Origin of the sequence: Nocardioides sp., from assembly GCF_024509035.1 — a bacterium.
In the GTDB taxonomy this organism is placed as follows: Bacteria; Actinomycetota; Actinomycetes; order Propionibacteriales; family Nocardioidaceae; genus Nocardioides.
On record NZ_JANINT010000095.1, the window covers coordinates 1 to 44,729 of the forward strand.

Annotated in this window: 47 protein-coding genes and 2 pseudogenes; 29 read left to right on the forward strand and 20 right to left on the reverse strand. The window is 71.0% G+C overall.

Features of this window, described 5'->3' with window-relative positions; genetic code table 11:
- The 12 genes and pseudogenes from Q0L15_RS07930 to Q0L15_RS07985 all read left to right on the forward strand — a co-directional run.
- Positions 1-267: pseudogene (locus Q0L15_RS07930) on the forward strand (4-hydroxy-2-oxovalerate aldolase); the annotation flags it as partial.
- A 439-nt stretch (positions 268-706) separates the two neighbouring features.
- Positions 707-1,480: a fumarylacetoacetate hydrolase family protein gene (locus tag Q0L15_RS07935; protein WP_296603464.1), complete on the forward strand. Its 774-nt coding sequence runs from the start codon at positions 707-709 to the stop codon at positions 1,478-1,480.
- A gap of 1 nt (position 1,481) precedes the next feature.
- Positions 1,482-2,456, forward strand: a complete 975-nt coding sequence (locus tag Q0L15_RS07940) for an ABC transporter permease (RefSeq protein ID WP_296603466.1) — start codon at positions 1,482-1,484, stop codon at positions 2,454-2,456.
- Between the two features lie 14 nt (positions 2,457-2,470).
- Positions 2,471-3,550, forward strand: coding sequence for a substrate-binding domain-containing protein (locus tag Q0L15_RS07945; protein WP_296603467.1), 1,080 nt, complete (start codon positions 2,471-2,473; stop codon positions 3,548-3,550).
- Entirely contained in the window at positions 3,547-5,091 is a 1,545-nt protein-coding gene (locus Q0L15_RS07950; protein WP_296603468.1) for a sugar ABC transporter ATP-binding protein, read from the forward strand. The genes Q0L15_RS07945 and Q0L15_RS07950 overlap by 4 nt, the downstream gene beginning before the upstream one ends.
- The gene (locus tag Q0L15_RS07955; protein WP_296603470.1) at positions 5,088-6,065 is read left to right on the forward strand and encodes an ABC transporter permease; all 978 of its coding nucleotides are present in this window, start codon (positions 5,088-5,090) and stop codon (positions 6,063-6,065) included. The genes Q0L15_RS07950 and Q0L15_RS07955 overlap by 4 nt, the downstream gene beginning before the upstream one ends.
- On the forward strand, positions 6,062-6,862 hold the full coding sequence (locus tag Q0L15_RS07960; RefSeq protein ID WP_296603472.1) for a creatininase family protein: 801 nt from the start codon (positions 6,062-6,064) through the stop codon (positions 6,860-6,862). The genes Q0L15_RS07955 and Q0L15_RS07960 overlap by 4 nt, the downstream gene beginning before the upstream one ends.
- Positions 6,863-6,897: 35 nt before the next feature.
- Positions 6,898-7,326, forward strand: a complete 429-nt coding sequence (locus tag Q0L15_RS07965; protein ID WP_296603473.1) for a RidA family protein — start codon at positions 6,898-6,900, stop codon at positions 7,324-7,326.
- Positions 7,327-7,335: 9 nt separating this feature from the next.
- A complete protein-coding gene (locus Q0L15_RS07970; RefSeq protein ID WP_296603475.1) occupies positions 7,336-8,046 on the forward strand; it encodes a FadR/GntR family transcriptional regulator in 711 nt (236 codons plus the stop codon).
- Between the two features lie 177 nt (positions 8,047-8,223).
- Positions 8,224-8,532 carry an EthD family reductase gene (locus Q0L15_RS07975; RefSeq protein WP_296603478.1) on the forward strand — a complete coding sequence of 103 codons (309 nt, stop codon included), beginning with the start codon at positions 8,224-8,226 and terminating at the stop codon, positions 8,530-8,532.
- 25 nt (positions 8,533-8,557) lie between these two features.
- Positions 8,558-9,487 carry an acetamidase/formamidase family protein gene (locus Q0L15_RS07980; protein ID WP_296603479.1) on the forward strand — a complete coding sequence of 310 codons (930 nt, stop codon included), beginning with the start codon at positions 8,558-8,560 and terminating at the stop codon, positions 9,485-9,487.
- A gap of 117 nt (positions 9,488-9,604) precedes the next feature.
- Positions 9,605-11,488 carry a propionyl-CoA synthetase gene (locus Q0L15_RS07985; protein WP_296603480.1) on the forward strand — a complete coding sequence of 628 codons (1,884 nt, stop codon included), beginning with the start codon at positions 9,605-9,607 and terminating at the stop codon, positions 11,486-11,488.
- Between the two features lie 139 nt (positions 11,489-11,627).
- On the opposite strand, the gene Q0L15_RS07990 is transcribed toward Q0L15_RS07985, so the two are convergent.
- From Q0L15_RS07990 to heR, 3 genes are all read right to left on the reverse strand, one after another.
- Complete coding sequence (locus Q0L15_RS07990) at positions 11,628-12,473, reverse strand: alpha/beta hydrolase (protein WP_296603481.1); 846 nt, start codon at positions 12,471-12,473, stop codon at positions 11,628-11,630.
- A gap of 96 nt (positions 12,474-12,569) precedes the next feature.
- Entirely contained in the window at positions 12,570-14,834 is a 2,265-nt protein-coding gene (locus Q0L15_RS07995; RefSeq protein ID WP_296603482.1) for a SpoIIE family protein phosphatase, read from the reverse strand.
- 129 nt (positions 14,835-14,963) lie between these two features.
- A complete protein-coding gene (heR, locus tag Q0L15_RS08000; protein ID WP_296603483.1) occupies positions 14,964-15,740 on the reverse strand; it encodes a heliorhodopsin HeR in 777 nt (258 codons plus the stop codon).
- A 175-nt stretch (positions 15,741-15,915) separates the two neighbouring features.
- On the opposite strand from heR, the gene Q0L15_RS08005 reads away from it, so the two are divergent.
- Positions 15,916-16,134 carry a hypothetical protein gene (locus tag Q0L15_RS08005; protein WP_296603484.1) on the forward strand — a complete coding sequence of 73 codons (219 nt, stop codon included), beginning with the start codon at positions 15,916-15,918 and terminating at the stop codon, positions 16,132-16,134.
- A gap of 23 nt (positions 16,135-16,157) precedes the next feature.
- Here Q0L15_RS08005 and Q0L15_RS08010 read toward each other — a convergent pair whose 3' ends face one another.
- Positions 16,158-16,469: a hypothetical protein gene (locus tag Q0L15_RS08010; RefSeq protein ID WP_296603485.1), complete on the reverse strand. Its 312-nt coding sequence runs from the start codon at positions 16,467-16,469 to the stop codon at positions 16,158-16,160.
- Positions 16,470-17,018: 549 nt separating this feature from the next.
- On the opposite strand from Q0L15_RS08010, the gene hsaA reads away from it, so the two are divergent.
- Genes hsaA through Q0L15_RS08030 form a run of 4 tightly spaced genes read left to right on the forward strand, consistent with a single transcriptional unit; the run spans position 17,019 to position 20,700 of the window.
- The gene (gene hsaA, locus Q0L15_RS08015; RefSeq protein WP_296603486.1) at positions 17,019-18,185 is read left to right on the forward strand and encodes a 3-hydroxy-9,10-secoandrosta-1,3,5(10)-triene-9,17-dione monooxygenase oxygenase subunit; all 1,167 of its coding nucleotides are present in this window, start codon (positions 17,019-17,021) and stop codon (positions 18,183-18,185) included.
- A gap of 3 nt (positions 18,186-18,188) precedes the next feature.
- The gene (gene hsaD, locus Q0L15_RS08020; RefSeq protein ID WP_296603488.1) at positions 18,189-19,091 is read left to right on the forward strand and encodes a 4,5:9,10-diseco-3-hydroxy-5,9,17-trioxoandrosta-1(10),2-diene-4-oate hydrolase; all 903 of its coding nucleotides are present in this window, start codon (positions 18,189-18,191) and stop codon (positions 19,089-19,091) included.
- Positions 19,088-19,990: an iron-dependent extradiol dioxygenase HsaC gene (gene hsaC / locus Q0L15_RS08025; protein WP_296603489.1), complete on the forward strand. Its 903-nt coding sequence runs from the start codon at positions 19,088-19,090 to the stop codon at positions 19,988-19,990. Before hsaD ends, hsaC begins: the two co-directional genes overlap by 4 nt.
- 41 nt (positions 19,991-20,031) lie before the next feature.
- The gene (locus Q0L15_RS08030; RefSeq protein ID WP_296603490.1) at positions 20,032-20,700 is read left to right on the forward strand and encodes a flavin reductase family protein; all 669 of its coding nucleotides are present in this window, start codon (positions 20,032-20,034) and stop codon (positions 20,698-20,700) included.
- A 20-nt stretch (positions 20,701-20,720) separates the two neighbouring features.
- Here the strand turns inward: Q0L15_RS08030 and Q0L15_RS08035 are convergent, their stop codons facing one another.
- Entirely contained in the window at positions 20,721-20,882 is a 162-nt protein-coding gene (locus Q0L15_RS08035; RefSeq protein ID WP_296603492.1) for a hypothetical protein, read from the reverse strand.
- A 208-nt stretch (positions 20,883-21,090) separates the two neighbouring features.
- Here Q0L15_RS08035 and Q0L15_RS08040 point away from each other — a divergent pair, with 208 nt between their 5' ends.
- Positions 21,091-21,483, forward strand: a complete 393-nt coding sequence (locus Q0L15_RS08040) for an STAS/SEC14 domain-containing protein (RefSeq protein WP_296603493.1) — start codon at positions 21,091-21,093, stop codon at positions 21,481-21,483.
- A complete protein-coding gene (locus Q0L15_RS08045) occupies positions 21,480-23,639 on the forward strand; it encodes a response regulator (protein WP_296603495.1) in 2,160 nt (719 codons plus the stop codon). Before Q0L15_RS08040 ends, Q0L15_RS08045 begins: the two co-directional genes overlap by 4 nt.
- A gap of 12 nt (positions 23,640-23,651) precedes the next feature.
- Here Q0L15_RS08045 and Q0L15_RS08050 read toward each other — a convergent pair whose 3' ends face one another.
- The 4 genes from Q0L15_RS08050 to Q0L15_RS08065 are packed head-to-tail and all read right to left on the reverse strand — an operon-like array spanning position 23,652 to position 28,151.
- Entirely contained in the window at positions 23,652-24,617 is a 966-nt protein-coding gene (locus tag Q0L15_RS08050; protein ID WP_296603497.1) for an acyl-CoA dehydrogenase family protein, read from the reverse strand.
- On the reverse strand, positions 24,617-25,489 hold the full coding sequence (locus tag Q0L15_RS08055) for an acyl-CoA dehydrogenase family protein (RefSeq protein WP_296603499.1): 873 nt from the start codon (positions 25,487-25,489) through the stop codon (positions 24,617-24,619). Before Q0L15_RS08055 ends, Q0L15_RS08050 begins: the two co-directional genes overlap by 1 nt.
- Positions 25,486-26,652 carry an acyl-CoA dehydrogenase family protein gene (locus tag Q0L15_RS08060; protein ID WP_296603500.1) on the reverse strand — a complete coding sequence of 389 codons (1,167 nt, stop codon included), beginning with the start codon at positions 26,650-26,652 and terminating at the stop codon, positions 25,486-25,488. The genes Q0L15_RS08055 and Q0L15_RS08060 overlap by 4 nt, the downstream gene beginning before the upstream one ends.
- The gene (locus tag Q0L15_RS08065; protein ID WP_296603501.1) at positions 26,652-28,151 is read right to left on the reverse strand and encodes a FadD3 family acyl-CoA ligase; all 1,500 of its coding nucleotides are present in this window, start codon (positions 28,149-28,151) and stop codon (positions 26,652-26,654) included. The genes Q0L15_RS08060 and Q0L15_RS08065 overlap by 1 nt, the downstream gene beginning before the upstream one ends.
- Positions 28,152-28,196: 45 nt before the next feature.
- On the opposite strand from Q0L15_RS08065, the gene Q0L15_RS08070 reads away from it, so the two are divergent.
- From Q0L15_RS08070 to Q0L15_RS08085, 4 genes are read left to right on the forward strand one after another with little or no spacing between them, the layout of a single operon-like run.
- Positions 28,197-29,372, forward strand: coding sequence for an acyl-CoA dehydrogenase family protein (locus Q0L15_RS08070; RefSeq protein WP_296603502.1), 1,176 nt, complete (start codon positions 28,197-28,199; stop codon positions 29,370-29,372).
- A complete protein-coding gene (locus tag Q0L15_RS08075) occupies positions 29,372-30,187 on the forward strand; it encodes an SDR family oxidoreductase (protein ID WP_296603503.1) in 816 nt (271 codons plus the stop codon). Before Q0L15_RS08070 ends, Q0L15_RS08075 begins: the two co-directional genes overlap by 1 nt.
- Positions 30,188-30,199: 12 nt before the next feature.
- On the forward strand, positions 30,200-30,820 hold the full coding sequence (locus Q0L15_RS08080; RefSeq protein ID WP_296603504.1) for a TetR/AcrR family transcriptional regulator: 621 nt from the start codon (positions 30,200-30,202) through the stop codon (positions 30,818-30,820).
- A complete protein-coding gene (locus Q0L15_RS08085; RefSeq protein ID WP_296603505.1) occupies positions 30,810-31,976 on the forward strand; it encodes an acetyl-CoA C-acetyltransferase in 1,167 nt (388 codons plus the stop codon). Before Q0L15_RS08080 ends, Q0L15_RS08085 begins: the two co-directional genes overlap by 11 nt.
- On the opposite strand, the gene nhaA is transcribed toward Q0L15_RS08085, so the two are convergent.
- From nhaA to Q0L15_RS08100, 3 genes are all read right to left on the reverse strand, one after another.
- Positions 31,960-33,309 (reverse strand): Na+/H+ antiporter NhaA, encoded by a 1,350-nt coding sequence (nhaA, locus tag Q0L15_RS08090; protein WP_296603507.1) that lies wholly within the window; start codon positions 33,307-33,309, stop codon positions 31,960-31,962. The two genes, Q0L15_RS08085 and nhaA, sit on opposite strands and share 17 nt — an antisense overlap.
- A gap of 143 nt (positions 33,310-33,452) precedes the next feature.
- Positions 33,453-33,866 (reverse strand): hypothetical protein, encoded by a 414-nt coding sequence (locus Q0L15_RS08095; RefSeq protein WP_296603509.1) that lies wholly within the window; start codon positions 33,864-33,866, stop codon positions 33,453-33,455.
- Entirely contained in the window at positions 33,863-33,991 is a 129-nt protein-coding gene (locus Q0L15_RS08100; RefSeq protein WP_296603510.1) for a hypothetical protein, read from the reverse strand. The genes Q0L15_RS08095 and Q0L15_RS08100 overlap by 4 nt, the downstream gene beginning before the upstream one ends.
- A gap of 275 nt (positions 33,992-34,266) precedes the next feature.
- Here Q0L15_RS08100 and Q0L15_RS08105 point away from each other — a divergent pair, with 275 nt between their 5' ends.
- Positions 34,267-34,755 (forward strand): MarR family transcriptional regulator, encoded by a 489-nt coding sequence (locus tag Q0L15_RS08105; RefSeq protein WP_296603511.1) that lies wholly within the window; start codon positions 34,267-34,269, stop codon positions 34,753-34,755.
- Positions 34,756-34,759: 4 nt separating this feature from the next.
- Here the strand turns inward: Q0L15_RS08105 and Q0L15_RS08110 are convergent, their stop codons facing one another.
- Positions 34,760-35,314, reverse strand: coding sequence for a TIGR03086 family metal-binding protein (locus tag Q0L15_RS08110; RefSeq protein WP_296603512.1), 555 nt, complete (start codon positions 35,312-35,314; stop codon positions 34,760-34,762).
- Between the two features lie 89 nt (positions 35,315-35,403).
- Between Q0L15_RS08110 and Q0L15_RS08115 the strand changes: the two genes are divergently transcribed.
- On the forward strand, positions 35,404-36,273 hold the full coding sequence (locus tag Q0L15_RS08115) for a GTP-binding protein LepA (RefSeq protein WP_296603514.1): 870 nt from the start codon (positions 35,404-35,406) through the stop codon (positions 36,271-36,273).
- Between the two features lie 37 nt (positions 36,274-36,310).
- On the opposite strand, the gene Q0L15_RS08120 is transcribed toward Q0L15_RS08115, so the two are convergent.
- Entirely contained in the window at positions 36,311-36,667 is a 357-nt protein-coding gene (locus Q0L15_RS08120) for a hypothetical protein (protein ID WP_296603515.1), read from the reverse strand.
- 33 nt (positions 36,668-36,700) lie between these two features.
- Positions 36,701-37,159: a hypothetical protein gene (locus tag Q0L15_RS08125; RefSeq protein ID WP_296603517.1), complete on the reverse strand. Its 459-nt coding sequence runs from the start codon at positions 37,157-37,159 to the stop codon at positions 36,701-36,703.
- A 106-nt stretch (positions 37,160-37,265) separates the two neighbouring features.
- Between Q0L15_RS08125 and Q0L15_RS08130 the strand changes: the two genes are divergently transcribed.
- Positions 37,266-37,922, forward strand: coding sequence for a hypothetical protein (locus Q0L15_RS08130; protein ID WP_296603518.1), 657 nt, complete (start codon positions 37,266-37,268; stop codon positions 37,920-37,922).
- Between the two features lie 14 nt (positions 37,923-37,936).
- Here Q0L15_RS08130 and Q0L15_RS08135 read toward each other — a convergent pair whose 3' ends face one another.
- The 4 genes from Q0L15_RS08135 to Q0L15_RS08150 are packed head-to-tail and all read right to left on the reverse strand — an operon-like array spanning position 37,937 to position 41,379.
- A complete protein-coding gene (locus tag Q0L15_RS08135; protein WP_296603520.1) occupies positions 37,937-39,007 on the reverse strand; it encodes a nitronate monooxygenase in 1,071 nt (356 codons plus the stop codon).
- Positions 38,997-39,749, reverse strand: coding sequence for a CoA-transferase (locus tag Q0L15_RS08140; RefSeq protein ID WP_296603521.1), 753 nt, complete (start codon positions 39,747-39,749; stop codon positions 38,997-38,999). The genes Q0L15_RS08135 and Q0L15_RS08140 overlap by 11 nt, the downstream gene beginning before the upstream one ends.
- On the reverse strand, positions 39,746-40,627 hold the full coding sequence (locus Q0L15_RS08145; protein WP_296603523.1) for a CoA transferase subunit A: 882 nt from the start codon (positions 40,625-40,627) through the stop codon (positions 39,746-39,748). The genes Q0L15_RS08140 and Q0L15_RS08145 overlap by 4 nt, the downstream gene beginning before the upstream one ends.
- Entirely contained in the window at positions 40,624-41,379 is a 756-nt protein-coding gene (locus Q0L15_RS08150) for an enoyl-CoA hydratase family protein (RefSeq protein ID WP_296603524.1), read from the reverse strand. The genes Q0L15_RS08145 and Q0L15_RS08150 overlap by 4 nt, the downstream gene beginning before the upstream one ends.
- Before the next feature lie 37 nt (positions 41,380-41,416).
- Between Q0L15_RS08150 and Q0L15_RS08155 the strand changes: the two genes are divergently transcribed.
- Positions 41,417-42,184 (forward strand): SDR family oxidoreductase, encoded by a 768-nt coding sequence (locus Q0L15_RS08155; RefSeq protein ID WP_296603526.1) that lies wholly within the window; start codon positions 41,417-41,419, stop codon positions 42,182-42,184.
- Entirely contained in the window at positions 42,181-43,071 is an 891-nt protein-coding gene (locus Q0L15_RS08160; protein ID WP_296603527.1) for an SDR family oxidoreductase, read from the forward strand. The genes Q0L15_RS08155 and Q0L15_RS08160 overlap by 4 nt, the downstream gene beginning before the upstream one ends.
- A gap of 87 nt (positions 43,072-43,158) precedes the next feature.
- On the opposite strand, the gene Q0L15_RS08165 is transcribed toward Q0L15_RS08160, so the two are convergent.
- Positions 43,159-44,322, reverse strand: a complete 1,164-nt coding sequence (locus Q0L15_RS08165) for a steroid 3-ketoacyl-CoA thiolase (RefSeq protein WP_296603529.1) — start codon at positions 44,320-44,322, stop codon at positions 43,159-43,161.
- Positions 44,323-44,433: 111 nt separating this feature from the next.
- On the opposite strand from Q0L15_RS08165, the pseudogene Q0L15_RS08170 reads away from it, so the two are divergent.
- Positions 44,434-44,729 (forward strand): annotated as a pseudogene (locus Q0L15_RS08170) (steroid C27-monooxygenase); the annotation flags it as partial.

The following is a 44,729-nucleotide window of genomic DNA, read 5'->3' on the forward strand; positions in this document are numbered from 1 at the left end:
GCGTCCGAGGACGTCATCAAGCCGGCGATGCCCGAGGAGTGCCAGCTCGACCGGATGACGCTGATGATGGGCTATGCCGGGGTCTACTCCAGCTTCTTGAAGCACGCCGGCAACGCCGCCGAGCGCTACGGCGTCTCCGGCGCGAAGATCCTGCTCGAGGCCGGGCGCCGCAAGCTGATCGGCGGCCAGGAGGACCAGCTCATCGACATCGCGCTGATGCTGAAGGCCGAGCAGGACAAGGTCCGAGCCGAGGCCGGCACGGCGTAAGGCGGCATCGCCCGCCGGCAGCTGAGCGTTCGCTCCACGTTCCGCACGGACCCGTGACCGTCGAGGTCACGGGTCCGTTTGTCGTCATGCCGCAGGAGCCGGTGATGCCACCCCTGCGTGCCCGCACTTCCGGACGATGAAGGTCGAGTTTTACCGCGACGTAACGCCTTCGTGACTTCAAGACATCTGGTCAGACCAAAAATTTTACCTGCGCTGGTCACCGGCTGCAGGGCCGCCAAACGCGTCAAACCCCTTATTTTCAGGGTTTTTGGGATCGTCTAGAGCATCGCTCGTGCCGGTTCAGAATTTCGGACGAAAGCGTTGACAGGCGAACTGATGGCCTGCTGGTATGACCACGACGACGAAAGGTGTGAACGTGAGAATTGTTCGAACCCAGGTGGCCGGCGGGGCACGGTACGGGCTGGTCGAGGGGACGTCGGTGACGCTGTTGCCGTCCTCGCTGTCCGAGCGGGAGCTGGTCGGCCTGAAGCCGAAGGAGATCCTCGATCTCGACCACGGGCCCGAGGACGTCGTGGCCCTCGAGACGGTCGCGGTGCTGGCCCCCCTGGCGAAGCCCTCGAAGATCATCTGCGTCGGCCTCAACTACCGCGACCACGCGACTGAGACCGGCCAGGACTTCCCCCCGACGCCTCTCATCTTCGCGAAGTTCCCGTCCTCGATCATCGGGCCGGACGAGGAGATCTCGTGGCCGTCGGAGATCACCTCCTCGGTCGACTGGGAGGGCGAGCTCGCCGTGGTGATCGGACGCGCGGCGCGCGACATCACCCCGGCCGAGGCCCCCGACCACGTCTTCGGCTACACGGTGGCCAACGACGTCAGCGCCCGCGATGTGCAGTTCAGCGACGGGCAGTGGGTCCGGGGCAAGAGCCTCGACTCGTTCTGCCCCCTGGGCCCCTGGATCGTGACCGCCGACGAGTTCGACCCGGAGGCGGGGGCGGCCATCCGAACCCGCGTCAACGGCGAGGTCATGCAGGAGAGCCGGACCGATCAGCTGATCTTCCCGGTGTCAGAGATCGTCAGCTGGTTCTCGACGCAGTTCACCCTCAACCCCGGTGACGTGATCCTCACCGGTACTCCCGGTGGCGTCGGCGCCTTCCGGGAGCCTCCGATCCGGCTCGGCGCCGGCGACGTCGTCGAGGTCACGATCGAGGGGATCGGGACCCTGGTGAACCCGGTCGTGGGCGGTCAGTGACATGACCACGACAGCGGGTCTGGCTCACGCGGACACCGGCGCCGCCCGTGCGGTCGCCCTGCGCGTCCTGGGAGTGCTCGGCGTCGCGGCAGTCGCTGCGGTCGCGACGGCGCTCTGGCTCCCGCAGTTCTACACGGCAACGAACCTCAACTCGCTGCTCCTGCAGGCCTCGATCCTCGGCATCGTGACGCTCGGCCAGGCCCTGGTGCTGCTGGTCGCGGGTCTCGACCTGTCGGTGGCCGCCGTGATGAGCGCGTCGCTGGTCGTGGTCGCGTCGCTGAGCGGCGAAGGGCTGGGCGGGATCGCGGTCGCGGTCCTCGCCGCGGTCCTGCTCGGACTGGGCGTCGGAACGCTCAACGGCGTGCTCGTCGCCTATCGCGGCGTGGCGCCGTTCATCGTCACTCTCGGCACCGCCGCCCTGGTCTCGGGCCTGCAGCTGGTCTACACCCGGGGCGCCCCTCCTGGCGCGATCCCCGAGCGGATGCGAGGCCTGACGCAGGACGGGATCGGCGTCGTGCCCTGGTCAGCCGTGCTCTGTGTCGCGCTCGCGGTGGCCCTGCACGTGGGGCTGCGCCGCGGGACCTACGGCCGCCGCGTCTACGCCACCGGCACCTCGCTCGGGGTGGCCCGCCGCGCGGGGGTGCGCACCGATCTCTTGCTGGTGGGCATCTACGCCCTGTGTGGCGGGCTCGCGGCCCTCGCTGGCGTGGTGCTGAGCTCGTACGTCGGCTACGTCGACGGCGCGGCCGGCAAGGGCTATGACCTCGACAGCGTGGCCGCGGCCGTCATCGGCGGCGTCGCGTTCACCGGAGGTAAGGGCGGCGTTCTCGGTGCGGCGCTCGGAGCACTGGCCCTCACGGTCGTGCTCAACGTTCTCGTGCTGAGCGGCATCGGTTCGCATGTCCAGCTCATCGCGCGCGGGGCGATCATCGTGGTCGCCCTCGCCTTCATCGCTCACCGAGCAATCAAGAAGTAGAGAGGGAACGAAGCATGCCTGGAATCACGAGTTTCAAGCTCAACAGCCGGCTCGTCCTGGCCGTCACGCTGGCCGGAGCCCTGGCGACCACCACGGCCTGCTCGGGGGACGACGGAGGAGACGGGGGCGACAAGGCGTCCGGCGAGAAGAAGTACAAGATCGCCTACCTTGCCCAGGGCACGACGAACAGCTGGGCCGCCCAGATGGACGCGATCATGGACACGGTCGCGAAGGAGTCCGGCAAGGTCGACGACCTGCTGTACTTCGACGCCGCCGGCAACGCCGAGACGCAGCTGGGCCAGCTGGAGTCCGCGCTCAACCAGCGTCCCGACGCGATCATCCTGACGCCGCTCGGCAAGTCCGCCGCGGTCGGCCCGGTCGAGCGGGCGATGGCGCAGGACATCCCCGTGATCCTGTGCGCCAGTGGCGTCGACTCCGAGGACTACACCACTCAGGTCGCGATGAACACCTACGAGGCCTCGCTCGCCCAGGCCAAGTGGCTGGTGAACGACGCGCTCGGTGGCAAGGGCACGATCGCGGTGGTGGACGGCATCGCCGGGGTCGACACCTCCGAGATCATGGGCAAGGCCCTTCGGGAGGCGGTCGCGGAGGCCCCCGGGGTCGAGATCGTCCAGGAGGGCTACGGCCAGTTCTCCGTCAGCGACTCCAAGAAGCTCTCCCAGACCTTCCTCGCCTCGGGCAAGCAGATCGACGCCTGGTGGGGAAGTGGCGGCGAGTCCGTCACCGGCATCATGAGCGCGCTCGTCGACGCCAAGCCTGCACAGATGCCTCCCGTCGCCGGCGCGACGCTCAGCAACGGCGTGCTCCGGATGTCGCTCGAGAACGACATCCCGCTCGGCGCCATGCAGTTCCCCGCGACGCTCGCGGCAGACTGCTTCGAGGCCGCCATGGACGCCCTGGCCGGCGAGGAACTGCCGAAGTTCATCGACGTGACGGCCAAGGACGGCAACGAGAACATCTACACCGAGGACGTCGCGAAGCTCTACAACGAGGAGTACACCGACGACTACATCATCGGCTCCGACTCGATTCTCTCGGCCGACCAGCTCGCGAAGCTCAACCTGGTGCGATGACCGAGCCCGTCGAGACCCTCATTCCCCCGCCCGCGTCGATGCAGCGCGAGAACACCACGCTGCTTCGGATGCGGGGGATCAGCAAGCGGTACGGCGGCGTCCAGGCGCTGTCCGCCGTCGACCTGGACCTCCGGGCCGGGGAGGTGCACGCCCTGCTCGGCGAGAACGGCGCCGGCAAGAGCACCCTCATCAAGGTGCTGGCGGGTGCCACCCAGCCCGACGAGGGAACCGTGGAGATCGACGGACAGGTATCCGCCATGGCCACCCCGGCCGCGGCCCGGGCGGCCGGGGTGTCGGTCGTGCACCAGGAGTTCAGCCTGGTGCCGACCCTCACCGTGCTCGAGAACCTCTTCCTGGGGACCGAGATCCGGGCGCGGTTTGGACGAGTGGACTGGCGCGCCCAGCGCCGGGCGGCGACCGAGGCTGCCGCGCGGATGGGCGTTCCTCTGGCGCTCGATCGCCGGGTCGAGACCTTGTCGATCGCCGAGCAGCAGCGCGTCGAGATCGCGCGATCGCTCCTCTTCGACGCCAAGATCATCGTCCTGGACGAGCCGTCGGCGGTGCTGGCGGGCCGCGAGCTGGAGCAGCTCTTCGAGATCGTGCGCGGCCTGCGTGACTCGGGCACCGGAGTGGTCTACATCAGCCATCGGCTCTCCGAGCTGACCAGCCTGGCCGATCGCGTGACGGTGCTGCGAGACGGCAAGCGGGTCGAGACCCGGCCGATGGAGGGCACCACCGAAGCAGACCTCATCCGCCTGATGGTGGGGCGCGACATCGACGCCGCACGGCACGACCGGCAGCACCACGGCGACGTCGTCCTCGAGGTCTCGGGGGTCCGCCTGTTCAAGGGCGGTCCCGAGATCGACCTCACCGTGGCCGCCGGTGAGGTGGTCGGGATCGCCGGCTTGGTCGGGTCGGGCCGCACCCGGCTCGCCAACTCGCTGGCCGGCATCCACCGGCCGCATGCGGGCGAGGTGCGGCTGTGCGGTCGCGCCGTACGCCTCGGCTCCCCGCGCGCGTCGGTGGCCGCCGGAATGGCCGTGATCCCGGAGAACCGGCGGGACGAAGGTGCCCTGCTGCCCCACACCATCAGCGAGAACGTCGCGCTGCCCAACCTCAGGGAGGTCTCCCGGGGCGGCCTCGTGCGCCGGGAGTCCGAGCGAAAACTGGCCGAGCAGGTCATCGCCCGCCTCGACGTGCGTCCCAAGGACACCGAGGCGCGGGTGGGCGGCCTCAGCGGCGGCAACCAGCAGAAGGTCGTGATCGGGAAGTCGCTGGTCCGCAGCCCGGTCCCGCAGCTCTTCGTCTTCGACGAGCCGACCCGCGGGATCGACGTGCCGGCCAAGCACGAGGTCCACCGTGCCATCGCTGACCTGGCGGCCGCCGGGTCCGCGGTCATCCTCATCTCGTCCGAGCTCCCGGAGGTGCTCCAGTGCTCACATCGGATCCTCGTCATGCGTGAGGGCGCCATCGCGGGCGAGCTGCCCATGGGTGCCTCCGAGGAGGACGTCATGTCCCTAGCCGTCGGGACGCCCGCATGAGCGCCCCGGTCGTGGCGGCGCCGCGCCGCTGGATGGTTCGTCTGCCGACCCACCTCGACGCCCAGGTCATCGGGGTGTACGTCCTCCTGCTGGCTCTCACTGTGATCGTCGCCTACGAGTCGCCGATGTTCCGGACCAGCGACGGGCTGCTGGGTGTCTACAAGCAGTCCGCCTTCTTCGCCATCCTGGCCGTCGGCCAGCTCGTGGTGATGCTGGGCGGCGGCATCGACCTCTCGATCGGGGCGACGGCCAAGCTCAGCGCGATGGCGACCGCCATGGTGATGTCGGGTCAGGACAGCAGGCTGCCCGCGGCGATCGGCGTCGCGGTGCTGGTCGGCATCGTCGTCGGCCTCACCAACGCCTTCATCGTGCTGGCGCTGAAGGTCCCGCCGTTCATCGCGACGTTCGGCGTCTACTACATCCTCCAGGGCGTCGTGTTCTCGATCAGCACCGAGCCCGTCGGGCGGGTCGCGCCTGCGATGTACGACTTCTACACCGCACAGATCCTCGGGATCGACGCCGTCAACCTCGCCATCGTGGTCTTCTGGATCGGCGTCGGACTGTGCTTCTCGCACATGGTCGCGATCCGCCGGCTCTACGCGGTCGGCGGCAACGAGGAGGCCGCCCGGCTCGCCGGGATCAACGTCAACCGGGTCCGGCTCGGCTCGTACGTCGCCTGCAGCGTCCTGGCGTCGCTGGCCGGCATGTACCTGCTGATGCGCTCCGGCGTGGCGGGACCGACGACCGGCGACGGAGCCGAGCTGGCCGTCATCGCGGCCGTCGTCATCGGCGGGGTCTCCCTGATGGGTGGCCGCGGCACCGTCATCGGCGTCTTCGGCGGCGTCCTGCTGATGCAGGTCATCGTCGCGGCCTTCGACTACCTGCAGATCAACACGTTCTACCAAGAGGTCATCCGCGGGTTGCTGATCCTGGCGACCGTGGCCGTTTTCGTCGACAGAAGGAGCAAGGCATGAAGAAGCTGGAACGCATGCGGATGCCGGAGGTGACGGCCAGCGTCCGTGAGGGTGACCGGGTGTTCGTCCCGCTGGGGGCGACCGAGCAGCACGGCCCGCACGGTCCGTACTGCACCGACACTCTGCTCGCCACCGCGGCGTGCGAACGCATCGCTGCGCGCATCGGCGGCGTCGTCGCCCCGGCGGTCCCGTACGGCCTCAGTGGGGACCACCACGGCTTCCCGGGCATCCCCTACGTCAGCATCGCGACCTTCACCGGCATCATCCAGGACCTGGCGAAGTCGCTGGTCGCGGGCGGCTTCTCGTCGGTGGTCTTCGTCAACGGCCACTACTCCAACGTGATGGCGATCAGTGCCGCGATCTCCGAGGTCGGCGACCAGATCCCTGGCGACGCCCTGGTCTTCGGGTTCAACTACTGGGACACCCTGGAGCCGGAGCAGCTCGCTGAGTACATCAGCCCCGCGACCGGCCTGCACGCCAACGTGGGGGAGACGTCAGCGACCCTGGCAGTCGACCCCGACCTGGTCGACATGGACAGCGCCGTGCGCGAGTTTCCGGAGTTCCCCATCCCGCCGACGCCTTCGATGGTGTCGTCCTTCTTCTTCACCCGCAGCGGCATGACCCGCAGCGTCCTCGACTCCGGGGTGTGGGGCGATCCGACGGTCGCGACAGCCGAGAAGGGCGTGGTGTTCCTCGACCAGATCGCGGCGGCCGGTTCGCACTTCGTGGAGACGATCGAGCAGCTCCACAAGGCCTACCCGCGGCGCAGCTTGCAGGAGTTCCTGAAGAGCCACTGACACCACCGACGGACCCCGAGAGGAAGCAGAGCACCATGGTTCTCACCTACGTCAACCCCGCGAGCGTCGCGCCGCCGCCGCCGCCGCACACGTACCCGCACGGCATCCGGTACGGCGACCTGCTGTTCATCTCCGGACAGGTCGCCTTCGACGCAGCCGGAGACACGGTCGGCATCGGCGATGCGCGGGCGCAGGCAGAGCAGGTCTATGACAACATCAAGGCAGTCTGTGAGGAGGCTGGCGGCTCGATCCAGGATGTCGTCAAGATCACCGTCCTCCTGACCGACATCCGGCATGCTGACGACGAGCTCTCCGTGAGGCTAGGTCACTTCCCGGAGGGTCGATTCCCGACCTGCACGATGGTGCAGGTCGCCAACCTAGGACTGCCGGAGCTGCTGATGGAGATCGAGGCCGTCGCGGTCATTGGGTCTGCCGCCGCAGTATCCACGGAGTCTCGGAGCTGAGGAGAAACCGTGGGCACGGCCGACATCGGAACCTTCGAGGCGCTCTCGCACAGGACGCTGGTCAGCGAGACGGCGAACTTCATCAAGTCGCTCATCCTCGAGGGCAAGCTCAAGCCGGGCGACCGGCTGCCGAGCGAGCGCGAGCTGAGCGAGGCGCTCCAGGTCAGTCGAGCCACGCTGCGTGAGGCGATCCGATCGCTGATGGCGACCAACATCTTGACGTCGAGCCGAGCCGCCGGCACCCGGGTCGGCAGCCTCGAGACCGAGGAACTGCTCGAGCCGGTCCGGTTCTCGATGGCGCTGGCCGGCGGCAGCATCGACGAGCTCTTCGAGCTGCGCTCGATCCTCGAGCCCGAGGTCGCGGCCCTCGCGGCCAGCAACGGTACTGACGAGCAGCACGCCGCCGTGCTCGATCTCGCTGAACGCACCGCTGGGGTGGTGGCTGATCCGGCGGCGCTGGTAGCGGTCGACGAGCAGCTCCACCACATGGTGGCCACCTGCTCCGGGAACGGCATCATCGTCAACGTCCTCAAGACCATCGAGCTCCTGGGCCACGCGAGCCGGTCGGTGACCGTCCACGCTCCCCGGGTCGCGGAGGTCACCATCGAGCACCACCTCGACATCGCTCGGGCGATCGCGGACCGGGACGGCGATCGTGCTCGGTCGGCCATGAAGCACCACCTCGAGACGATCCGCGAGCTGACGCGCGACCAGCGCTGAGGCACGCAGCCCGCTCGAACCTCTCCCTGACCGGTGCATCTCGCCGGTTGTCCTTCACATCCGAGGGTCCGGCTCCCGGCCATGCCCTCGTTCAGCGACCCCACCGGCCGGACGTCGTCCAGCCACCACCCGTCCCGTCCGGAACGGGTGCGACCCATCCCTGATCGGAGCCCTTCGTTGATCACTCTCGTCGCCGTCCACACCAACCCCGCCGACCCGGCGGAGTTCGACCGCTACTACGCCGAGGTCCACATCCCGCTGGTCCGCAAGCTGCCCGGCGTGACGGGCATCCGGTACGGCAAGGTCTTCTCCTCCTCGCTCGAGGAGAACGCGCCGTACCTGATCTGCAACGTCGACTTCCCGGACCGCGAGACCTTCGATGCGGCCCTGGTCTCGCCGGAGATGCAGGCCTGTGTCGACGACCTGCCGTTCTTCGTCACGGGGCAGCTGGACCTGCACCACGCCCTCGCCGACGACCACCTCTGAAGCCCGACTGACCGAGGAGAGCACGATGGAGAGACTGGAAGCGACCCAGGAGAACCTGACGGTCGGATACTTCGAGCGCGGCATGAAGCCGGCGATGGAGATCGAGTCCGGCGACGTCGTCGACATCGAGACCGCCACCCACTGGGGCGGTCGGGTGACGCCCGAGACGACCCTCGAGGACGTCATGCGCCTGCGGACGGTGGAGTTCCCGGGCGTCGGGCCGCACACGCTGACCGGACCCATCCGGGTGCGTGGTGCGAAGGTCGGGTCGGTACTCAAGGTCGACATCCTGGAGCTGGACGTCATCGACTTCGGCTTCAACCTGAACTTCCCGGGCGAGATGGGCACCGGGCTGCTGCCCGACTTCGTCCAGGAGGGCGCTCTGCGGATGTTCGCCCACGACCTGGAGCGGATGGAGACCACGCTGGGCGACCGCGTGAGGATGCCGCTGCAACCCTTCCTGGGGATCATGGGCGTGGCGCCGGAGTCGACCGAGCGCATCACGACCGTGCCTCCGGGATCGCACGGCGGGAACATCGATCTGCGTGAGCTGGTCGCGGGGACCACCCTGTACCTGCCGGTGTGGGAGGAGGGCGCCCAGTTCTTCATCGGTGACGCCCACTCGCGTCAGGGCAACGGCGAGGTCTGCCTGACGGCGATCGAGACGGCGATGAAGAGCGCCAAGCTGCGGCTCACCGTCCTCGATGACCTTCGTCTCGACGGCCCGATGGCGGAGACGCCGGACGCGTGGATCAGCATGGGCCTCCACGCCGACCTCCTCGAGGCCTCGCGGCAGGCAGTGCGCAACATGATCGAGCTGCTCGGGCGCGAGTACGGCCTGGGCACCACGGACGCGTACGGCCTGTGCTCGATGATGGGCGACCTCGCGGTGACGCAGGTCGTGAACGTCACTCGTGGGGCACACATGAGCATGCCGAAGTCCGTCTTCGGCTGACCGCGGCGAGGGCGACCCCCCGCCGACCCCGCGGCGGGCCGCGGCGCGCCGATCCGGACGCCGCGGCCCGTCGCCTGCTCGTCTCACCGACACTCCCGCTCAGGATCGAGGTCTCGCATGTCCGTCTACCAGGACACCCACCGGCGCAGCATCGAGGACCCCGAGGGGTTCTGGCGTGAACAGGCCTGGCTCGTCGACTGGATCAGGCCGCCGCGCACGGTGCTCGACCGCGCGGGTGCGCCCATCTACCGCTGGTTCCCCGACGGCACCCTGAACACCTGCCACAACGCGGTCGACCGCCATGTCTGGGCCGGTCGGGGCAACCAGGTCGCGGTGATCCACGACAGCCCGGTCACCGGCAGCAAGCGGACCCTGACGTACGCCGAGCTGCTCGCCGAGGTTTCCGCGTTCGCCGGCGGGTTGCGCGACCTGGGTGTCACCCGGGGCGACCGCGTCGTCATCTACATGGCCATGGTCCCTGAGGCCGTGATCGCCATGCTGGCCTGCGCGCGGATCGGAGCGGTGCACTCGGTGGTGTTCGGCGGTTTCGCGGCTCCGGAGCTCGCTGCGCGCATCGACGACGCTCGTCCGACGGCCGTGGTGGCCTCCTCGTGCGGGATCGAGCCGGCGCGGGTCGTGCCCTACAAGGAGATCCTCGACGACGCTCTCGAGCTGGCCTCGCACGTGCCGACCGTCTGCGTGATCGTGCAGCGCCCGCAGGGGGTCGCGCAACTGGTGCCCGATCGCGACATCGCCTGGACCGACGTCGTGGAGGCGGGGCGGTCCCGGCCCGCTGCATGCGTCGAGGTCGCGGCGACAGATCCCCTCTACATCCTGTACACCTCCGGCACGACCGGACGGCCGAAGGGGATCGTGCGCGACAACGGCGGGCACGCGGTGGCGATGGCCTGGTCGATGCGGAACGTCTACGACATCGGGCCGGGACAGGTCTGGTGGGCGGCCTCGGACATAGGCTGGGTCGTGGGCCACTCCTACATCGTCTACGCGCCTCTCCTCGTCGGTGCCACCACGGTGCTGTACGAGGGCAAGCCCGTCGGGACCCCGGACGCGGGTGCCTTCTGGCGGGTGGTCGCCGAGCACGGCGTCCAGGGGCTCTTCACCGCACCGACGGCGATCCGTGCGATCAAGCGTGAGGATCCCGAGGGCGGTCTCACCACGACGTACGACCTGGCTTCTCTGCGTACGCTCTTCCTCGCCGGGGAGCGCTTGGACCCGGAGACCTACGCGTGGGCGGGGCGGGTGCTCGGGGTGCCTGTGGTCGACAACTGGTGGCAGACAGAGACCGGGTGGCCGATCGCGGCCAACCTGCGCGGCCTGGACCCGATGCCCACGAAGCCGGGATCTCCCTCGGTGCCCGTGCCCGGCTTCGACGTGCGGGTGCTCGGTGCCGACGGCGCACCGGCGCCGGCAGGGGTGGAGGGCGCGATCTGCCTCCGTCTGCCGCTGCCGCCCGGCTCGATGACCACGGTGTGGGAGGACGACCAACGCTTCATCTCCACCTACCTGTCGGGCTTCGAGGGTCACTATCTCTCCGGTGACAGCGGTTACCTCGACGAGGATGGCTATCTCCATGTCATGGGCCGCACCGACGACGTCATCAACGTGTCCGGGCACCGCCTGTCGACCGGAGTGATGGAGGCCGCGCTCGCCCGCCACCCGGCCGTCGCGGAGTGCGCGGTGATCGGAGTGCGGGACGAGCTGACCGGTCAGCGGCCACGCGGGTTTGTCGTGCTCAAGAGTGGGGTTCGCTCGCCCGCGGCGGAGATCGAGGCCGAGCTCGTGGCGCTGGTGCGCAGCGAGATCGGTCCCGTCGCTGCCCTCAGGTCCGTCACGGTCGTCGACGGCCTGCCCAAGACCCGGTCCGGGAAGATCCTGCGCAAGACCATGCGAGAGATCGCGGACGGCATGGCCCCTCCCGTGCCCGCGACGATCGAGGACGTGGCGGTGCTCGATCGGATCCGGCCCCAGCTCGGCGGCTGAGCCGCTGGTCTGTCGCCGTCAGTCAGCGCAGGCGCTCGCGTCGCCGCAGCAACCAGATCACCAGCGCGACGACCATCAGGAGCAGCACGACCTCGGGCACTCCGATGCCGAACATCAGTCCCTCCTCTGTCAGGCGGCGCTAGGACGACCCCAGCCAGTCCGCGATGGGTTCGGCCGCCACATCCGCGGCGAAGATGCCGAGGTGGTCGACGTCCGGGACGAGGTCGACGGTCGTCGGGTGCCCGGCGGCCTCGAGCGCGTCGGCGAACTGCGTGGTGAACTCGACGGGGACCAGCTCGTCGTCCTCGCCGTGCATCAGCAGCACGGGGACGTCGGGTCTCAGGGAGGCGCGCTCGACGGGGTTCGCCGCCTGCCAGGTCGCCTCGTCCTCGTCGGGCTCGGAGCCGAGGAGTGCCAACGCGAGGTCGGACCTCCGACTGATGTCGTACGGCCCGCTCATCCCGATCAGGCCGTCGGGCTCCACGACGGGCGAGGAGCAGTCCGGGTCGTAGTCGTCGAACGCGAGGACGGCCAGCGCTGCCAGGTGTGCCCCCGAGGAGTGGCCGAGGACGACCACGCGCGTCGGCCGGAACCCGCGTGTGCGGGCGTCCGTGGCGACGCCCGACACCGCGCACAGAACGTCCTCGACGGGCACGGGATAGGTCACGTCGTCCTCCGCTGCCCGGATGTGCGCCGTCGCCGCGACGACACCTCGGTCGGCCAGGCCGGCGGCGAGGCCGGCCAGACCCGTGGGATCGGCGGTCTGCCACGAGCCGCCGGGGACGAGCACGACCATCGGTGCCCGGCCGGTCTGCGCCGGAAGGTAGACGTCGGCCGTCAGGTCAGGTGCGTAGGTCACCGTCGCGTCCGGAGGAGGCGCGGCAGCGCCCTCTTGGTCGGACGAGCCGCTCCCGCAGGCCGCCGCGAGCAGGGCAGAGGTCAGCACGAGTGCCGCGGCGCTGCTGAGCCTGCGTCGACCGGTCATCGCCCACCTCCGCACCACGAGTCTCGGGCGTGCGGGGGAGCGGACGACAGAGGACTACGTCCCGTTGTGACCGTTCAGCGACCGCTCGGCGGCCGGTCAGCGCGAGATCGGGGCGAGCCGCACGGCGAGCAGCGTGGTGTCGTCGTCGGGCTCGGGCCCCTGGACGGCGAGCAGGCCCTCGAGCCACCGGTCGAGGTCACCGTCGGGGTGGTGCGTGCGACGAGCAAGCTCGCGCAACGCGACCACGCGCTCGTCCAGGTCCACGCCGCGCTCCTCGACGAGCCCGTCGGTGTACATCACCAGGGTGCTGCTGGCGCCCAGGACGACCTCGGTGGTCGTGGAGGTTCCCCAGCCCACGCCCAGCAGCGGACGCGACATCACGTCGAGCTCGGTGACTCCGTCGTCGTCGAGGAGGATCGGCGGCGGGTGTCCGGCGCTCGCGATCGACACCCGGCCGGTGCCGGGGTCGAGGATGGCCACGGCCGCCGTCGCGATGCGCTGGTCGAGGAGCCCGTCCATGAGCCGGTCGAGCTGGTCGAGGCACGCTGCGGGTCCGTGCCCCTCGAAGAGGTAGGCGCGGAGCGCGGTGCGCAGCTGGGTCATCGCCGAGGCCGCCGAGACCCCGTGGCCGGCGACGTCGCCGACCGCGAGGGCGATGCGCCCGTCGGGCAGCACGAACGCGTCCCACCAGTCGCCGCCGAGCTGATAGGTGGTGGCGGGCTGGTAGCGCGCCGCGAGCTCGATGCCGTCGACGGCCGGGGGGCGGTCGAGCACGACGCTGCGCTGCAGCGACTCGGCCATCGCGATCTGCTCGCGCGAGCGCATCAGGAGCAGCCCGGTCATGTGCTTGCCGAGCGAGTCTGCGGCATCGAGCTGCCAGCTCGTCCAGGGCAGGCTGCGACCGCGCACCACCTGGCGCCACTTCTCGAACGACTTGCGCGGACTGAGCCGGACCTCCGGGCCCTCGGCGGCTGAGAGCAGCTTGTTGGTGGGATCCCCGCCCCAGTCGACCACCTGTTCCTGCTCGGGACGCAGCCACAGGAGCCAGCGGTCGGGCGCGGAGCCGATGCGGAGCACCCCGGCGGCCGCGCCGACGCCCTCGAGGTCAGGCAGCAGCGTCGCGACCTGGTCGGTGCTGGTCGCATAGCTCAGGGGTGACCGGAGCGCCTCGGCGATCTGGCGGAGCGTGTCGTCGTCGACGACCGTGCCGCGGGTCGTGATCACGCCGTCGAAGCACAGGGCCGCCCCGTCGGCCCGCATCAGCGTCAGCAGCTCCGGGTCGTCGATCAGGGCCTCGAGCGGGGACCGGGTGCTCGCCGAGATCCGCGCGGTCAGGCCGGCCATCGTGGCCTGCGTGTCGAGCATGGCCTCGCGGTCGTCGGCCCGCTCGCGATCGACGACGATCTGGGAGGCGACCTGGCCCAGGAACTCCGCTGCGGCCCGTGCGTCCTGGCTCGGCCGGTGCGGCCCGGAGTAGTGGTGGCACGCGATGAGACCCCACAGGCGGTCCTCGACCACGATCGAGACCGACATCGACGCCGTGACACCCATGTTCGAGAGGTACTCGATGTGGATCGGCGAGACGCTGCGCAGCGTCGAGAACGACAGGTCCAACGGCGCATCCGTCTCGGGGTCGAAGACAGGGTGCAGCGGCACGGGTTCGTAGCCGATGTCGGCGATCAGCCGGGTCCAGTTCACGGTGTAGAGCCGGCGCGCCTGGGCGGGGATGTCGGTGGCGGGGTAGTGCAGTCCGAGGAACGGGTTGAGGTCGGCGCGCCGCTCCTCGGCCACGACCTCGCCGTTCCAGTCCGGGTCGAAGCGATAGACCATGACCCGGTCGAACGCGGTCAGCTCGCGGATCTCGCGCGCGAGCGTCGCGGTCAGCTCGTGGACCGACGAGGCGCCGGCCATCCGGGCCATCGCGCCGCGCGCGGTGTGGTAGGAGAGCGCCACCCGATCGGCGCCCGCCAGCGGCTCGAGCTCGACGACCAGGCGCGCGCCTGAGCGGTGGATCCGGACGTCGACCGCGGTGCCCGCCAGCGTCGCGCTGGGCGGCAGATCGGCCAGCGTCATCACGAGCGGGCTGCCGGACAGCCCGGCATCCTGCCGCTCGGAGACCGCCCGATCGAGGTCCTGGCCCGCGACCTCGGCGAGCGGGCACCCCAGCGCCGCCTCCGGGTCGAGGCCGAGCATGGTCGCGGAGTTGGCCGAGACCATCCGGACGCAGTGGTCGTCGTCGATGGCGAGGAGAACACCGTGGGGTTGGATGGCGCCGGGGATGTGGATCGGCTCGCGGTCACAGGTGGTGAGGTCGACCTCGCCGTACGACGGGGTGTGGGGCGACCCGGAGATGTCGGTCAAGGCGGGCGTCAGCGGGGCCGACCGGCCGGGCTAAGAGGGCTCTGGATCACCTCCGCATCCTAGACGCCGCGCGGGACATGGGTGCTCACCCGGACACGTGAAGGCACCGCGACCGCGATCTCGGCCTCGTCAGGAGGCCAGCGAGCCGGCGAAGATCTGCCAGGCCAGCGCCGACTTCGCGACCAGACTGAGCGCCAGATACGCCCTCTCGCCGAACGCGTAGCTGCGCCACGGCCCGACCTGGCGGTACTGCAGCCACTGGTTGAGCGCGAAGCTGTTGAAGAACACGAACAGCGACACGAAGATCCCGACGACGAAGCCGGGCACCTCCTCCGCGGCCACGAGGTTGTAGCCGATCGCGATCCATGGTGCTGCCCCGGCGACGCACCCGAACCAGAACGGCCGCATGGTGACCGCCGTCCGGCCCGGGGGATTGGCGGCCTCCTGCAGCCAGCCGAACAGGATCATCGCGACGTTGGCGCCGGCGATGCCGATGAGTGCGGAGACGCCGTCGATGCCGGTGTAGAGGGCGATCAGCACGACCATCAGCGTGGCGCTGAACGAGTACTCCACCCAGCGGAACCGGTTGATCCCGGCGTGCAGGTCGGCCTCGTAGGTGCGCCGCAGGACGGTGGCCGTCAGCAGGTGGTCGAGCGCGGCCAGGGCCAGGAAGGCCGCGACGGCTGCCCCCACACGCACGTCGAACAGCGACTCCGGCGATCCGGCCGGGGTGCCCGGAGGTCCCTGGGGCAGCGACCGCGTCACGGTGACCGCGAAGTCGGTCGCCAGGGCGAGGACCGCCACGGCCTGCCCGAGGTGGAGCAGCGTGAGAGCGAGGTTCCACCTGCGCAGCGACCGCAGGCTGCGGTCGTCGACGCCGGTCGCGGTCGGCGTGGAGACGGTCATGTGCCCATCATGCTGCCGAGCCCCGCCCCCTGCCGGCTCGCCGGGCCCGACGACTTAGGCACGTTCAGGACCGAAGACATCCCCGAGGGGGACCTTCCGCACCTGTGATCCAGGCTCGAGCGGCCGATGCTGGAGATGTCAGGAGAACGAAACCCACCGTCCACCAGGACTCATCATGTCTCTCGCCACGCTCGTTGCCCCCGCCACCCTCACCGAGGCCGTGATCGTCGCGGTCGGGAACGGCGCCTGGTCTCCCGCCGAGATCCTCGTCGCCGTCGCCGACCAGCACGCCGAGCGCTGCGACGTCATCGCGACCCTGTGGGACCTCGTCGACGACGGCACGCTGGTCTTCGTGCCCGACTTCACCTACCCGGCCTTCCGCCTGGCCCGCTGAACCCTGGCCGGCGGACCGCGCGCTCAGCGCGCGTACGCCGGCACCGCAGGTTCCCGGTCGACCCAGCGGGTCGGGTCGAGGAGCCCGGTCGCGAACCGGGCCACGGCCTGCAGGAACACCGGTGACCCCGCCGGGTCGCCGTGCGGGATGAACGTCTGGTCGCACGTGTCGACCGGCAGCCGGTCGACGTCGGCCGGTCCCGCGTGCGTGATCGCGTCGAGCGCGAGAGCGTAGGCGACCGGGTCGCCGAGGATCAGACCGTGCTCGGAGGGGTCCTGCACGCACACGTCGGTGACCCGGCTCGCGAGGCCTGGCCAGAAGGTCAGTGCCCACACGGGCAGCGCGCCACCCTGGCTGTGCCCGACGACGGCGACGGGGTGCCCGGCTCGCCGCGCGGCGGTGCGGATCGCGGCGACGACGTACGGCGCCGCCTCGGTGAAGCTGCCCAGAGCGTGGTCGGGCAGCTCGACCGTGCACGTGGCGAAGCCGTCGGTCCGTAGGGTCGGCCCGTAGGGCCGGCTCGTAGCTCCAGGACCAGGTGTCCTCGGGCGTCGAGCCGGTGCCAGCGACCAGGAGCACGACGCCGCGGGCGGTCCGCAGCTCGGCCGTGGGCGCGCAGGTCGTGGCGTCGCGCAGGGCGGCGCGCGGGCGCTCGGTCGGCCCGGGAGCAGCGGGGCTCGACGCCATCGGGGCGAGGACTGTCGCAGCGAGCGCCAGCGCGACGGTCGCGACGAGGGCGGGAGTGCGTCGGAGCAACCGGTCCATGCGTCGCTCACCGACCGGCCCGGCGTAACGCAACGTTCACACGCCTCGAGCCGCGCCGTCTCGACCAAAACAAGAACGTGTTCTAGTATTGCTGGCGTCCGACCACGACAGGAGATGCGATGTCCCAGGCTGTTCTCGATGGCGTCCGTGACCTGCTGCCCGGGATCCGGGAGCGGGCCGACGAGGCCGAGCGTCTTCGCGTCGTCCCCGAGGCGTCGATCAAGGAGCTCGAGGAGGTCGGGTTCTTCCGGCTGCTCCAGCCCCGCAGGTTCGACGGCCTCGAGGCCGACCCCGTCGACTTCTACACCGCCGTCCGCGACATCGCGGGCGCGTGCGGCTCGACCGGCTGGGTCTCCAGCGTCGTGGGAGTCCACCCCTGGCAGATCGCGCTCTTCCCCGACACCGCTCAGCAGGCGGTCTGGGGGAGCGACACCGCGACGCGGGTGAGCTCGTCCTACGCCCCGACCGGCAAGGCCGTGGTCACCGACGGCGGCTACACGCTCTCAGGCAAGTGGAGCTTCTCCTCGGGCTGCGACCACTGCAGCTGGGTGCTGCTCGGCGGGCTGGTGTTCAACGGGGAGGGGCAGGTCGTCGACTTCAAGACGTTCCTGGTCCCGCGGGAGAACTACACGATCAACGACGTCTGGAACGTCGTCGGCCTCTCCGGCACCGGCTCCAACGACATCGTGGTCGAGGACGTCTTCGTGCCCGCCGACTTCACGCTCTCGATGAGCGACACCGGTCGCTGCTTCGGCCCCGGCCAGGAGCAGAATCCCTCCGACCTCTACAAGCTGCCCTTCCACTCGATCTTCACCGGCACCATCACCACCCCGATCATCGGCATGGCGATGGGCGCCTACGCCGAGCACGTGGAGATGCAGCAGAAGCGGGTGCGCGCGGCGTACCTCGGCGAGAAGGCCTCGCTGGACCCGTTCGCCGCGGTCCGCATCGCCAAGGCCTCCTCCGACATCGACGCCGCCTGGGCGCTGCTGGTCAACAACATCCGCGAGGAGCAGGCCTGCGTGGCCAAGGGGGAGAAGATCCCGCTCGGTCTGCGCCTGAAGGTCCGCCGCGACCAGGTGCTCGGCACCCAGCGCGCGATCGACGCGATCGACTCGCTCTTCGAGGCCTCTGGCGGCCGGGCGCTCGCGACCGGCACCTACCTCCAGCGCGCGTGGCGCGACGCCCACGCCGGCCGCGTGCACGCCGCCAACGATCCCGAGCGGGCGCTGCAGATGTTCGGCGCGCACGAGTTCGGCCACAAGGTCGACCCGGGGATGTACTGACCGATGACCTACGCCAAGGAGTCGGTCCAGCACTCCGCCAAGGCCGGCGACATCACGCTCAACTACTACGAGGCTGGGCCGGACACCCGGTCCAGCCAGGCCGGCGGAGGACTGCCGCTGGTGATGTTGCACGGCGGCGGGCCGGGCGCGTCGGCGTGGTCGAACTTCGGCCGGGCGCTGCCGCACTTCGCGGCGTCGTTCCGCACCCTGCTGGTCGACCAGCCGGGCTTCGGCGGGTCCGACAAGCCGCCGGTCGTGGGCAACTACTACCGCCACGCAGCGGACTACGTGGTCAAGCTGCTCGACGAGCTCGGCATCGAGCGCGTCCACCTGCTCGGCAACAGCCTCGGCGGTGGTACGGCGATGCGGCTGGCGCTCAGCCATCCCGACCGGGTCGGCCGGTTGATCCTCATGGGCCCCGGTGGCCTCTCGCTCAACCTGTTCCACGCCGACCCCACCGAGGGCGTGCAACGGCTGATGGACTTCGGTGGCGACCCGACCCGCGAGAAGCTGCGGGCGTTCATCTCCACGATGGTCGTCGACCAGTCGCTGGTCACCGACGAGCTCGTCGAGGAGCGCTTCGCCGACGCCACGGCGCCGGGCGCCCAGGAGGCCATGCGCTCCATGGGCATGTCGTTCTGGAATCCCGAGACCGCCGAGGACGGGATGCTCTGGCGCGAGGCCCACCGGCTGCGCAAGCACACCTTGCTGACATGGGGCCGCGAGGACCGGGTCAACCCGCTCGACGGGGCGCTCACCGCGCTGAAGCTCATCCCCAAGGCACAGCTGCACGTGTTCCCCCACTGCGGGCACTGGGCGCAGATCGAGGCCGCTGAGGAGTTCGCCGAGATCTCCACGGCCTTCCTCGCCCGCCACATCGAACGTCCACGGAAGGGCACCGCATGACCATCGACATCAAGTCCATGGGCTACGTGCGCGTGGCCAGCACCGACCTCGACCAGTGGAAGACGTTCGCCGGCAAGGTGCTCGGCCTCGCCGAGGGTCGCGGGCCCCACCCCGACCACCAGTACTGGCGCATCGACCAGGTCTCGGCCCGGCTCGTCGTCTTCCCCTCCGACGTCGACCAGCTCGCCGCGACGGGCTGGGAGCTCGCCGACCACCACGCGCTCCAGGAGGCCCGCGAGCACCTCAGCAAGGCGGGGGTCGAGTTCGAGGAGGGCACCCGGGAGGAGCTCGACGAGCGCCGGGTGCAGGAGCTGGTGCGCTTCCGCGACCCGTGGGACAACGTCTTCGAGCTCTTCCACGGCATCACCTACGAGTCCCGGCCGGTGGTGACGCCGTACGCCGCGAGGTTCGTGACCGGCGACCAGGGCATGGGCCACATCGTGCTGCCCGTGCTCGACGACGTCGAGGCGCTGCGGTTCTACACCGACGTGCTCGGCTTCCGCCTGCGCGACTCGATGAGCATGCCGGGTGAGTTCGTCGGCAAGGAGCCCGGCTCGAAGGTGTGGTTGCGCTTCCTCGGGGTCAACCCGCGCCACCACTCGCTGGCGTTCCTGCCGATGCCCAACCCCGCCAAGTGCGTGCACATCATGCTCGAGGTCGACGAGCTCGACCACGTGGGTCGCGCGCTCGAGCGGGTGCGCAAGCACCAGGCGCCGCTCTCGGCCACGCTCGGGCGGCACATGAACGACGAGATGATCTCGTTCTACGTGAAGTCGCCTGGCGGCTTCGACGTGGAGTTCGGCACCGACGGGCTCACCGTGGACGACGGCCGGTGGGTGGCTCGCGAGTCCACGGCGGTGTCCTACTGGGGCCACGACTTCGGCGGCGGTGCCCAGTGACGGGAGCGCATTGAATGGGCCCGGGTGAGAAACTGGGGCTCATGACCTCGGAGCCCAGTCGCCAGGTGCCCACCCACGACATCCCGGAGGGCATGAGCCCCGACGCACGGGAGACCTGGCCCAGTCCTGAGCTGATCAACTCCTGGCTCGGCGACCAGGACATCGACTTCGAGTTCCGCCCCGGCGAGGACATCGCCGTCCACGACGACCCCGAGACCGTCGCCGCGGCACGCCGCTTCCGCGACGTGCTCGGCCGCTTCGCGTCCGGCGTCACCGTGGTCACCGGCGTGAGCCACGACGAGCCGGTCGGGCTCACCTGCCAGTCGTTCTCCAGCGTGTCCCTCGACCCGCCGCTGGTGCTGTTCATCCCTGCCAAGACCTCGCGCGCCTGGCCGCTGATCCAGCGCTCGGGGAAGTTCTGCGTGAACTTCCTCGCCCACGACCAGGCCGAGCTGTCCAACACGATGGCGAGCCGGGGCATCGACAAGTTCGCCGAGGTGAAGTGGACGCCGTCGCCCGCGACCGGGTCGCCACTGCTCGAGGGCGCCCTCGCGCACGTCGACTGCACGATCCACACCGTCCACGAGGCCGGCGACCACTACGTGGTCATCGGCCGCGTCGTCGACCTGGTCACCGACGAGGACGACGGTGCGTCGACCGACCCGCTGCTGTTCTACCGCGGCGAGTACCGCACGGCCGGCCGCCGCTGAGCCGGGGCGCGCGGCGCGGGTCAGCCGGCGGGCAGCCGGTCGAGCTCGCTCTTGGCGAAGCCGGCCCACGTCGTACGGCGTGGGTTCGCGACCGAGCGCGGGAGCGCGGCATCGGCGTCGGTGTCGAGTGCGGTGGTGCGACGGTCCTCGAGATCGGTCGCAGCGAGGGCGAAGGTCGTCATGACCGTCACCGTAGGAGTGACTCGGGGGACGCACGAGACATCCGCGCGAATCGGTCGGTGAGGTCCAGAGCGATCGGTAACGGCTCGTCCACGGGTCGGCAACAGGCCTTCCGTCCCGCAGCTCCGGCCTGCTATCGCCGTCGGGCGGCCGCAGCCCGGGTGCATTCGCAGGCACGGGTCGCACCCATCGCCTAGGATCGACTGTGGGGTGGAGAAGGATGAGGGCTGGGGGATGAGCACGCCAGGTGCGGGCTACCGCTTGTGGTGGGACGACGAGAACCAGATCGCCCGTCTCGAGTGGGCTCCGGGCGCGTTCTGCGACCTGACGACTGCCGAGCAGGTCGACCGCGAGATCCAGGCGCTCGACCGCGGCAAGGTCCGGCTGCTGGTGGACCTGCGCCCCGACGCCGCGATCGACCGAGCGGCTCGCCACTTCTTCATGAACCTCCACGCGCACTACGTGGCGGTCGGCATGCTCGCGGGCTCGCCCGCGACCCGCATGCTCGCCAACTTCTTCATCGGCCTCAAACGAGGGCCCATCCCCGTGCGGCTCTTCACCGAGGAGGCCGACGCCGTCGAGTGGACCAGGAGCGTCCAGTGACCACGGCCGGGCGCCCCGGCATCGACGTCGTGATCGATCTCCTGACGCGTCTGGCCCAGGGGGACTACGCGGCCCGGGGCGATCGGACCGGGCTCGACGAGGACTTCGAGGCGGTCGTGGTCGGCATCGAGATGCTGGCCGAGGAGCTCGACGCCCAGCGCGCGGAGCTCGAGGCCCAGGTGCGTGCTCGCACGGCCGAGCTCGAGGTGGCCCGCAACCAGGCGATCGAGGCCTCGCGCCTCAAGTCGCAGTTCCTCGCCACGATGAGCCACGAGATCCGCACCCCGCTCAACGGCGTGATCGGACTCGGGGGGCTGCTGCTGACGACCGAGCTCAACGCCGTGCAACGTCGCTATGCCGAGGGCCTGACCGACGCCGGCGAGGCGCTCCTCGCGGTGATCAACGACATCCTCGACTTCTCCAAGCTCGAGGCCGGCATGGTCGAGCTCGAGCACCGCGACTTCGACCCCCGGGCGCTGGTCGAGGGTGTCGCCAGCATCCTGGGCACGCCGGCCCCACCTCCTGACGTCGAGCTGATCGCGCACTGCGACGCCGGCGTGCCGCAGCGCCTGGTGGGCGACGAGGCGCGGCTGCGTCAGATCCTGCTCAACCTGGGATCCAACGCGGTCAAGTTCACCCACCGCGGCGAGATCGTCCTCACCGCGAGGGTCGCCGCACAGGAGGGCCGACACGTGCGCGTGCGGTTCGACGTCGCCGACACCGGGATCGGCATCGACGTCGAGGCGCAGCGCACCCTGTTCGACTCCTTCACCCAGGCCGAGGTGTCCACGACCCGCAAGTACGGCGGCACCGGGCTCGGCCTGTCCATCTGCAAGAGCCTCGCCGAGGCGATGGGCGGCACGATCGGGGTGGACAGCGCCCTGGGCCGCGGCAGCACGTTCTGGGTCGAGATCCCGATGCCGGTGGCCGAGACCCAGATCGCGCCCGGACCCGACCCCCACCCGCTGCAGGGACGGCGCGTCCTCGTCGTCGACGACAACGAGACCCACCGCCTGGTGCTGCAGTCGCAGCTCAGCGAGTGGGGTCTGCGTCCTGACGTGGTGGCCCACGCCGAGGCGGTGGTGCCGCTGCTGCGGTCCGCGGCGCAGACGGGGAATCCCTACCCCGTCGCGGTCCTCGACCTGGGACTGCCCGACCTCGACGGGCTCACCCTGGCCCGTCGCATCACCGCCGATCCCGAACTGACCACCACCCGCCTCGTGCTGCTCGGCAACGGTGTCGGGATCGAGCCCGCGGCGTTGGGGGAGGTGCGCGTCGACCACGTGCTGGCCAAGCCGGTGCGCAGCTCGGAGCTGCTGGAGGTGCTGCTCGACCTCGTGCCGGCCCCGCCCGTGGTCGCCCGGGACGAGGAGCGCCCGGTCGCCCGGACGGCGGGAGCGGAGGGCCGCGGTCGCGTGCTGGTGGTCGAGGACGACCGGATCAGCCGGGTGGTCGCGCAGGGCCTGATCGGACGCGCGGGCTACCCCGTCGATCTCGCCGGCAACGGCGCCGAGGCCCTCGACGCGATCGCTCGCGAGGACTACGCGCTCGTGCTGATGGACTGCCACATGCCGGTCATGGACGGCTTCGACGCCACCACCGAGATCCGCCGGCGGGAGGCCGACGGCGCCCGGCTCCCGGTCGTCGCACTGACGGCCGCGAGCACGCCCGAGGAGCGGGCCCGCTGCCGCGCCGCCGGCATGGACGGGTTCCTGGCCAAGCCGCTCGACGTCGCAGCGCTCGAAGCCGTGCTCGCGAGATACGCCGCTGCCGAGCCGGAGGTGGCGGATGATCCGGAGGCCTCCGAGGAGACGCACGTCGTCCTCGACCCCGAGCGGCTCAAGCTGCTGCGCGGCCTGGGGCCCGACGACGGCCGCGGCCTGCTCGGCGCCGTCGCGGCGGCGTTCACCAGCTCGACCCCCGAGCTGCTCTCGGCCATCCGGGCCGCGGCCGAGGGCCGTGACGAGCCGGGCCTGCGGCAGGCGGCACACCAGCTCGCGGGCAGCGCGGCGAACCTGGGTGCGGTGCGCGTGGCCGAGGTGGCCCGGCGCATCGAGCACGCCCCCGGCGACCCCGGGGCGCGGGTGCTGGTCGACCAGCTCGAGGTCGAGTACGACGACGCCCGGTGGTCGTTGGACCGGCTGATGGGGGCCTGACCGCCCTCGGCCTCAGAGCGCGAGGGCGGCCCGGTGCTGCCTGCTGGCGCCGAACAGCTGACCGAGCGCGTGCGCGCGCTTGAACACCAGGTGGGCGTCGTGCTCCCACGTGATCGCGATGCCCCCGTGCAGCTGGACCGTCTCGCCCGCGATGTGCGCGAGCGCGTCGCCGCAGTAGGACTTGGCGACGTGCACGAGCTGCTCGGCGTCGTCGGTGCGGGCGGAGACGGCGTACGACGCCGCCCACGACGCCGAGCGCGCCATCTCCAGGAGCACCAGCATGTCGGCCATCCGGTGCTTGAGCGCCTGGAACGACCCGATCGCCCGGCCGAACTGCACCCGCTCCTTGGAGTAGGAGACGGTCATGTCGAGCGCCCGCGAGGCGCAGCCGACGGCGAGGGCCGCGGAGCCGGCCGCTCCGACCAGGTGGGCCCGCTCCCGGGCGGCGGCACCGTCGCCGATCCGCGTGGCCGAGGCGAGGTCGGCGCGCACGGTGGCCAGCCGTATCGTCTGGTCCATCGACGGCGTCCAGGTGCGCTCGGCGTCGGTCACCTCGAACAGGCCCTCGTCAGTGGCGACGACCAGCACGCTCGCCAGGTCGCCGTCCAGCACGTGGCTCGCCTCCGCGCCGTCCGCGAAGGCGGCGACCTCGCCGGCGGCGAGGCGGGGGAGCAGCCGCTCCTTGGCCTCCTCGTCGGCGCCGGCGAGCAGGGCCTCGGAGGTCACCAGCGACGACAGCAAGGGAGAGGGTGCGAGCGAGCGCCCGACCTCCTCGAGCGCGATCAGTGACTCGAAGAGGGTGAAGCCCGCCCCGCCGTGCTCCTCGGGGATGCCGAGTGCCGGCAGGCCGATCTGCTCGACCATCGTGCTCCACAGCGACTCGTCGTAGGTGGCGATCCGCGCGTCACCGCGCTTGTCCACCAGCGACCGGACCATCGAGGCCAGCTCCTGCTGCTCCTCGGAGAGCGCGAACTCCATCAGTCCGCCTCCAGCTGCTGGAGGAGCCGGGTGCGGTGGAAGGTCGGCGTGCCCCAGGCGGTCACCAACGCGCGGATCTTGGTCAGCCACAGGCTCAGGTCGAGCTCGCGGGTGTAGCCGATCGCGCCGTGGACCTGCAGCCCCGTGCGTGCGGCGAGATAGGCGGCGTCCCCGGCAGCGACCTTGGCCGCGGAGACGTCGACGGCCCCGAGTGCTGCACCGAACACCAGCGGCCGCGCGAAGTCCAAGGCGATCCGCACGTCGGCCAGCGCGTGCTTGATGGCCTGGTAGGACCCGATCTCGCGGCCGAACTGCGTGCGTTGCTTGACGTACGCGACCGAGTCGGCCAGCACGCGCTCGCCGGCGCCGAGCAGCTGGGCGGCCGTCGCGAGCGCCGCGAGGTCGAAGGCCTCCTGGCTCGGCTCGCCCTCGCCGGTGACGTGGAACAGGCGCCGCGTCGGGTCGACGGAGCCGAGCGGCTCGCCCACCGAGCTCGCCGGCGCGTCGCCGACGTAGACCCGGTCCGCGACGTCGGCGTCGAGCGCGTACGGCACGTGCGGCGGCACCGAGACCGTGGCGATCCCCTCGACCTCGTGGCCGAGGGCGACCGGAAGGTAGGCCGCGGACTCGACCCAGGGGCCCGGCACCGCGTGCCGCCCGAGCGCCTCGAACGCGATCGCCACCTCCACCGGGGTCGCCTCGGTGGCCAGGGAGAGCACGCCGAGCTCACCGAGCCGGGACCACAGCTTCAGGCCGGGGGCGTGGTCCCCGTCGGCCCAGGCGCGGGCCGCGCCGACGGTGTCGGACCCGGCCAGCAGCGACTCGAGCGCGGCGGCGAAGTCGCGCTGGTCGTCATCGAGCTCGAACCTCACTTGTGAGCCTCCTTCGGGGCGCCCTTCGGCTCGCGGGGCAGGCCGAGGATGCGCTCGGCGACGATGTTGCGCTGGATCTCGTTGGTGCCCGCGTAGATCGGTCCGGACAGGGAGAAGGTGTAGCCGTCGAGCCAGGTCGACTCCAGCTCCGCCTCCGGGCCGAGCAGGTCCAGCGCCGTCTCGTGCAGCGCGATGTCGAGCTCGGACCAGAACACCTTGTTGACCGAGCCCGCCGCCCCCATGTCGCCGCCCGCGGCGAGCCGGGTCACGGTGCCCCAGGTGTAGAGCCGATAGGCCTGGGCCTTGATCCAGGCGTCAGCCACCCTGTCGGCCGCCGCGGCAGGACGCTCCGGCGTACGCCGGTAGAGGTCGAGCAGCCGGTCGGCGGCAGCGCAGAACCGGCCGGGTGAGCGCAGCGACAGACCGCGCTCGTTGCCGGCGGTCGACATCGCGACCCGCCAGCCGTCGCCGGGCGCGCCGAGCACGTCGGCGTCGGGGACGAACACGTCCTCGAAGAACACCTCGGCGAAGCCGACCTCGCCGTCGAGCTGGGCGATCGGTCGCACGGTGATGCCCTCGGCGTCGAGCGGGAAGAGGAAGTAGGTGAGTCCGCGGTGCCGTTCCGCGGCGGGGTCGGAGCGGAACAGCCCGAAGCCCCAGTGCGCGAAGCTGGCCCGCGACGACCAGGTCTTCTGCCCGTTGAGCACCCAGCCGCCGCGCTCGTCGTCGCGCCGCGCGGTCGAGCGCAGGGAGGCGAGGTCGGAACCCGCCTCGGGCTCGGACCAGCACTGCGCCCAGATGCGCTCGCCGGTGGCCATGGACGGCAGGAACCGGTCCTGCTGCTCGGGGGTGCCGTGGTCGAAGATGATCGGCGCCAGCAGGAAGATGCCGTTCTGGGAGACCCGGCCCGGCGCGCCGGCGCGGTAGTACTCCTCCTCGAAGATCACCCACTCCACCAGGGACGCCTCGCGCCCGTGGTACTTCTCGGGCCAGGAGACGACCGCCCAGCGGGCGTCAGCCAGCCGGCGCTCCCACTCCTGGTGGGCGCGGAAGCCCTCCGCGGTGTCCATGGAGGGCAGCGGCTCGGCCGGCACGTTCGCCGCCAGCCACTCCCGGGCCTCGTCGCGGAACGCGACCTCGGACTCGGACAGGGTCAGATCCATCAGGAGCCTCTCAGCTGGTTCTTGAGCACCTTGCCGGACAGGTTGCGGGGGAGGCCGTCGACGACCTCGACGTGCCGCGGCACCTTGAAGTTCGCGAGCCGCCCCTTGGCGAAGGCGATGACGTCATCGGGACCGATCTCGGCGGCCCGGCCCGGCGCGAGCACCACGTACGCCTTGCCCACCTCGCCCATCCGTTCGTCGGGGACCCCGACGACGGCGACGTCGGCGACGCCGTCCATCCGCGCGAGCGTCTGCTCGACCTCGGCGGGATAGACGTTGAAGCCGCCGGAGATGTACATGTCCTTGAGCCGGTCGGTGATCGAGAGGTTGCCGTGCTCGTCGAGGACGCCCACGTCGCCCGTGTGCAGCCAGCCGTCCGTGTCGATCGCCTCGGCCGTGGCCGCGGCGTCGTTGAGGTAGCCGAGCATCACGTAGTCGCCGCGGACCAGCAGCTCGCCCGTCGTCTCGTCGATCCGCGCCTCCATGCCGGGGATCGCGCGACCGCAGGTCGTGGCGACGGTCTCGGCCGAGTCGCCCTCGCGGCACATCGTCACCACGACCGCCTCGGTCATGCCGAAGGCCGTGACGACCTGGTCGATCTCCAGCTCCTGACGCATCCGCTCGATGAGCACGACGGGTACGACGGCGGCTCCGGTCACGGCGAGCCGCAGCGAGGACAGGTCGCGCTCGGCGCGACCGGGTGCGCTCAGCAGCGACTGGTAGATCGTGGGTGCGCCGGGCAGCACGGTGATGCGCTCGGTCTCGATCAGCCGCATCGTCTCGTCGAGGTCGAAGGTCGCCACCGGATAGAGCGTGGCGCCGGTCAGGAGGCCGACGACGATGCCGATCTTGTAGCCGAAGGAGTGGAAGAAGGGGTTGACCACCAGGTAGCGGTCGTCCTGGCGGACGCCGCCCAGCTCGGCCCAGGCACGCGCGACACCGATCGTCTGGCGGTGCGCGCTCATCGCTCCCTTGGAGCGCCCGGTGGTCCCGGAGGTGAAGAGGATGTCGGCCACGCTGTCGGGGTCGTCGGGGGGGAGGTCCTCGTGACGCATGGCCTCGGAGCGCTCGGCGGCGGCCGCGAGGTCGGCCAGGGTGGCGACCCGACGCATGTCGACGCCGGCGTCGCCCAGCTCGCCGACCTGGTCGCGGCCGAGGAAGCCGTCGTGCACCACGACGAGCGCGGCGTCCGTGCGCTCGACGACGTCGGCGACCTCGGAGCCGACGTAGCGCGAGTTGACCGGCACCAGCACGCCGCCGGCGTACGACACCGCCAGGGCGGCGACGGCCCAGTCGATGCTGTTGGGGCCCCAGACGACGACCCGGTCGCCGCGGCCGACGCCGGCCGCGGCGTAGGCCGCGCCGGTCTGCTCGACGAGCTCGAGCAGCGCGGTGAACGTGACCGTCCGGCGTCGCCCCTCCGCGGCCTCGACGTAGGCGGGGTGGTCGCCGAACCGTTCGGCAGCGGCTCTCAGCACCGCCGGGATCGTGTCCTGCACGAGGCCTCCTAACCAACCAAGCAGTTGCTTGGTATAGTAGCACCCGTGGACCTGACCTACTCCGAGGAGGACCAAGCCTTCCGCGCCGAGGTGCGAGGCTGGCTCGAGGAGCACCTGACCGGCGAGTGGGCCGCACTGCGTGGCCTCGGCGGCGCCGGGCGCGACCACGAGGCGCACGAGGAGCGAGTGGCCTGGAACCGGCTGCTCGCCGAGCACGGCTGGACCTGCTTGGGCTGGCCGACCGAGCACGGCGGGCGCGGGCTGAGCCTGAGCCAGCAGGTGATCTTCCACGAGGAGTACGCCCGGGCCGATGCGCCCGGACGCGTCAACCACCTCGGCGAGGAGCTGCTCGGCCCGACGTTGATCGCGTTCGGCACCGAGGAGCAGCAGGCCCGGTTCCTGCCGAAGATCGTCGCGGTCGAGGAGCTGTGGGCCCAGGGCTACTCCGAGCCGAACGCCGGCTCCGACCTCGCGAACGTGCAGACCAAGGCCCGTCGCGACGGGGACGAGTGGGTCATCGACGGGCAGAAGGTGTGGACGTCCAACGCTCACCTGAGCCAGTGGGCCTTCGTCGTCTGCCGCACCGAGCCCGGCTCGAGCCGCCACCACGGTCTGTCGTTCCTTCTCGTGCCGCTGGACCAGGAGGGCGTCGAGATCCGCCCGATCGAGCAGCTCACCGGCGGCTCGGAGTTCAACGAGGTGTTCTTCACCGGTGCCCGGACCGCCGCCGACCTCGTCGTGGGCGAGCCCGGTGACGGCTGGCGGGTGGCGATGGCGCTGCTCGGGTTCGAGCGCGGCGTGTCGGTGCTCGGACAGGTCGTCGGATTCGCCCGCGAGCTCGACGGCGTCGTCGAGCTCGCGAAGCAGAACGGCACGATCGAGGACCCCGTGCTCCGCGACCGGCTGGCTGCGCTCACGGTCGAGCTCGAGGTGATGCGCTTCCAGGCGCTCCGCGGGCTCGCCACCGAGTCCGCCGCCGGGCCCTCGGTCTTCAAGCTCGTCTGGGCCAGCTGGCACAAGCGTCTCGGCGAGGTGGCCATGGACGTGCTCGGCCCGGCCGGCCTCACGACCGAGTCGGCCGAGGGGTACGACCTGAGCCGGTGGCAGCGGCTCTTCCTGTTCTCCCGCTCCGACACGATCTACGGCGGCAGCGACGAGGTGCAGCGCAACATCCTGGCCGAGCGCGTGCTCGGCCTGCCCCGCGAACCCAAGGGAGCCTGATGACCACCACGACGCAGCACGGCCGCCCCGAGCAGCCCGCGCCCGACTACGTGCCCGGACACGACCTGCTGGCCGGGAAGGTGGTGGCGGTGACCGCCGGCGCCGGAGCGGGCATCGGCGCGTCCGTCGTACGCCGCGTGCTCGAGGAGGGCGCGAAGGCCGTGGTGTTCAGCGACACCCACGAGCAACGGCTCGCCGAGGCCGAGGAGGCGCTGGCAGCGGAGTTCGGTGCAGATCGGGTGCGTCAGCTGGTCTGCGACGTCACCGACCAGACGCAGGTCGAGGCGTTCCTCGACGCCGCCGACGAGCTCGGCGGCGTCGACGTCCTGATCAACAACGCCGGCCTGGGCGGCACCGCCAGCGTGCTGGAGATGACCGACGAGCAGTGGTCGCGGGTCCTCGACATCACCCTCACCGGCACGTTCCGGTGCGTGCGCGCTGCCGGCCAGCGGATGGTCGCGGCGGGCAAGCGCGGCGTCATCGTCAACAACGCCTCGGTGATCGGCTGGCGCGCGCAGGAGGGCCAGGCCCACTACGCCGCGGCGAAGGCCGGCGTGATGGCGCTGACCCGGTGCGCGGCGATCGACCTCGCACCGCACGGCATCCGCGTCAACGCGGTCTCACCCAGCCTGGCGATGCATCCGTTCCTCGCCAAGGTCACCTCCGACGAGCTGCTCGCCGAGCTCAAGCAGCGCGAGGCCTTCGGCCGCGCCGCCGAGCCGTGGGAGGTCGCCAACGTGATGGTCTTCCTCGCGAGCGACTACGCGTCGTACATGACCGGCGAGGTCGTCGCCGTCAGCAGCCAGCAGGCCTAGGAGACTGTCTCCATGAACGCCGCCGACCCTGTCTCCTCGGGCTCCTCGGTCCCCTCGCACTCCCGCCGCGACGAGCTGCTCCGCATCGCCGCAGGGCTGTTCGCCGAGAAGGGGTTCAAGAACACCACCGTGCGTGACATCGCCGACGCTGCGGGCATCCTCTCCGGCAGTCTCTACCACCACTTCGACTCCAAGGAGTCGATGGTCGACGAGATCCTGCGGACCTTCCAGGAGGAGCTCTTCGGGCAGTACGACGAGATCCTCGCGAGCGACCTCGACCCACGGGCCAAGCTGGAGCGCGCCGTCGTCGTGTCGTTCGAGGCGATCGACAAGCACCGCGACGAGGTCGCGATCTTCCAGAACGACGCGGCCTACCTCCTGACGTTCGACCGGTTCTCCTACCTCGCCGACCGCAACCAGCAGTCGCGGGAGGTCTGGCTGACGCTGCTGCGCAGTGGCGTCGAGGCCGGGGTCCTGCGCGGCGACCTCGACCTCGAGCTGACCTACCGCTTCATCCGCGACACCGTCTGGGTCGCCGTGTCCTGGTACCGCCCCGGGGGGCGGCGCACGCACACCGAGATCGCCCAGCAGTACCTCTCCATCCTCCTCGAAGGGATCGCCCATGCCTCCTGAGGCCTACATCGTCGACGCCGTCCGCACCCCGGTCGGCAAGCGCGGGGGAGCACTGGCCGGCGTCCACTCCGCCGACCTGGCCGCTCACTCGATCGGCGCGCTGGTGCGCCGCACCGGCGTCGACCCCGGGGCCGTCGACGACGTGATCCTCGGGTGCTGCGACACGATCGGATCCCAGGCGGGCGACGTCGCCCGTACGGCCTGGCTGGTCGCCGGGCTGCCCGACCACGTGCCGGGTGTGACGATCGACCGGCAGTGCGGCTCCTCCCAGCAGGCGGTGCACTTCGCCGCCCAGGGCGTGCTGTCGGGCACCCAGGACCTCGTGGTCGCCGGCGGCGTGCAGAACATGAGCGCGATCCCGATCTCGGCGGCGATGATCGTCGGCCAGCAGTACGGGTTCTCGACCCCCTTCGCCGAGTCGCCGGGCTGGGCGGAGCGGTACGGCGACCAGGAGGTCAGCCAGTTCCGCTCCGCGGAGATGATCGCGGAGAAGTGGGACATCACGCGAGAGGAGATGGAGGCCTTCGCGCTGGCCTCCCACGAGCGGGCCCGCACCGCGATCGCCGAGGGGCGGTTCAAGGACGAGATCGAGGCCGTCACGCTGCCCGACGGCACGGTCTTCGAGGTCGACCAGTGCCCGCGCGAGACCTCGCTGGAGAAGATGGCCGGCCTCGATCCCCTCGCTCCCGGCGGCCGGATCACCGCCGCGGTCGCGTCGCAGATCTGCGACGCATCGTCCGCGATGCTGATCGCCAGCGAGGCCGCCGTACGCGAGCACGGGCTGACGCCACGGGCTCGCATCCACCACCTCTCCGTCCGCGGCGACGACCCGGTCTGGATGCTCACCGGGCCGATCCGCGCCACCAAGCACGCGCTGGACCGCACCGGCCTCGCGATCGAGGACATCGACCTGTTCGAGTGCAACGAGGCGTTCGCGTCCGTCGTCATCGCGTGGATGAAGGAGACCGGCGCGCCCCACGAGCGGGTCAACGTCAACGGCGGCGGCATCGCGCTCGGTCACCCGATCGGTGCCACGGGCACCCGCCTGATGACCACGCTGCTCAACGAGCTCGAGCGCACCGGCGGCCGCTACGGTCTGCAGACCATGTGCGAGGGCGGCGGCCAGGCGAACGTGACGATCATCGAGCGGCTCTGACCGGACTGCGGGCGGGCTCGTCCGGTCGGGTGGCGCCGGCTGGGGCGGGCTGACCGGCCTGGCCGGGCTGGCCAGGCGCGAGCCGGAACGCGAGCCACCCGGCTGCCGTCGCGATGACCGCTGCGAGCAGGATGCCGACGACCGCGCGGTCGTGGTCGACGGGATCGGTGAACGCCAGGCCCGCCACCAGCAGGGACACCGTGAACCCGATGCCCGAGAGAGCGGCCCCGCCCGCGACCTCGCCGAGGGTGACGCCCGAGGGGAGCCCGGTCAGGCGGGTTCGGACGCCGGCCCAGGTGGCGCCGAGGATCCCGGCGAGCTTGCCGACGACCAGGGCGATCGTGATCGCCCAGGTCAGGCGTGAGGTGAGCGCGTCGGCGAGCACCCCACCGCGCAGGTCGATGCCGGCGTTGGCGAGCACGAACAACGGCACCACCAGCAGGTTGGCCCAGGGGTGCAGGCGGCGCTGCATGCGCTCGTTGACCGACACGGCGCGCACGAGCTCGCGGTGGGCGGAGCGGCCGACGTCGACGCCCGGCGCCTCGCGGAACGCGCGGAACCGGTCGGCTGCGCTCCTGACCACCTCGGTGCGGGGACGGTGGGCGGCGACGAGCAGGCCGCCGAGCATGCCGGCGATCGAGGCGTGCAGGCCGGCCTGGAGGGTCGCCAGCCACAGCGCCACGCCGACCACGAGGTAGGGCGCCACGGTCCAGACGCCGCGTCGGCTCATCGCCGCGATGATGCTCGCGAGGGCCGCGACCAGCACGAGGCCCACGGGGTCGAGCGACCCGCTGTAGAACACGCCGATGACGCCGACCGCGACGATGTCGTCGATGACGGTGAGCGTGAGCAGGAAGACCCGCAGCTGGGTCGCCAGGCGCGGACCGACCACGGCGAGCACGCCGAGCATCACGGCGGTGTCGGTGCCGATCACGACGCCCCAGGCGCCGTTGGCGTCGACGGGGGAGAGCAGCAGGTAGAGCGCCGCGGGCACCACGAGGCCGCCCAGGGCCGCGAGGACGGGAAGGGCGGCGCGCCGCGGCGTGGTCAGCGCACCGATCGAGAACTCCCGGCGCACCTCCAGGCCGACGACGAAGAAGAACAGCGCCATGAGTCCGTCGTTGACCCAGTGACCCAGCGACATCGACAGGTGCCAGTCGGCGATCGAGATCGATGCGGTCGTCGACCACAGCGAGCGGTAGGAGTCCGACCACGTCGAGTTGGCCCACGCGAGCGCCACCACCGCGGCCGCCAGCAGCAGCCCGGCGCCGCCGGTCTCGCCCCCGACGGCCCGGCGAGCGCACGCGGCGAGCCGTCGAGGTGGCGGGCTCACCGGCGGCGGTCCCTGCGCTCGAGGGCCAGCGCCGAGGCGATCACCCCCGCGAGCAGCAGGCCGGTGGTGATCGCGACGAAGGCCAACAGGGCCACCAGGGCCAGCGGGTCGATCATGGACGGTCTCCTCCGTTCCGGTGGCGGTCATCGATCGGACTCGCTCGGCGGGGGCGGCACGTAGCCGGGCGCGGCATGGGCGAGACCGCGGACCGCCGCGTCGAGGGCAGACGACTGCCCATCCGACTCGGCCCACCGTGCGTAGGCCGAGACGGTCGCCGGCGCGGTGCCGGCGACGAGGACGGCGATGACGACGAGCCCGCCGCCGAGGTGCGGCAGGTGGCCGATGGTGGCGCCAGCTGCGGCTCCCGCCGCCAGTGCCCAGGCAGCGGTGCGGCGGGCGCGGCGGCTGGGCGCCCACAGGCCCGCGACGGCGGCGACGCCCACGCCGGTCAGGAGCGCCGTACCGGTGAGAGCCGGGTGGTGCTCGTGGCCCAGGAGAAGCCCCCGGACGACCAGGGCCGCGACGGCGAGCGTCCAGACGGCGCGATAGACCTTCATCGGTGGCCCTCCTCGGTGTCCTCGCTGCGCAGGAGGCCGGCCGCCGCGAGGGTGCCGACCGTCAGCACCACGATCACCATCACCGCAGTCGCGATGAGCCAGATCAGGAGTCCGGTGTCGGACATGGCAGTCACTCTCCTTCGGGATCGGTGCGGAGTTGTCGCCGCTGCTCAGCGGCGCGTGTCACCAGTTGGTCGGAGGGTCGCTGGCGGGGAACGAGTCGTGTCCCCAGATCTCGACGATGTCCCGGTGGGGGTCCTCGACCCGGACTGCGTCGTCCACGGGTCGGTCGGTGGTTGTCATGTCGATGCGCTCCCTTCGGCGTACCTCTGGGTGTGTTGACGCTTCAACCATAACAGTTGGGGTAATAAAACCAAAATGGTTGGGGTACCCTCACCATGTGACGAACGAAGAGGATCACCAGGCGGCCGCTGACGCGGCCGCCGCACTCGAGCGGGCCGTGCCGATGCTGGTGCGCTGGTTCACCCGCAGCGACGTACGTCGCGCCATGCTGGCCGACACCGACCCGGTCCTGTCGGCCACTGACGCATGGCTGTTGGGCCGGATCACCGACACCGGTCCGGTGCGCCTGTCCCACCTCGCGGACTGGGCCGAGGTGGACCGATCGACGATGACGGCGGAGGTGCGCCGGCTCGAGGACCTGGGTCTCGTCTCCCGCGCTCCGGACCCACAGGACGGCCGGGCGGTCCTGGTGAAGGCCACGCGGTCCGGCGCCGCTCGCCACCGACGCACCAAGCGCACCGCCAGGACCGTCTACACAGCGCTGCTCGCGGACTGGTCGGAGGAGGACCTGCGCCAGACCGCCCACGTGGCTGCCCGCCTGGTCGAGACCCTCGAGCATCGCCGGGGCGGCACGGCCGCTGGTTGAGCGACTACGGCCGCCGGCCGAACATGTCCAGGAGTCGATGCTGTGGGTCGGCGTCCGGCGGGAGCGTCCCGCTCGGCCCGTCGCCGTACGCACCGAAGGCGAGGATCGCGTCGAGATGGGGCTCGACCACGGCGAGCAGACCGCCGACGACGTCGGGGTCGAGCCTCTCGTCCTGACCGGTGGCTCGCAGCAGGTCCCAAGCGTGCACCACGAGGTCGATGAGGCGGAGCCGCCGGAACTCCTGGGCCGTGATGTCGCCCTTCGGTCCGTCCAGGACCGTCTCGGGCGCGGTCGTGGCGAACCCCGCTTGCTGCGCCCGCGCCGACTCGACCACGGCGGCCAGTGGGTCGGGTCCGAGCTGGTCCCCTGCGAGCGCGGCGCGCGCGTCGACTCGTGAGGTGCCGGCGAGCAGCATCGCCGTGAACCGGTTGCCGACGACCACGTGCTCGACGAGCTCGCGCACGGTGATCTCGGAGGGCGTCGGGAGGTCCCAGGAGTCGACCGGGAGCTGACGCACTGCGCGTTCGAGCTCGGCGGAGGCCGCCTGGATCAGGTCCATGCCCGCAGACTAGGGCTCCTCGCCGTCACGGCCGACTGACCGTCGTGGTCCCGGCCAATCCGGATCCCCGTGGGTGACGAACCGAGAGCATGAGCTCTTCGGCAGTCGACGTGACAGAGCACCGCCTCCTCGAGCACGTGGCGAGGCTCGGTGACGAGCACCCACCGATCGACCTGGCGTCGGTGGACTTCACAGTCCGCCGGCCCGAGGCGGTGCGGGAGCGTTTCGGCACCGTGCTGGACTACATGGCCCGCGCCGAGCTCGAGGTGGAGCGCAACGTGCTCGAGCTCGCGACGCTGCTCCCGGACCCGCCCGAGGTGGACCGGGTCTTCTACACCGACGTGTGGGGACCCCAGGAGGCGCGCCACGGCCTGATCCTCGACGAGCTCCAGGTGCGCATCGGGCGTCCGCCGGCAACCACCGACCTCACCACGGTGTCGACGAGGCTGCGCGTCCTCGGGGCGCTCGCTCATCTCGAGCCGATCCAGGACGTGGTCCGGATGCTCTACTACCTCACGGGGATGAGCACCGAGCGGTCCGCGCTGCTGGCCTACCACCGGCTCCACGACGGGCTCTCCGAGCTCGGCGAGGCAGCCGTGACGGACACGATCATCACTCCCATCCGGCGCCAGGAGCCCGGCCACTACGCGTTCTACCAGCTCTCTGCCCGGCGCCACTGGGCGGCGCTGGCACGGTGGCAGCGGTGGCTGGTGAGACGTCTCCGGGCGCTGTCGTTCGCACCTGTGGGCGCCGGCACGCCCGAGCAGAAGGCCGATGTCGGCGACATGATGCTCGGGCTCGGGCTCGGGAGCCCCGGTGCGGCCGCGGCCTTCGCCGAGCAGGTGGCCCGAGTCGAGCGGGAGCTGCTGTTCGCGCGGGATCGCGGCGTGCGGGTCCCGCCATACATCGCCGCCGCGTTCCGTGACGCGGTGATCGCGGCAGAGGCGCGGGCGGCCTGACGGGGACGTGAGCGGGTGGGCAGCGGTGCCGTTGGCCTCAGAGCACCAGGAACAGCCCGACGATGCCCGGCACCAGTCCGAGCAGCAACCAGGGCGAGAGGAGCTTCTTCTGGTGGATCGCCCGCGCCACGGCGATCGCGATCACGCCGAAGGCCGCCGCGAGCACGTTGAGCCCCACCTGGGCGTCGGTGCGCGAGTCGTCGACGTACATCGCCGCGATCACGAGGCCGCCGGCCATGTGGATGATCGTCGTGAAGGCGAGTGCCGAGAGCACCCACTTCTGCACAGGCTCGAGGTGCATCGGGCCGGAGTCGCTCGGCTTGCGGATCTCACGGCGGGGGTTGTCCGGGTCCATCAGGTGCCGGGGACGCTTGCGGACGGGCTGCTCGCTCACAGGGCCATTCTCGCCCCGGCCCGGCGCCGTCGCTCAGGCGGGGGCGGTCGCCGGACGCCGGGCGAAGACCAGGGCGCCGAGCAGGACGGCGTACGCCGCCACCGCGACGACCGCGCCGGCGAGCGCGATCAGGAAGCTCAGGTCGTAGAGCGAGTCGGAGTAGCCGAACACCTGGGTGAGCAGCGAGAGCTGGCTGTCCTCGGTGTCGCCGAAGTCGGGCATGAACGCCCCGAGGACGAACAGGCCCGCCCAGGTGGCGAGCTGGGCGACCGCCTGCAGCGGCGTCAGCGCGCGTGGTCGGCCGTCCTGGGTGAAGGCCAGGATCGTGCTGACCAGCATCGCGATCAGCAGCACCGGCACCACGGAGAGCATGAAGATCAGCAGGAACCAGCCGCCGACCCCGAAGACGATGCGGCCCAGCCAGACCCAGGCCACCAGCAGCAGGTTGACGGGGATCATCCACAGCAGCGTCTGCCGGCCCAGGGTGCTCACGCAGGACAGGCTAGGGGGGAGCGGCCTCCACGGGCTGCTGAACGGCACGGCGGACACGAGTCGTTAGGCTGCCCCTTGCTCAGGCGGATCGGCGACAGGGGTGCAGATGATCGGGCTACCGGCTCACGGCTTCGTGCTGCTGTCGATGCCCAAGTGCGCGTCCACCTCCCTGGTGCGCTCGTTGCAGGGGCAGGCCGAGCTCATCCTGCGCGGCAACCCGCGGCTCAAGCACATGAACTGCCGCTCGTTCCACAACCTGGTCGTCCCGGTGCTGCGCAACGCCGGCTACGAGCGCGAGGACTACGAGCTGGTCTCGCTGTTCCGGGAGCCGACCGCGTGGCTGGAGTCGTGGTGGCGCTACCGCCAGCGTCCGGCGCTGCTCCAGGAGGACGCCTCCAAGTCGACCGCCGGCATCAGCTTCGAGGAGTTCGTCGGACGCTACGTCGACAACGATCCGCGGCCCGGGACGCTGCGCGGCCGGCCGGCGCGGTTCGTCGCGATGAGCGAGGACCTCGATCTCGGTGTCGACCGCCTGTTCGCCTTGGAGCAGCCCCAGGTCTGGCAGACCTGGATCGGCGCCAAGGTCGGCGGAGGCATCGACGTCCGCACCGACAACCGCTCCGACGTGCGCGCACCCGCCGAGCTCAGCCGCACGCTGCGCGCCCGGCTCGATGAGTTCTTCGCCCCGGAGTACGCGATCTACGAGCAGCTGCGCGCCACGGGGGAGTGGGCGCCGCCGAAGGGCCTCGTGCCGGGCCGCTGAGCCCGGCTCGAGGCTCAGACCACGTAGCCCCGGGCGCGCCGCAGCTCCTCGGCCGCGCGGGTGACGATCCGGTCGATGAGCTCCTCGCAGGTCGGCAGGTCGTCGATCACGCCGACCACCTGGCCGCTGGCCAGCACACCGGCGGAGGTGTCGCCCTCGACGAGCCCGGCCTTGAGCATCATCGGGGTGTTGGCGGCCAGCGCCATCTGCCCGAGCGTGCGGCCCTGCGCCTTGCGCATCTCGCGGCCGTCCTTGAGCAGCGCGGGCCAGCTCATGCCGCTGGTGCGCTTGAACTCCAGGGTGCGGCGCAGCGTCGGGCCCATCCGGCGTACGGCGCTGGTCTCCTCGAGCTCCTCGACCAGGTCGGTGCGCAGCATCCGGTGCGGCATGCCGTCGACCTTCGCGGTCACGACGGTGTCGGTGAGGCCGCGCTCGAGGTAGAGCCGCTTGACGGCGTCGGGCACGGCGCTGTCCCGGGTGAGCAGGAAGCGGGTACCCATGCCGACCCCGGCGGCGCCGTACGACAGCGCGGCCGCGAGCCCGCGGCCGTCGAAGAACCCGCCGGCCGCGATCACCGGGATGCCCACGGCGTCCAGGACCGTCGGCAGCAGCAACGTCGTCGGCACCGGACCGGTGTGACCGCCACCCTCGCCGCCCTGCACCATGACCGCGTCGGCGCCCCAGGAGGCGACCTTGACCGCGTGCTTCGCCGCCCCGATCGAGGGCATCACGACGATGCCGTGCTCCTTGAGCATGGCGATCAGCTCGGGCTTGGGTGCCAACGCGAACGACGCGACCTTGACGCCGTGCTCGATCAGCAGGCGGCAGCGGTCGGGGGCGTCGGCGGCGTCTGCACGGAGGTTGACGCCGAACGGCTGGTCGGTGCGGCCCTTGACCTCGACGATCGCCCGCTCGAGCTCCTGGATGGTCATCGTCGCGCTCGCCAGGATGCCGAGGCCGCCGGCGTTCGCGGTGCCGCTGACCAGGCGGGGGCCCGAGACCCAGCCCATGCCGGTCTGGACGACCGGGTGGCGCACCCCGACGAGGTCGGTGAACGGCGTGCGCAGCAGCTGCTCAGTCGCCATCGGGGACCTCCTTGAAGCGCAGTCCCTTGGGGTCGAGCACCTCGCGGATGAGGGTCTGCTCCTCCGCCGTGGGCTCGCGCGTGGTGGGTACGTCGGCGGGGACGTCCAGCTCGAACCCGGTCGCCTCGCGCACCTCGTCGACGCTCACGCCGGGGTGGACGCTGAGCAACCGCACCGTGTCGTCGGCACCGCGCACGTCGAGGACGCCGAGGTTGGTCACGATGCGGTGGATGTCGTTGAAGCGAGCGGCGGCAGGGCCCGCCTCCTTGGCGAGCTTGGGCCCGACGCCGGAGACGATGTCGACCCGCTCGACGAAGACGCGAGGAGAATGCTTGGGCACCCAGTAGGACGTGCGGTTGTTGACGGTGTTGCCCGGGGCCCCGCGGCTGCCGAGCAACTGGCGCTTGGGCTGCGCCCAGTCGCCGATCGCGGAGATGTTCTGGTTGCCGTGCCGGTCGACCTGGGTGGCACCCATCATCACGTGGCGCTTGCCGTAGGCGACCACGTCGAAGACCCTGCGGAACGGGATCCAGCCCTCCACGACATCACCCTTGGCGAAGAGGGGCGGGACCCCGGCGAGGAACAGCGACTCGCCGTCGGAGATCACGAGGTCGGGGTTGCTGGTCAGCTTGGCCAGCCGGACCCCGAGCATCGGCAGCAGCCCCATGGGGCTGGCGAAGATCTCGCCGTCGTCCTTGAAGGCGTCCGCGATCGCCGCGGCGCACACATCTGCCCTGCTCATGCCTGCTCCTCCCCGAACTGCCGCACCGCGGCCTGGTACGCCGCCTCGTCGCCCGCGAGGAACCGGTCGTGGAACGCCGCCCAGTCCTCGTCGGACCCGCCGGCGGCCGCGCCGTACGCCCGCTGGAAGCGCTCGTCGCGCTCGTAGTCGGGCGTGCACGTGGTGAAGTGCGCGCCGTTCGGCGTCTCGACGACGCCGCTGACCATCATCCGGCTCAGCAGCAGCCGCTGGACGGGCGTGTCGACCGTGAGGCCGGCGGTGTCCACGACCTGCTCGCAGCTGACGTAGGTGCGCTCGGCGGCCATCGCGAACAGGTCGTCGAAGTAGGGGTCGGGGCCGAGGTACGTCGCGTTGCCGTGCTGGTCGGCCCGGTTGAGGTGGACGAGCGCGACGTCGAGGTCCAGTGCCGGGACGGCGACGAGCTCCTCGCGGTCGTCGTAGGGGCTCGTCACCGTCTTGATCCACGGCTGGTTGACCAGCACGTCGGAGCCGAGCCCGGCCCGCATCGGCAGGAACGGCAGTCGCTGTGCGGCGGCCCGCAGACCGGTCTGGAACATGCCCTCGTCGAGCTCGACCAGCTCGGGGATCGTGCCCTCCTGGCGAGCCTTCTGGAAGTTCGGCTCCAAGGGGACGGAGTCGAGGGAGACGAACGCGAACACCAGCTTGCGGATCTTGCCGGCGCGGGCGAGCAGGCCGACGTCGGCGCCGCCCCAGCTGACGATCGTGAGGTCCTTCAGGTCGCTGCGCAGGATCGCGCGGACGAGCGCCATCGGCTTGCGGCGAGGTCCCCACCCGCCGATGCCGATCGTCATGCCGTCGCGCAGCTCGGCGACGACCTGGTCGGTCGTCATCCGCTTGTCGCGGGGTCCCTTGCTCATCGCTTGCTCTTCTCCGTTCCCGCGAAGTCGTCTCGCAGCTCGTCGCTCACGCCGGCGAGGTTGAGCTCGAAGGTGAAGCCCTGCTCGAAGCGGTAGCTCTTGTTGACGTCGATCGGGTCGATCCCGTTGAGCGCCTCCTTGGCGGCCCGGATCACCCGCGTGTCCTTGGCCGCGATCTCGCCGGCCACCGTCAGCGCGGCCTCGTCGAGCTGGTCACGGGGGACCGTCTCGAGCACGCTGCCGAACTGCACCAGGTCGGTCGCCTTGATCGTGCGGGCGGTGAAGTAGAGGGTGCGCATCATGTGCTGGGGCACCAGCCGGGCCATGTGGGTGGCGGCGCCCAGCGCGCCCTGGTTGACCTCCGGCACGCCGAAGTAGGCGTCGTCGCTGGCGACGATGCAGTCGGCGTTGCCGACCAGGCCGACCCCGCCGCCGAGACAGAAGCCGTTGACGGCGGCGACGACCGGGACAGCGCACTCGTAGACGGCCTTGAATGCGGCGTAGCAGCCCTTGTTGGCGCCGATCAGCGCCTCGAACCCGCTCGTGTGCTGCATCTCCTTGATGTCGACGCCGGCGTTGAAGCCGCGGCCCTCGGCGCGGAGCACGACGACCTTGGTGTCCAGGTCGCGGCCGGCCTCGTCCAGCGCACCGGCGACGTCGTACCAGCCCTGCACGGTCAAGGCGTTGACCGGGGGCGCGTCCATCGTCACCACCCGGATGCCGTCGTCGCGGAGCTCGGAAGTGATGGTCATGGCACCAACCTAACACTTGCTTGGTATGGTTCTCCGCATGTCGCTCGCCGTGGATCTCGAAGGACGCGTCGCCCTGGTCACGGGCGGCGCCCGTGGGATCGGCCTCGGCATCACTCAGGCGCTGCTCGCGGCGGGCGCCTCGGTGGTGACCTGCTCGCGCTCCGAGGTCGAGCCGGTGCCGGGCACGACCCACCGGGTCTGCGACGTGCGCGATCCCGAGGCCGTCACGGCGCTGGTGGGCTCCGTCGTCGACGAGCACGGGCGGCTCGACGTCCTGGTCAACAACGCCGGGGGAGCGCCCGCGGCCGATGCCGCCACCGCGTCGCCGCGGTTCCACGAGAAGGTCGTCGGTCTCAACCTGCTCGCTCCGTTGCTGTGCGCCCAGGCCGCCAACGAGGTCATGCAGCGGCAGGCCGGGGGAGGCACGATCGTCAACATCTCCTCGATCTCGGCCAACCGTCCGGCCCCCACGATCGCCGCGTACGCCGCGGCCAAGGCCGGCCTCGACTCGCTGACGACCTCGTTGGCGATGGAGTGGGCGCCGAGGGTTCGTGTCAACGCGATCGACGTCGGTCTGTGCCGCACCGAGCAGAGCGACGACCACTACGGCGACGACGCGTCCGCCGCCGCGATCGAACAGACGATCCCGCTCGGCCGGATGGCCGAGCCGACCGAGGTCGGGAACGTCGCGGCGTTCCTGGCCAGCGACCTGGCGTCGTACGTCTCCGGGGCCACGGTGGCCTGCCACGGCGGGGGAGAGCCACCCGCCTTCCTCATCGTCCAGAAGGGACTCCCCAACCGATGAACGCAGCGAGCAAGCTTCTCGAAGGTCGTGTCGCGATCGTCACCGGCGCCGGCCGCGGGATCGGCCGGGCGCACGCGCTCGAGCTCGCCCGCCACGGCGCGGCCGTCGTCGTCAACGACTTCGGCGTCTCGCTGGCCGGCGAGGGCACGGGTGAGACCCCGGCGGAGTCGGTGGTGGCCGAGATCGAGTCCGGGGGCGGCCGCGCGGTGGTCAACACCGCCGACGTCGCGGACTTCGCCCAGGCCGAGGCCATGGTGCAGCAGGCGATCGACACCTTCGGCGGGCTGGACATCCTGGTGAACAACGCCGGCTTCGTGCGCGACCGGATGCTCGTCAACACCTCGGAGGAGGAGTGGGACGCGGTGATCCGGGTGCACCTCAAGGGCCACTTCGCGCCGCTGCGGCACGCGGGCGCCTACTGGCGGGCCGAGGCCAAGGAGGGTCGTCAGCGCACCGCGCGCGTCATCAACACCTCGTCGGGCGCCGGGCTGCAGGGCTCGGTCGGCCAGGCGACGTACTCCGCCGCCAAGGCCGGCATCGCCGGACTCACGCTCGTCGCGGCGCAGGAGATGGGGCGCTACGGCGTCACCGTGAACGCGATCGCGCCGGTCGCGCGGACCCGGATGACCGAGGGTGCCTTCGACACCTCCGCGATGGCGCTCCCCGAGGACAACTCGCCGATCGTCGCCTGGCTCGCCTCCGAGGAGGCCGGCGACGTCACCGGGCGGGTGATCGAGATCGACGGCTCGACCATCACCGTCGAGACGGGCTGGGCCCACGGCCCTGCCCACGACCTCGGCCGCAGGTGGGAGGCGGCCGAGGTCGGTCCCGCCCTGCGCGACCTGCTCGCCGCCGCACCCGACCCCGAACCGGTCTACGGCGCCTGACGGTGGGTGTCACGCACCTGACGTATCTGTCCTGATCCGGCGGTCCGGACGACAGTTCCGTCTGGTGCGCGCGACCGACACCGGGCCTCAGATCCGCTCGAGGACCGTCCCGGTCGCCATCGCGCCGCCCGCGCACATCGAGATCAGGGCGGTGGTGGCGTCGCGGCGCTCGAGCTCGTGCAGCGCCGTGGTGATCAGCCGGGTGCCGGTGGAGCCGACGGGGTGGCCGAGGGCGATGGCGCCGCCGTTGACGTTGACGCGGTCCAGGTCGACGCCGTGCTGGCCGGCCCAGGAGAGCACGACCGATGCGAAGGCCTCGTTGACCTCGAAGAGGTCGAAGTCCGAGATCGACATGCCGGTGCGGTCGAGCACCCGCTGGGTCGCGTCGATGGGTCCGTCGAGGTGGTAGTAGGGATCGGAGCCGACCAGGCAGTGGGTCACGATCCGGGCGCGCGGGGTCAGGCCCAGGGCACTCGCGCGGCCGGAGTCCATGATGAGTACGGCGGACGCGCCGTCGGAGATCTGCGAGGACGAGCCGGCGGTGTGCAGGCCGTCGGGGAGCACCGTGCGCAGCCCCGCCAGTCCCTCGAGCGTGGTCTCGCGCAGCCCCTGGTCGGCGTCGACCAGGCGGGTCTCGCCGGTGGGGGCGCCGTCCTCGCCGAGCACCGGCGCCTCGATCGGTGCGATCTCGCGCTTGAACCGACCCTCGTCGACGGCGACGCGGGCCTTCTGCTGGGAGGTCAGCCCGAAGGCGTCGAGGTCGGCTCGGGTGAGCCCGCGGTTGCGCGCGATCCGGTCGGCGGCCTCGAACTGGTTGGGCATGTCGATCGTCCAGTCGTCGGGACGCGGATCGCCGAGCCCGGGCGGGACGTTCCCGCCCAGCGGGATGCGCGACATCGCCTCGACGCCGCAGGCGATGCCGACGTCGATGGTGCCGGCCGCGATCATGTCGTGCACGAGGTGGGCGGACTGCTGGCCCGAGCCGCACTGCGCGTCGATCGCGGTCGCGCCGGTGTGCTGTGCGAGCCCGGCGTGCAGCCAGGCGCGGCGCACCATGTCGTTGCTCTGCTCGCCGGCCTGGGTGACGCACCCGCCGACGACCTGCTCGACGAGGTCGGAGTCGATGCCCGCGCGCTCGAGCACCTGACGCTGCGCGAAGCCGAGGAGTACGGCGGGGTGCACGCCGGCCAGCCAGCCCTTGCGCTTGCCGAGGGGGGTGCGGACGGCGTCGACGATCACGGGAGTGCCCATGGAGAAAAACTAGAACAGGTTCTCGTTGCGGACAACTTCCCCTCCGTACTCCGGGTATGTAGTCTCTGTCACTAGAACGTGTTCCAGCCAAGACATTCCGAGGGAGCTCCCGTGACCGCATCCGACGTCCTCCCCGAGGGTTTCGACTTCACCGACCCGGACGTGAACCAGCAGGCGATCCCGCACGACGAGTTCCGTGCGGCCCGCCGGCACGCACCCATCGTGTGGATCGAGCAGGAGGCCGAGGCCCGCAGCGGCTTCACCGAGGAGTCCGGCACCGGCTACTACGCGGTGACCCGGCACGCGGACGTCTCCGCGATCTCCAAGGACAGCAAGAACTGGTCGACGTACGAGAACGGCGCGATCATCCGGTTCCCCGGGGAGATGCTGCGCGAGCAGATCGAGCT

Coding starts and splice junctions, on each gene's coding strand:
- Q0L15_RS07940 (WP_296603466.1), top strand. CDS start 1,482: ATGACCACGACAGCGGGTCTGGCTCACGCGGACACCGGCGCCGCCCGT.
- Q0L15_RS07945 (WP_296603467.1), top strand. CDS start 2,471: ATGCCTGGAATCACGAGTTTCAAGCTCAACAGCCGGCTCGTCCTGGCC.
- Q0L15_RS07950 (WP_296603468.1), top strand. CDS start 3,547: ATGACCGAGCCCGTCGAGACCCTCATTCCCCCGCCCGCGTCGATGCAG.
- Q0L15_RS07955 (WP_296603470.1), top strand. CDS start 5,088: ATGAGCGCCCCGGTCGTGGCGGCGCCGCGCCGCTGGATGGTTCGTCTG.
- Q0L15_RS07960 (WP_296603472.1), top strand. CDS start 6,062: ATGAAGAAGCTGGAACGCATGCGGATGCCGGAGGTGACGGCCAGCGTC.
- Q0L15_RS07965 (WP_296603473.1), top strand. CDS start 6,898: ATGGTTCTCACCTACGTCAACCCCGCGAGCGTCGCGCCGCCGCCGCCG.
- Q0L15_RS07980 (WP_296603479.1), top strand. CDS start 8,558: ATGGAGAGACTGGAAGCGACCCAGGAGAACCTGACGGTCGGATACTTC.
- Q0L15_RS07985 (WP_296603480.1), top strand. CDS start 9,605: ATGTCCGTCTACCAGGACACCCACCGGCGCAGCATCGAGGACCCCGAG.
- Q0L15_RS07990 (WP_296603481.1), bottom strand. CDS start 12,473: ATGACCGGTCGACGCAGGCTCAGCAGCGCCGCGGCACTCGTGCTGACC.
- heR (WP_296603483.1), bottom strand. CDS start 15,740: ATGACCGTCTCCACGCCGACCGCGACCGGCGTCGACGACCGCAGCCTG.
- Q0L15_RS08005 (WP_296603484.1), top strand. CDS start 15,916: ATGTCTCTCGCCACGCTCGTTGCCCCCGCCACCCTCACCGAGGCCGTG.
- hsaA (WP_296603486.1), top strand. CDS start 17,019: ATGTCCCAGGCTGTTCTCGATGGCGTCCGTGACCTGCTGCCCGGGATC.
- hsaD (WP_296603488.1), top strand. CDS start 18,189: ATGACCTACGCCAAGGAGTCGGTCCAGCACTCCGCCAAGGCCGGCGAC.
- hsaC (WP_296603489.1), top strand. CDS start 19,088: ATGACCATCGACATCAAGTCCATGGGCTACGTGCGCGTGGCCAGCACC.
- Q0L15_RS08030 (WP_296603490.1), top strand. CDS start 20,032: ATGACCTCGGAGCCCAGTCGCCAGGTGCCCACCCACGACATCCCGGAG.
- Q0L15_RS08035 (WP_296603492.1), bottom strand. CDS start 20,882: ATGACGACCTTCGCCCTCGCTGCGACCGATCTCGAGGACCGTCGCACC.
- Q0L15_RS08050 (WP_296603497.1), bottom strand. CDS start 24,617: ATGGAGTTCGCGCTCTCCGAGGAGCAGCAGGAGCTGGCCTCGATGGTC.
- Q0L15_RS08060 (WP_296603500.1), bottom strand. CDS start 26,652: ATGGATCTGACCCTGTCCGAGTCCGAGGTCGCGTTCCGCGACGAGGCC.
- Q0L15_RS08075 (WP_296603503.1), top strand. CDS start 29,372: ATGACCACCACGACGCAGCACGGCCGCCCCGAGCAGCCCGCGCCCGAC.
- Q0L15_RS08080 (WP_296603504.1), top strand. CDS start 30,200: ATGAACGCCGCCGACCCTGTCTCCTCGGGCTCCTCGGTCCCCTCGCAC.
- Q0L15_RS08085 (WP_296603505.1), top strand. CDS start 30,810: ATGCCTCCTGAGGCCTACATCGTCGACGCCGTCCGCACCCCGGTCGGC.
- Q0L15_RS08095 (WP_296603509.1), bottom strand. CDS start 33,866: ATGAAGGTCTATCGCGCCGTCTGGACGCTCGCCGTCGCGGCCCTGGTC.
- Q0L15_RS08100 (WP_296603510.1), bottom strand. CDS start 33,991: ATGTCCGACACCGGACTCCTGATCTGGCTCATCGCGACTGCGGTGATG.
- Q0L15_RS08110 (WP_296603512.1), bottom strand. CDS start 35,314: ATGGACCTGATCCAGGCGGCCTCCGCCGAGCTCGAACGCGCAGTGCGT.
- Q0L15_RS08115 (WP_296603514.1), top strand. CDS start 35,404: ATGAGCTCTTCGGCAGTCGACGTGACAGAGCACCGCCTCCTCGAGCAC.
- Q0L15_RS08130 (WP_296603518.1), top strand. CDS start 37,266: ATGATCGGGCTACCGGCTCACGGCTTCGTGCTGCTGTCGATGCCCAAG.
- Q0L15_RS08135 (WP_296603520.1), bottom strand. CDS start 39,007: ATGGCGACTGAGCAGCTGCTGCGCACGCCGTTCACCGACCTCGTCGGG.
- Q0L15_RS08140 (WP_296603521.1), bottom strand. CDS start 39,749: ATGAGCAGGGCAGATGTGTGCGCCGCGGCGATCGCGGACGCCTTCAAG.
- Q0L15_RS08145 (WP_296603523.1), bottom strand. CDS start 40,627: ATGAGCAAGGGACCCCGCGACAAGCGGATGACGACCGACCAGGTCGTC.
- Q0L15_RS08150 (WP_296603524.1), bottom strand. CDS start 41,379: ATGACCATCACTTCCGAGCTCCGCGACGACGGCATCCGGGTGGTGACG.
- Q0L15_RS08155 (WP_296603526.1), top strand. CDS start 41,417: ATGTCGCTCGCCGTGGATCTCGAAGGACGCGTCGCCCTGGTCACGGGC.
- Q0L15_RS08160 (WP_296603527.1), top strand. CDS start 42,181: ATGAACGCAGCGAGCAAGCTTCTCGAAGGTCGTGTCGCGATCGTCACC.
- Q0L15_RS08165 (WP_296603529.1), bottom strand. CDS start 44,322: ATGGGCACTCCCGTGATCGTCGACGCCGTCCGCACCCCCCTCGGCAAG.